39 protein-coding genes (1 of these 39 cut by a window edge) are annotated in these 41,667 nt (G+C 70.8%); 6 read left to right on the top strand and 33 right to left on the bottom strand.

The features are described 5' to 3' along the window. The 5 genes from ACYVMZ_RS26310 to rpsB form a co-directional block, all read right to left on the bottom strand. A protein-coding gene (locus ACYVMZ_RS26310; protein WP_461083779.1) for a phosphatidate cytidylyltransferase crosses the window boundary here: on the bottom strand, positions 1–1,069 show its 5' portion. 89 nt of this gene lie to the left of the window's left edge; 1,069 of the gene's 1,158 nt are visible here — the first part of the coding sequence; its start codon is at positions 1,067–1,069; its stop codon lies beyond the left edge, outside the window. Then, a complete protein-coding gene (gene frr, locus ACYVMZ_RS26315) occupies positions 1,069–1,626 on the bottom strand; it encodes a ribosome recycling factor (RefSeq protein WP_461083781.1) in 558 nt (185 codons plus the stop codon). The genes ACYVMZ_RS26310 and frr overlap by 1 nt, the downstream gene beginning before the upstream one ends. A gap of 213 nt (positions 1,627–1,839) precedes the next feature. After that, the gene (gene pyrH / locus ACYVMZ_RS26320; RefSeq protein WP_461083783.1) at positions 1,840–2,598 is read right to left on the bottom strand and encodes a UMP kinase; all 759 of its coding nucleotides are present in this window, start codon (positions 2,596–2,598) and stop codon (positions 1,840–1,842) included. Between the two features lie 190 nt (positions 2,599–2,788). After that, positions 2,789–3,625 carry a translation elongation factor Ts gene (gene tsf / locus ACYVMZ_RS26325; protein WP_461083785.1) on the bottom strand — a complete coding sequence of 279 codons (837 nt, stop codon included), beginning with the start codon at positions 3,623–3,625 and terminating at the stop codon, positions 2,789–2,791. 190 nt (positions 3,626–3,815) lie between these two features. Next, on the bottom strand, positions 3,816–4,718 hold the full coding sequence (gene rpsB / locus ACYVMZ_RS26330; protein WP_461083787.1) for a 30S ribosomal protein S2: 903 nt from the start codon (positions 4,716–4,718) through the stop codon (positions 3,816–3,818). Positions 4,719–4,993: 275 nt separating this feature from the next. Between rpsB and ACYVMZ_RS26335 the strand changes: the two genes are divergently transcribed. Further along, positions 4,994–5,599, top strand: a complete 606-nt coding sequence (locus ACYVMZ_RS26335) for a M23 family metallopeptidase (protein ID WP_461083789.1) — start codon at positions 4,994–4,996, stop codon at positions 5,597–5,599. Between the two features lie 119 nt (positions 5,600–5,718). Here ACYVMZ_RS26335 and ACYVMZ_RS26340 read toward each other — a convergent pair whose 3' ends face one another. From ACYVMZ_RS26340 to proS, 18 genes are all read right to left on the bottom strand, one after another. Then, positions 5,719–6,276: a TetR/AcrR family transcriptional regulator gene (locus ACYVMZ_RS26340; RefSeq protein ID WP_461083870.1), complete on the bottom strand. Its 558-nt coding sequence runs from the start codon at positions 6,274–6,276 to the stop codon at positions 5,719–5,721. A gap of 85 nt (positions 6,277–6,361) precedes the next feature. Next, the gene (whiG, locus tag ACYVMZ_RS26345) at positions 6,362–7,201 is read right to left on the bottom strand and encodes an RNA polymerase sigma factor WhiG (protein ID WP_461083791.1); all 840 of its coding nucleotides are present in this window, start codon (positions 7,199–7,201) and stop codon (positions 6,362–6,364) included. A 272-nt stretch (positions 7,202–7,473) separates the two neighbouring features. Beyond that, the gene (dprA, locus tag ACYVMZ_RS26350; protein ID WP_461083793.1) at positions 7,474–8,634 is read right to left on the bottom strand and encodes a DNA-processing protein DprA; all 1,161 of its coding nucleotides are present in this window, start codon (positions 8,632–8,634) and stop codon (positions 7,474–7,476) included. Next, positions 8,631–10,256, bottom strand: coding sequence for a YifB family Mg chelatase-like AAA ATPase (locus tag ACYVMZ_RS26355; protein WP_461083795.1), 1,626 nt, complete (start codon positions 10,254–10,256; stop codon positions 8,631–8,633). Before ACYVMZ_RS26355 ends, dprA begins: the two co-directional genes overlap by 4 nt. Before the next feature lies 1 nt (position 10,257). Continuing rightward, entirely contained in the window at positions 10,258–10,659 is a 402-nt protein-coding gene (locus tag ACYVMZ_RS26360) for a YraN family protein (RefSeq protein ID WP_461083797.1), read from the bottom strand. Between the two features lie 88 nt (positions 10,660–10,747). Then, positions 10,748–11,056 carry a DUF2469 domain-containing protein gene (locus tag ACYVMZ_RS26365; RefSeq protein WP_003965949.1) on the bottom strand — a complete coding sequence of 103 codons (309 nt, stop codon included), beginning with the start codon at positions 11,054–11,056 and terminating at the stop codon, positions 10,748–10,750. 56 nt (positions 11,057–11,112) lie between these two features. After that, on the bottom strand, positions 11,113–11,637 hold the full coding sequence (locus ACYVMZ_RS26370) for an NUDIX hydrolase (RefSeq protein WP_461083799.1): 525 nt from the start codon (positions 11,635–11,637) through the stop codon (positions 11,113–11,115). After that, a complete protein-coding gene (gene lepB / locus ACYVMZ_RS26375; RefSeq protein ID WP_461083801.1) occupies positions 11,627–12,403 on the bottom strand; it encodes a signal peptidase I in 777 nt (258 codons plus the stop codon). The genes ACYVMZ_RS26370 and lepB (ACYVMZ_RS26375) overlap by 11 nt, the downstream gene beginning before the upstream one ends. Before the next feature lie 111 nt (positions 12,404–12,514). Beyond that, a complete protein-coding gene (lepB, locus tag ACYVMZ_RS26380; RefSeq protein ID WP_461083803.1) occupies positions 12,515–13,495 on the bottom strand; it encodes a signal peptidase I in 981 nt (326 codons plus the stop codon). Further along, positions 13,383–14,474, bottom strand: a complete 1,092-nt coding sequence (lepB, locus tag ACYVMZ_RS26385; protein WP_461083805.1) for a signal peptidase I — start codon at positions 14,472–14,474, stop codon at positions 13,383–13,385. The genes lepB (ACYVMZ_RS26380) and lepB (ACYVMZ_RS26385) overlap by 113 nt, the downstream gene beginning before the upstream one ends. Then, on the bottom strand, positions 14,467–15,246 hold the full coding sequence (gene lepB / locus ACYVMZ_RS26390; RefSeq protein WP_461083807.1) for a signal peptidase I: 780 nt from the start codon (positions 15,244–15,246) through the stop codon (positions 14,467–14,469). Before lepB (ACYVMZ_RS26390) ends, lepB (ACYVMZ_RS26385) begins: the two co-directional genes overlap by 8 nt. Positions 15,247–15,306: 60 nt before the next feature. Beyond that, positions 15,307–15,657, bottom strand: coding sequence for a 50S ribosomal protein L19 (gene rplS, locus ACYVMZ_RS26395; RefSeq protein ID WP_461083809.1), 351 nt, complete (start codon positions 15,655–15,657; stop codon positions 15,307–15,309). A 133-nt stretch (positions 15,658–15,790) separates the two neighbouring features. Beyond that, positions 15,791–16,624, bottom strand: coding sequence for a tRNA (guanosine(37)-N1)-methyltransferase TrmD (gene trmD, locus ACYVMZ_RS26400; RefSeq protein ID WP_461083811.1), 834 nt, complete (start codon positions 16,622–16,624; stop codon positions 15,791–15,793). Next, positions 16,624–17,214, bottom strand: a complete 591-nt coding sequence (rimM, locus tag ACYVMZ_RS26405; protein ID WP_461083813.1) for a ribosome maturation factor RimM — start codon at positions 17,212–17,214, stop codon at positions 16,624–16,626. Before rimM ends, trmD begins: the two co-directional genes overlap by 1 nt. Before the next feature lie 82 nt (positions 17,215–17,296). Next, positions 17,297–17,536 (bottom strand): RNA-binding protein, encoded by a 240-nt coding sequence (locus tag ACYVMZ_RS26410; protein ID WP_003973401.1) that lies wholly within the window; start codon positions 17,534–17,536, stop codon positions 17,297–17,299. A gap of 2 nt (positions 17,537–17,538) precedes the next feature. Further along, complete coding sequence (gene rpsP / locus ACYVMZ_RS26415) at positions 17,539–17,967, bottom strand: 30S ribosomal protein S16 (RefSeq protein ID WP_461083816.1); 429 nt, start codon at positions 17,965–17,967, stop codon at positions 17,539–17,541. Positions 17,968–18,254: 287 nt separating this feature from the next. Next, the gene (locus ACYVMZ_RS26420; RefSeq protein ID WP_461083818.1) at positions 18,255–18,857 is read right to left on the bottom strand and encodes a hypothetical protein; all 603 of its coding nucleotides are present in this window, start codon (positions 18,855–18,857) and stop codon (positions 18,255–18,257) included. 260 nt (positions 18,858–19,117) lie between these two features. Next, entirely contained in the window at positions 19,118–20,533 is a 1,416-nt protein-coding gene (proS, locus tag ACYVMZ_RS26425; RefSeq protein ID WP_461083820.1) for a proline--tRNA ligase, read from the bottom strand. 196 nt (positions 20,534–20,729) lie between these two features. Between proS and ACYVMZ_RS26430 the strand changes: the two genes are divergently transcribed. Beyond that, complete coding sequence (locus ACYVMZ_RS26430) at positions 20,730–21,584, top strand: methyltransferase domain-containing protein (protein WP_461083822.1); 855 nt, start codon at positions 20,730–20,732, stop codon at positions 21,582–21,584. 191 nt (positions 21,585–21,775) lie between these two features. Next, complete coding sequence (locus ACYVMZ_RS26435) at positions 21,776–22,378, top strand: hypothetical protein (protein ID WP_461083824.1); 603 nt, start codon at positions 21,776–21,778, stop codon at positions 22,376–22,378. A gap of 322 nt (positions 22,379–22,700) precedes the next feature. On the opposite strand, the gene ffh is transcribed toward ACYVMZ_RS26435, so the two are convergent. From ffh to nsdA, 5 genes are all read right to left on the bottom strand, one after another. Beyond that, on the bottom strand, positions 22,701–24,251 hold the full coding sequence (ffh, locus tag ACYVMZ_RS26440; protein WP_461083826.1) for a signal recognition particle protein: 1,551 nt from the start codon (positions 24,249–24,251) through the stop codon (positions 22,701–22,703). Between the two features lie 83 nt (positions 24,252–24,334). After that, the gene (locus ACYVMZ_RS26445) at positions 24,335–26,782 is read right to left on the bottom strand and encodes a [protein-PII] uridylyltransferase (RefSeq protein ID WP_461083828.1); all 2,448 of its coding nucleotides are present in this window, start codon (positions 26,780–26,782) and stop codon (positions 24,335–24,337) included. 26 nt (positions 26,783–26,808) lie between these two features. Further along, a complete protein-coding gene (locus ACYVMZ_RS26450) occupies positions 26,809–27,147 on the bottom strand; it encodes a P-II family nitrogen regulator (protein ID WP_289940149.1) in 339 nt (112 codons plus the stop codon). After that, complete coding sequence (locus ACYVMZ_RS26455; RefSeq protein WP_461083830.1) at positions 27,144–28,484, bottom strand: ammonium transporter; 1,341 nt, start codon at positions 28,482–28,484, stop codon at positions 27,144–27,146. The genes ACYVMZ_RS26450 and ACYVMZ_RS26455 overlap by 4 nt, the downstream gene beginning before the upstream one ends. A gap of 352 nt (positions 28,485–28,836) precedes the next feature. Beyond that, on the bottom strand, positions 28,837–30,336 hold the full coding sequence (gene nsdA / locus ACYVMZ_RS26460) for a transcriptional repressor NsdA (RefSeq protein WP_461083832.1): 1,500 nt from the start codon (positions 30,334–30,336) through the stop codon (positions 28,837–28,839). Positions 30,337–30,793: 457 nt separating this feature from the next. On the opposite strand from nsdA, the gene ACYVMZ_RS26465 reads away from it, so the two are divergent. Then, positions 30,794–31,459, top strand: a complete 666-nt coding sequence (locus tag ACYVMZ_RS26465) for a bifunctional DNA primase/polymerase (protein WP_461083834.1) — start codon at positions 30,794–30,796, stop codon at positions 31,457–31,459. A gap of 102 nt (positions 31,460–31,561) precedes the next feature. Here the strand turns inward: ACYVMZ_RS26465 and ftsY are convergent, their stop codons facing one another. Beyond that, positions 31,562–32,767, bottom strand: a complete 1,206-nt coding sequence (gene ftsY, locus ACYVMZ_RS26470; protein ID WP_461083836.1) for a signal recognition particle-docking protein FtsY — start codon at positions 32,765–32,767, stop codon at positions 31,562–31,564. A 107-nt stretch (positions 32,768–32,874) separates the two neighbouring features. Between ftsY and ACYVMZ_RS26475 the strand changes: the two genes are divergently transcribed. Next, on the top strand, positions 32,875–33,846 hold the full coding sequence (locus tag ACYVMZ_RS26475; protein ID WP_461083838.1) for an LLM class flavin-dependent oxidoreductase: 972 nt from the start codon (positions 32,875–32,877) through the stop codon (positions 33,844–33,846). 115 nt (positions 33,847–33,961) lie between these two features. Here the strand turns inward: ACYVMZ_RS26475 and ACYVMZ_RS26480 are convergent, their stop codons facing one another. The 4 genes from ACYVMZ_RS26480 to ACYVMZ_RS26495 form a co-directional block, all read right to left on the bottom strand. Then, a complete protein-coding gene (locus ACYVMZ_RS26480) occupies positions 33,962–35,380 on the bottom strand; it encodes a sugar porter family MFS transporter (protein ID WP_461083840.1) in 1,419 nt (472 codons plus the stop codon). 224 nt (positions 35,381–35,604) lie between these two features. Beyond that, positions 35,605–39,159, bottom strand: coding sequence for a chromosome segregation protein SMC (smc, locus tag ACYVMZ_RS26485; protein ID WP_461083842.1), 3,555 nt, complete (start codon positions 39,157–39,159; stop codon positions 35,605–35,607). A gap of 207 nt (positions 39,160–39,366) precedes the next feature. Continuing rightward, the gene (locus ACYVMZ_RS26490) at positions 39,367–39,570 is read right to left on the bottom strand and encodes a hypothetical protein (protein ID WP_461083844.1); all 204 of its coding nucleotides are present in this window, start codon (positions 39,568–39,570) and stop codon (positions 39,367–39,369) included. A gap of 382 nt (positions 39,571–39,952) precedes the next feature. Further along, positions 39,953–40,234, bottom strand: a complete 282-nt coding sequence (locus ACYVMZ_RS26495) for an acylphosphatase (protein WP_461083846.1) — start codon at positions 40,232–40,234, stop codon at positions 39,953–39,955. A gap of 161 nt (positions 40,235–40,395) precedes the next feature. Here ACYVMZ_RS26495 and ACYVMZ_RS26500 point away from each other — a divergent pair, with 161 nt between their 5' ends. Next, a complete protein-coding gene (locus ACYVMZ_RS26500; RefSeq protein ID WP_461083848.1) occupies positions 40,396–41,574 on the top strand; it encodes a CAP domain-containing protein in 1,179 nt (392 codons plus the stop codon). The last annotated feature ends 93 nt before the right edge of the window (positions 41,575–41,667 follow it).

Below are 41,667 nucleotides of genomic sequence, written 5' to 3' on the forward strand. Positions count from 1 at the left end.
GGCCCGGCAGCAACGTGCCCATGTCCTTGATGCCCAGGTCCCGCTTGATCATGGACTCGCCGAGGTCGCCGAGCGTGGCGCTGACCGCGACCGCGAGGCCGAGCAGCAGGCCCTGCCACCAGGTGCCGTCGTCGATCACGAGCTGCATGCACAGCGCGCCCACCACCATCGCGAACGCCACGGCACCGAGCAGGCCCTCGCGGGTCTTGCCGGGGCTGATGCGCGGCGCGAGCTTGTGCTTGCCGAAGCGCCAGCCGACGGCGTACGCGCCGGTGTCGCTGACGACGGTGAGGAGCAGGAACGTCAGAACCCGGCGGGGCCCGTCGTCGGCGGCGAGCATCATCGCGACGAACGTGGCCAGGAAGGGCACGTAGAACGCGGCGAACACGCCCGCGGTGACGTCCCTGAGGTAGTTCTCGGGCGGTTCCGTCATCCGCCAGACCAGCACGGCCAGCGCGGTGAGCCCCATGGCGACCCAGGCGCCCTCGGCGCCCCGCACGTACCCGGCGACGACCATCGCGGCACCGCCGAGCGCGAGCGGCACGAGGGGCGCCCGGATGCCCTTGCGCTCCTCCAGCCGCTTGGTCAGCTCCCACAGGCCCACCACGACGGCGACCGCGATGACGCCGACGAACACGGCCTTGACGATGAAGAGCGACGCGACGATCACCGCGCCGAGCCCGACCCCGACCCCTATCGCGGCGCTCAGGTCGCGCCCCGCGCTCTTCTTCTGCGGCTTGGGGGCCGGCTGCGAGGCGTCGGGCATGGACTCCGGATTCTGCTTCTGCTGCTGCATGTGCGGCACCTGCCCGTAGGGCGGTGCCTGGGACGTATCGTCGCGGAACGTCTCGTCTCGGAACAGAGGGCCACCCAGCCGAGCGGCCCCCCGGTCGTCATCCTGGTCTCCGCCGTGACCGGGTGCGTCGGGCACGATGGGCATGGGCCGAGTCTGCTGCGCGTCCTGCGCATCGTACGCGGGACCCGCCGGGGCCGCGCCCTGGACAGGTCCCTGGTCGGTGGGCCCCCAGTACCCGGTGTGTGGCGGCGCCCCCCAGGAAGAGTCGTTCATCAGACCTCGAGCAGCTCCGCTTCCTTGTGCTTCAGGAGCTCGTCCACCTGGGCGACGTACTTCGCGGTGGTGTCGTCGAGCTCCTTCTCCGCACGACGGCCCTCGTCCTCACCGATCTCGCCGTCCTTGATCAGCTTGTCGATGGCGTCCTTGGCCTTGCGGCGGACGGAACGGATCGAGATCTTCGCGTCCTCGCCCTTGCTCTTGGCGACCTTGATGTACTCGCGGCGGCGCTCCTCGGTCAGCTCGGGGAACACCACCCGAATGATGTTGCCGTCGTTGCTCGGGTTGACGCCCAGGTCGGAGTCGCGGATCGCCTGCTCGATGTTGCGCAGCGCGCTCTTGTCGAACGGGGTCACCACGGCCATGCGCGGCTCGGGCACCGAGAACGAGGCCAGCTGGTTGATCGGGGTCGGCGCGCCGTAGTAGTCGGCCACGATCTTGTTGAACATCGCCGGGTGCGCACGGCCGGTGCGGATCGCGGCGAAGTCCTCCTTGGCGACCACGACGGCCTTCTCCATCTTCTCCTCGGCCTCGAGGAGGGTCTCTTCGATCACCACTTGCTCCTGCGTGTCTTGAGTAGGCCCGGCTGCGGTTCCTGATGGGGGCGGCGGCCGGCTGCGTCGCGTCTTCTTCCTGCACGGTTCCCGACCGGCAGGACATTGTCCATCCCCCGGCCCGGGTCCGTCCCGTCCGTCCCCCGGACAGGTGGCGTCCGGTGGACGGGCATCCCGTGGACAGGTGTCCCGGGACCGGGATGGTTCATCCGGTCAGTCCCGGCTGTCCTGGTCACCCACCAGCGTGCCGATCTTCTCACCCTTGACGGCACGCGCGATATTGCCCTCCGTCAGAAGCTCGAAGACGACGATCGGGAGCTTGTTGTCGCGGCACAGCGTGATGGCCGTGGCGTCGGCGACCTTCAGGTCGCGCGTGATGACCTCGCCGTAGCCGAGCTGGTCGAACTTCACGGCGTCGGGGTTGGTCTTCGGGTCGGAGTCGTAGACCCCGTCGACACCGTTCTTGCCCATCAGCAGCGCCTCGGCGTCGATCTCCAGGGCGCGCTGTGCGGCGGTGGTGTCGGTGGAGAAGTACGGCATGCCCATACCGGCGCCGAAGATGACCACGCGGCCCTTCTCCAGGTGCCGTACGGCGCGCAGCGGGATGTACGGCTCGGCGACCTGCCCCATGGTGATCGCGGTCTGCACGCGGCAGTCCACGCCCTCCTTCTCCAGGAAGTCCTGCAGGGCGAGGCAGTTCATCACGGTGCCGAGCATGCCCATGTAGTCGGAGCGGGCCCGGTCCATGCCGCGCTGCTGGAGTTCGGCACCGCGGAAGAAGTTGCCGCCGCCGATGACGACCGCGATCTGCGCGCCGTCACGGACCACGGCCGCGATCTCGCGCGCGATGGCGTGCACCACGTCGGGGTCGACGCCCAGGCCCCCACCGCCGGAGAAGGCCTCTCCGGACAGCTTCAGCAGAAACCGGCCGGGTACTTTGCCGTCGTCGCTCTTCTGGGCCTTGGTGGTCATGGGGGATCCCGCCTCTTTCACGTGTTGCACATACGAAGAAGGCCATTGCCGGCGGGGCGTGTTTCACATCCCATGCGGCAATGGCCTCCTCGTCAGATCTGCTGTCGTCGGGCACGCACGCGCGCGTGACCGGGTACCCGAACGACTGCCGTCGACCCTATCGGGGTCGCGCGCCCGTCGTGGTACGGACTCAGATGCCGACCTTGATACGCGTGAAGCGCTTCAGGGTGACACCGGCCTCGTCCAGGACCTTCTGGACGGACTTCTTGTTGTCGAGCGCGTACGGCTGGCCCAGCAGCGTGGCGTCCTTGAAGAAGCCGTTGAGGCGACCCTCGACGATCTTCGGCAGGGCGGCCTCGGGCTTGCCCTCGGCGCGGGTGGTCTCTTCGGCGATGCGGCGCTCGGCCTCGACGACCTCGGCCGGGACGTCCTCCTTGGAGAGGTACTTCGGCGCGAAGGCGGCGATGTGCTGGGCGACGCCCTTGGCGACCTCGGCGTTCGGCTTGTCGAGCTCGACGAGGACACCGATCTGCGGCGGCAGGTCGGGCATCGTGCGGTGCATGTACGCCGTCACGTAGCCGTCGGAGAACTGCGCGAAGCGGTCCAGGACGATCTTCTCGCCGAGGTTGGCGTTGGCCTCGTCCACGAACGCCTGGACGGTCTTGCCGGGCTCGATCTCGGAGGCGAGCAGGGCCTCGAGGTCGGCCGGGGAGGTCTTGGCGACGTGCTCGGCGATGGCGGTGGCCACGGCCTGGAACTTGTCACCCTTGGCGACGAAGTCGGTCTCGCACTTGAGCTCGACGAGGACACCGGAGGAGTTGTCGTCAGCGATGATCGAGACCACGGCGCCGTTCTCGGCGGAGCGGCCCTCGCGCTTGGCGACGCCCTTCTGGCCCTTGATGCGGAGCGCCTCGACGGCCTTGTCGACGTTGCCCTCGGCCTCGTCCAGCGCCTTCTTGCAGTCCATCATGCCGGCGCCCGTGAGCTCGCGGAGCTTCTTGACGTCGGCGGCGGTGTAGTTCGCCATGAGTCTGTGAATCTTTCTCGAAGTCTGGAAGATCGAAGATCGGCGGGGTGCGACCCCCCGGTGCCTCCATGTGCACGGAGGCCGCTGTCCTGCCGCTGACCTACGGGTGAACGGCGGGAGCGGAGTTCACCGCGCTGGAGGCGCTGTGGGATGCAGTACCGCTCCCGCCGTCAACTCGGACGCTGACGGGTCAGGCCTGCTCGGCCTCGGCGGCCGGAGCCTCGGCGGGCTGGTCGGCCTCGGCAGCCGGAGCCTCGGCGGGCTTCTCCGCCTCGGCGGCCGGGGCGGCCTCAGCGGCCGGAGCAGCCTCGTCGGCCTTCTTCTCGCCCTCCAGCAGGTCGCGCTCCCACTCGGCGAGCGGCTCACCCGCGGCCTTGTCACCCTTGCCGGCCTCGGCGACGCCGGAACGGGCCATCAGGCCCTCGGCGACCGCGTCGGCGATCACGCGGGTGAGCAGGGTGACGGAGCGGATCGCGTCGTCGTTGCCCGGGATCTTGTAGTCGACCTCGTCGGGGTCGCAGTTGGTGTCGAGGATCGCGACGACCGGAATGTTCAGCTTCCGGGCCTCACCAACGGCGATGTGCTCCTTCTTGGTGTCCACGATCCAGACGGCGCTGGGCACCTTCTGCATCTCGCGGATACCACCGAGGGTCTTCTCCAGCTTGGCCTTCTCACGCGAGAGGACCAGGAGCTCCTTCTTGGTCAGACCGGAGGCCGCGACGTCCTCGAAGTCGATCTGCTCCAGCTCCTTCAGGCGCTGCAGACGCTTGTAGACGGTCGAGAAGTTGGTGAGCATGCCGCCCAGCCAGCGCTGGTTGACGTAGGGCATGCCGACGCGGGTGGCCTGCTCGGCGATGGCCTCCTGCGCCTGCTTCTTGGTACCGACGAACATGACCGTGCCGCCGTGGGCGACGGTCTCCTTGACGAACTCGTAGGCGCGGTCGATGTACGACAGCGACTGGAGCAGGTCGATGATGTAGATGCCGTTGCGCTCGGTGAAGATGAAGCGCTTCATCTTCGGGTTCCAACGGCGGGTCTGGTGACCGAAGTGGACGCCGCTCTCCAGCAGCTCCCGCATCGTGACGACGGCCATGGCCGTACTCTCCTTGAGTTTCTCGGTTGTGCCGCGGATGCCGGACGGCTCCCGCGCCTGACGCCCGCACTGCGCCGTTGCCACGAAGGACCGAGGGGCGCTGACACGGACCGTTTCCGGTGGCCGTGTCGGGGCGTGCGAAGTCGACCCGGTGACCCGGATCGCCACCAGAAGTGTACGGGACCGGCGAGGCGCCGGGTGACGCCGTTGTCCACAACCGGGCGGTAGTCCACAGCTCCCGGCCATGATCGGCTCGTTTCCGGAACGCTGTCGGCATGCGAACGAAGCGATGCGTGAGGGCGTGTGTACGGCTGGTGTTGCTGCTGGTCCTGACGGTGGCCACCGTGCTGGCGCCACCGCCGCACCGGTGGGTCGCGTCCGGTGCCGCCGGACCCCTACCTCCAGGAGCGGACGCCGGGGTGCCGGCCATCGGCCGGGCATGGCCCGTCGGCGTGCGCCCGCCGGTCCTGCGCGGCTGGGAACCCCCGGCGACCCCGTACGGCCGGGGCCACCGGGGCGTCGACCTCGCGGCAGCACCGGGCACACCCGTACGGGCGGTGGCGGCGGGCCGGGTGTCCTTCGCGGGCCGGGTGGCCGGGAAGGGGGTTGTCTCCGTGGAGCTGACCGGGACGGGCGATCCACCGTTGCGGACGACGTACGAGCCGGTGACGGCGGCGGTGAAGAAGGGCGAGGAGGTAGCGCCGGGTGAGGTGATCGGCACGGTCGAGCCGACCGGCTCGCACTGCACGGCTACGTGCGTGCACTGGGGCTTGCTGAGAGGCGAGACCTACCTGGACCCGCTCGCCCTGCTGCCGCCGTGGCTCCTGCACAGGGGTCCGTCGCGGCTGCTGCCGGTGTCGGGTGTGCCGCTGCCCTCGTAGCTGGTGGTACTCGCGATCCGCGGGCATACGTGCCGCCGAGGACCGCACGCGTCCCGTTGAAGGGCGGCACCCCGCAGCGCCGGGCTGCGCGACCCACCCCGCCCCAGCCCCAGCCGACGTCAGCCCCGCACACCCCGCAGAGCCATACGGACCGCCGCCTCCGCGATCACCGCCGGCTCCTCCGCGGCCCCCAGCTCAATCCTGCGCACAGCCGCGTCGACAACCCCCTGCAGCAACATCGCCGCCAGCCGGGGCTCCGCATGCCCCAGCTCCCCCAGCGCCTCGACGATCATCGCGACGAGCCCGCCGTGCGCCGCCCGGATCTTCTCCCGGGCCCCGGCGTCCAGCTCACTCGCGGAGATCGCGACCACGGCCCGGTGCCGCTGGTCCCCGACCAGCTCCAGCTGCTTGCGCACATACGCCTCGACCTTGGCCTCAGGTGCAGTGGCCTGCTCCATCGCCGCCGCGACTTCCGCAGCCCAGACCGGGAAGTCGACCGTGCACAACTCCTCGACCACGGCCGCCCGCGACCGGAAGTACTCGTACACGGACGAGCGCGCGAGCCCCGTGCGCTCGGCCAGGGCCGGGAAGGTCAGCGCCTCCGTCCCGCCCTCGGACAACAGGGAGCGTGCCGCGTCCAGCAGGGCGGCACGCTGCATCGACCGGTGCTCGGCCACGGAGGCCGCTCGAATCCTTGGCACCTCAACCACTTTACGGACGCGCCACCCCGGACGGGAGTCACTCTCCGGCCCGGCCCGCGGCTCACCGCCCGAAGCTCGCCAGTTTCGCCCGCAGCTGCAGCACGGACTTGGTGTGGATCTGGCTGACCCGGCTCTCGGTCACGCCCAGCACGTTCCCGATCTCGGCCAGCGTCAGCCCCTCGTAGTAGTACAGGGTGACGACGGTCTTCTCCCGTTCGGGCAGCGTGTTGATCGCCCGCGCCAGGAACCGCCGCAGCTCCCGGTCCTCGGCCACCTCGACGGGATTGTCGGCGGCGGTGTCCTCCAACGTGTCCATGAAGCTCAGGCCGTCGCCGCTCTCGCCGCCATGCAGCAGCTCCTCCAGAGCGACGACGTTGGCCAGCGACAACTGGCTGAAGACGGCGTGGAGTTCGTCGATCGCGATGCCCATTTCGGCGGCGACCTCGCTCTCTGTCGGCGTGCGCCGCAGCCGCGCCTCCAGCGTCGCGTACGCGCGCTCCACGTTGCGCGCCTTCTGCCGCACCGACCGCGGGATCCAGTCCAGGGCCCGCAGCTCGTCGATCATGGCTCCGCGGATCCGGGTGATCGCGTACGTCTCGAACTTGATCTCACGGTCGATGTCGAACTTCTCGATCGCGTCGATCAGCCCGAACACCCCGGAGGAGACGAAGTCCGCCTGGTCGACGTTGGGCGGGAGCCCCACGCTGACCCGGCCCGCGACGTACTTCACGAGCGGCGAGTAGTGCAGGATCAGCTGCTCCCGCAGCCGCTCGTCCCCCGTCGCCTTGTACGACCGCCACAGCTCGTCGAGCGTCGAGGGAGCGGGCGGCCGCACGTTGCCACCGTCACGGGCGGCTGGGGGGATGGCCGCCCGGTCGGACCCGGAGGTGTGCTGGGGCATTCGTCGCCTTGTGCCGTTCTGCTGTGGAGTGGTGATGCCTGGGTGAGCTGTCTGTCTGATGTCGAGTTGCCTGTCCGTGTCGGTATCCTCGTGAGCGTAGCGTGACTGCGGTGTCGCGGTGCGCGAGGAGCGGACGTGGGAGCGTGCGCAGATACGTTCCGCAGGGCGTCCCGTCAGGGCATGAAGGTCGCTCTGCGTGATCATCAGAGCGACCCAACTGAGCGAATTTCCAAGGGGTGTCGGGGTTCCCCCGGACGGCCGAACACGCTCGGTCAGCAGGGGCTGCGGCCGCCGCGGACGGAGGTCACCGCCTGGCGTGTCAACTTCCAGCCATCGCCGTGTCGTTCGACGTAACCGAGTGCTCTGAGTTCGTACAGTCTCGCGATCGCGTCGTCCGGTGTGGTCTGCGCGCCGCGGGCGATCTCGGTGGCCCGGGCCGCCCGGCGCGTCGGCAGCGCGGCGAGCACCTGGCGGGTGACCGGCCCCAGCAGGTCCCGCGGCAGCACCGGTCCGCGGCGCTCCGGGGCCAGCTCACCGATGTCGCCGACCAGTTCGACGACGTCAGCGGCGTCGGTGACCAGGACCGCCTCGCCGCGCAGCAGTTCGTGCACGCCCGCGGACAGACCGCTGGTGACCGGGCCGGGTACCCCCATCGTGTGACGGCCGAGGCGCTGGGCCGCCCGTGCCGTGACCAGCGAGCCGCTGCGGTGGGCGGCCTCGACGACCACGGTGCCCCTGGTGAGCGCGGCGATCACCCGATTGCGCAGGATGAACCTGCTCGGCGTCGGATGCTCCCCGGGTGGCAACTCGCCGACCACCAGGCCTTGTTCGGCGATCCTGGTGATCAGCTCGGTGTGGCCGCGCGGGTAGGGCCGGTCGACACCGCAGGCCAGGACGGCGACGGTGGCGCCGCCCGCGCCGAGAGCACCGCGGTGGGCGGCGCCGTCGACCCCGTAGGCGCCGCCGGACACCACGACCCACCCCTGCTCGGCGAGCCCGGCGGCGAGGTCGGCCGCCATATGGGCCCCGTACTCGGTACAGGCCCGCGCCCCGACGACGGCCACCGACCTGAGCGCCCACATCCGCAGGCTGGGCCCACCGCGCACCCACAGCCCCAGGGGCCGGGCGTCCCCCAGATCATCGAGCTGCCCGGGCCACTCGGCGTCCCCGGGACACACGAACCGCACCCCGGCGTCCCGCGCGACGGCGAGATCCCTGTCCGGCTCGGCCTGCTCGGCCCTGGCCAGCAGCCCCGCCCACCGCTTGCCGCTCACCCCCGGTAGAGGCCGGCTGCCCTCCCGCATCCGCCGGGCCACCTCCCGCACCCCGAACTCCCGCACCCACCGCCCACCGGCCTCGTCGCCGGGCTCGATGACACGGGTGAGGAAGATCCGCGCGAGCAGTTCGCCGTCCGCTTCGCCGGCGGGGTTCATGTCAGCGCCCCGATGGCCATGGGGACGCCCCGCGGCACTCCGGTGCGCAGTTGCAGGGCCAGGGCGACGTCCGTCGCGTCGGGCCGGTCGTGGCCGACGAGGTCGGCGACGGTCCAGGCGACGCGCAGGACCCGGTCGAGTCCGCGGGCGGTGAGGACGCCTCGCTCCAGGCTGTGCTCGGCCTCGTCCATGGCGCCGGGTACGGCGTACCAGCGGCTGAGCAGTTCCCGTCCGGGGATCTCGCTGTTGGTGCGCCACGGAGTGCCGGCCAAGCGCGCCGCGGCCCGCTCCCGGGCCGCTCGCACCCGGTCGGCGACCACCGCGGTGGACTCGCCGCGTGCGCCGCACGCGGTCAGTTCGCTGCGGGTGACGTGGTCCACCTCGACACGGAGGTCGACCCGGTCGAGCAGCGGGCCGGACAGCCTGGCCTGGTAGCGGCGGATCGCCGAGGGCGGGCACTCGCACAGGGCGTCCTTCTGCGAGAAGCGCCCGCACGGGCAGGGGTTGGCCGCGAGGACCATCAGGAACTTCGCGGGGAAGCGCACGACGCCCGCACTGCGCGCGATCACGACGTGCCCCGCCTCCAGCGGCTGGCGCAGGGCGTCCAGTGCCTGGCTGTTGAACTCCGGCGTCTCGTCCAGGAAGAGCACGCCCCGGTGGGACAGGGACACGGCACCGGGCCGCGCGATGCCGGGGCCGCCGCCGACGAGCGCCTGCATCGTGGCCGAGTGGTGCGGGGCGCAGTAGGGGGCCACGTCGATCAGGGGTTTGCCCGGGGGCAGCAGGCCGGCCACCGAGTGCACCGCCGTGACCTCCAGCGACTCCTGCCGGCTGAGCCGGGGCAGGATGCCGGGCAGCCGCTCGGCGAGCATCGTCTTGCCGGCTCCGGGCGGTCCCTCCAGGAACAGGTGGTGTCCGCCCGCTGCGGCGACCTCCACCGCCGTACGCGCCGAGATCTGGCCCACCACGTCCGCGAGGTCGTGGCCGTGGTCGTGCTGTGCCGCGCCGACGCTGTGCATGCCGGTGGCCGCGCCCGTGCCGGGCATCCGCAGTCCGGCCAGGAGCGGGTCCGGGCGGCCCTGCTCGTCCGGCTCCTCGTCGGGGACGGGCTCGTCCGCGAGGACCGCGATCAGCTGGCGCAGGCTGCGCACGCCCAGCACGGACACCCCGGGCACGAGGGACGCCTCGGCGGCCGCGCACTCCGGCACGACCACCTGCTCGTACCCCGCGTCCGCCGCCGCCAGCACCGCCGGCAGCACTCCCCGGACCGGCCGTACCCGGCCGTCCAGCCCCAGCTCCCCGATCATCACGATGTCGGCGAGCACCCGGGGATCGATGCGCTCGGCAGCCCCCAGGACCGCCGCGGCGACGGCGAGGTCGAAGCCGCTGCCGCTCTTGGGGACGGACGCCGGGCTCAGGCCCACTGTCAGCTTCTTCTGGGGCCAGGCGGCCCCGGAGTTGACGACCGCGGCCCGCACCCGGTCCCGGCTCTCCGTCAGGCTCTTGTCGGGCAGACCCACCAGCGTGAACGCCGCGACGCCCGGTTCCAGGTCGGCCTGGACCTCGACGACCACGCCCTCGACGCCCACCAGCGCCACCGAGCACGTACGAGCGAACCCCATCTCAGGCCACCCCCCGAGCGTGCTCCACCACGGGCGCGCCGCGGGCCGGCAGCAGCACGCCCACCACGTCGATGCGCACCCCGCCGGGCGGCGCTCCCCCGTGTTCCTGCAGCCAGCGTTCCGCCAGGCCCCGCAGCCGCTCCGCCTTGCCCGGCGTGACCGCCGCCATGGGGTGCTGGAACGGGCCTGCCCTGCGGGTCTTCACCTCGCAGACGACCAGGACGTCCCCGTCCCTGGCCACGATGTCGATCTCCCCGGTCCTGCCACAGCGCCAGTTGCGCTCCAGGACCGTCATCCCGGCCTCGGCCAGCCGCCGCGCGGCCAGCGTCTCGCCGTACCTGCCGAGTGCACTGCGTGCCCGATGTGCGTTCATGTCGGCACCACCTCCGGCGCCAACCGTCACGCATCCGGCTCCACGAAGTGGATCTTGGTGGACTACTCGGCGGTTGTGGACAACTCCGTCACCCACACGGGTGACGGCAGCTCTGCCGTCAGCCGCCCGGCAGTTCCAGATCGCTCTTGTTCAGCTCCTCGATGTTCACGTCCTTGAATGTGAGGACCCGTACCTGCTTCACGAAACGCGCCGGCCGGTACATGTCCCACACCCAGGCGTCCGCCATGGACACCTCGAAGAACACCTCACCCTGGACCGAGTGCACCTGCATCTCGTAGTCGTTGGTGAGGTAGAAGCGCCGCTCGGTCTCGATCACGTATTTGAACAGACCGACGACATCGCGGTACTCCCGGTAGAGCTTGAGCTCCATCTCGGTCTCGTACTTCTCGAGGTCCTCGGCGCTCATGGCATGTTCCCCTTCAGCCGTGCGATCCCACCATTGTGCGCCAGTCCCGTGAGCCCCTAGACAATTTCGGGGTCAAGGGTCACGGGCCCGGCCGGGGGCCCTTCGTCGAGCAGTGTGCGCAGTAGCTCGGCGAGTCTGGTCGGATACACCGTCTCATGTGCCCGGGTCAGTTCCTGACACGTCCACCAGCGCGCTCCGGCGACACTGCGCCGCTCCAGCTCGGTCAGGCCCGTGGCCTCGGTCGCCGTGCGGTGCGTACGGGCCAGGTAGTACCACTCGTCCTGGTCCCAGCGGCGGCCCGCGAACGGGAAGGAGCACCTCCGCCGCCACAGCACCGGGCCGAGCTCGACCTCCGTGATGCCGGTCTCCTCGGCGAGTTCCCGCAGGGCGGCCTGTTCACGGGTCTCGTCGCCCTCCACACCGCCGCCGGGCGTGAACCACCAGTCGTCGGCCGGATCGTCCGGCTCGTGGCCGTGCAGCAGCAGGATGCGGTCCCGCGGGTCGAGGAGCACGACCCGGGCGACCTTGCGCAGCCCGCCCTCGTACGTGTCCTGCCCCGTCGGCGCCGTCTCAGCGGACACCGGTGGGCTCCGCGCTCACCCGGGTACGGGCCGCGCCCGCGCGCTTGGCGAGGGGGCCGTACGCGGCCCCGCCGAGCACGAGCACGGCGCCGGCGATCACCAGGGCGACGATCATACGAAGCGGGCCGGGTGAGGAGAGGGCGCCGAGTGTCTCGAAGCCGGTGGGGCTCTTCAGCATGCCGTCCATGGGCCAGACGACGGCGTCGACCCGGGCCTCGACGGCGGTACGGGAGACCGTGCCGCTGGCCGCGTCGGTGAGGTGGGCGGTGGAGTCCACGGAGTTGCCGCGCTCGTCGCCGAGCAGGAACAGGCGGCCCTTGGGGACGGTCACGGTCGGGAAGTTGCTGACCTCGGCCGCGGTGCCCTCAGGGAGATACGGTTCGTCGATCTCCTTGCCGTTGACCTTGAGCTTGCCGTCCTGGCAGCAGGAGACGGTGTCTCCGCCGACGGCGACCACGCGCTTGACCATCGGCACGTCGGCCCAGGTCGCGTCCTTGAAGACGACGACGTCACCGCGGCGTATCGCACCGCCGTCGACGCGCTGCGCCAGCACCCGGTCGCCGGCCGCGATCGTCGGGGACATCGAGCTGGTGGGCACGGTGTACGGCCGGTAGACCACGGCTCCCCAGGCGAAGCCCCCGAGGAACAGGACCAGGCCCAGCGCCACGGCCAGCCCGGACAGCCGCTGCCCGGTCCGGCTGCCCGCCGGGCCACCGTTCGCGCCGCCGCCCTGCGGAGCCGTACGCGTCGTGCTCTCGACACCCATGGATCCGCACCCTACCCGGCGGTACCGAAGCGGGCCCAGTCACCTGGCGGACTTGGATCGGTCGGGGGTGAGGCCCCGGGCCCGGCTCCGGGGAGGCTCAGCCCCCCTGTCTCAACGAACCTCGGTCGTCGCGCCGCGCCTGCGGCGCCACAGCACCACCGGTACGACGCCGACGAGGGCGAGGGCGTCAGGGGCGGTCGTCAGGGCCGCTGCCGAGGACTGGTCGCCCAGTCCCGTCTGGTCGAAGGTGTCCGGAACCGGCAGGGTGTCCCAGCGGTTGACCGGCCAGGCCACGACGATGGCGCGGCCGACGACGTCCTTCACCGGGACCATGCCGTTGTGCTTGTCCGACCGGTTGTAGCGCGAGTCCCGGGAGTTCTGCCGGTGGTCGCCCATGACCCAGATGTAGCCCTCGGGGACCTTGACCTTGAACTGGCCGCCCTGGTCGTCGACGCTGCACGGCGTGTTGCCCGGGTAGACGTACGACTGCTCGTTGAGGGCCTTGCCGTTGACCTTCAGCGGGCCGGTGTTCTTGCACTCGACCGTGTCGCCGCCGACGCCGACGACGCGCTTGATGAGGTCCTTCTCCTCCGCGGACGGCATGAGGCCGATCCAGCTGAGGACCTTCTGCAGGGCGTTCGGATCGGCGGTGGGCTCGCCCGCCAGCCAGTTGTCCGGGTCGTGGAAGACGACGACCTCGCCGCGCTCGGGCTCGGAGCCGAACCAGGGGGTGAGCTTGTCGACCAGGACGCGGTCGCCCTCCTGGAGGGTGTTCTGCATCGAGTCGGAGGGGATCGAGAACGCCTGCACCAGGAACGTCTTGATCAGCAACGCGAGCACCAGCGCGATGCCGATCAGGATCGGCAGTTCCTTCCAGAAGGAGCGCTGCTGCTTCTTCGGCCTGGGGGTTCCGCCCGCCCCTCGGTCGTCGGTCGTGGTGTGTTCGTCCGTCACCCTGTCGTCCTCGGCCGCCCCGGAGTCACTCCCGGAGGTCACGGCGCTGTCCGCGGCCGGGACGGCTGATTCCGCGGGATGCCCGCGGTGTTCCTCGCCGCCGTGTCCGGACCGTGCGCCAACCGCCACATCCCCCACGCCAACTCCTTACTCTGTGCCGCCGCCTGCCCCATACACGACGCAGGCCCACCACTCCCATAACGAGCGGGAGTTCCGCAGGGCTCGGGAGCTGGATCATTCCGTTCGGATCGTCGGTAGCAACCCTATGCGACAGCTGGGGAGCAGCGGTCGACCCGGCGGCCGAGTCCGCCACGGAGGCGTAGGTTTTCGGCTCCTCCAAGGTGCTCCAGTGCCCCAGGGGCCAGGCGATGACCATGGCACGTCCCACCACCTCGTCCTCGGAGACCGTGCCGCCGTAGTCGGTGTCCTGGTGGGCGCGGGAGTCCGCGGAGTTGGACCGGTGGTCGCCCATCACCCACAGCCGGCCCTGGGGGACGGTGACGTCGAACTGCGTGGTGGACGGGGCGTTGCCGGGATACAGGTAGTCCTCGTTCAGTGGAACGCCGTTGACGGTGACCCGTCCCTGCGCGTCACAGCACTTGACCCGGTCGCCGCCGACGCCGACGACCCGTTTGATGAGGTCCTTCTCGTTGTCGGACGGCAGCAGGCCGATGAAGGTGAGCCCTTCCTTGATCTGCTTGATGACGACGGGGTCGTCCTTCTTGACGGTGGTCTGCTCGTCCTTGAGCCAGCCGCCGGGGTCCTTGAACACGACGACGTCCCCGCGCTGCGGCCTGGAGCCGAACCACGGGGTGAGCTTGTCGACCAGGACGCGGTCGCCGATCTGGATCGTCTGCTCCATGGAGCCGGACGGGATGACGAAGGCCTGGACGAGGAACGTCTTCAGCACGAGCGCTATGAGGACGGCGACACCGACGAGGAGCGGTATCTCCTTGACCGCGCTGCGCCGGCGCTTGCGCTTGACCTTGCGCTGGAGCTTGCGCCGCTCGGCCCGCGTCCGCCCGGTGACGGGGCCACCGGCGCGCCGGGCGCCGGTGGGCAGCAGATTCTCGGCGGGGCTCGCGGGCGCCCCGCGCGGCTTACCGCGGTTACCCATGGGCACCCTCCGCGGCCCCGTGGGCGTCCTCCGCGGCCCCGTGGGCGTCCTTCGCGCTCCCATGGGCGCCCTGGGCGGCGGGCACGCGCGCGTAGGCGTCAGGGCGGTGCAGGCGGGTGGCGTGCGAGAACGGCCAGACGATCCAGTCGGCGCGGCCGATGACGTCGCCGACCGGGATCATGCCGCCGCCCGGCGAGCCGAGGTGGTCGCGGGAGTCGCTGGAGTCGCTGCGGTGGTCGCCGAGGACGAACAGGGTGCCCTCGGGCACGACGACGTCGAAGCGCACCTGGGACGGGCTGTCGCCGGGGTACAGGAAGGTCGACTCGTCGACCGACCGGCCGTTCACCTGGAGCCTCCCCTCCTTGTCACAGCAGACCACGTGGTCTCCCCCCACACCGACAACGCGCTTGATGTAGTCGGCGTGCCCGAAGTACCCGGTTCCGTCGAACACGACGATGTCGCCGCGCTGCGGCTCGGCACCGAAACGGTACGCCAACTTATTTACGAGAACGCGGTCGCCGATCCTCAATCCCTGCTCCATGGATCCGCTGGGGATCTGGAAGGGCCGCAGCACGAACGTGCTGAGCAGCAGCAGGAACAGCAGGCAGATCAGCAGGGTCAGGGTGATCCGCCCGCCCGGGAGCCAGTCGGTGATCCGCGACACCAATGCGAAACGCGACCGTCCCTCCGAACCCTGGGGCTCCGAGGTGTCCTCGGAGTCGGAAGGGCGGGAGGAGCGGTCGCGCTCCGTCGGCTGTGCTTCGGTGTCCATCGGGGCCAGATGCTATCCGGCCCCGCTGGGGACCCGGGGAGCGTGATCCCCGGAAAGCGCTCAGCTCTCGCGCTTCTCCTTGATCTTCGCCGCCTTGCCGCGCAGGTCGCGCAGGTAGTACAGCTTGGCGCGGCGGACGTCACCCTTGGTGACGAGCTCGATCTTCTCCACGATCGGGGTGTGCACCGGGAAGGTGCGCTCGACGCCGACGGAGAAGGAGACCTTGCGGACCGTGAAGGTCTCGCGCACGCCGGAACCCTGGCGGCGGATGACTACGCCCTTGAACTGCTGCACACGGGAGCGGTTGCCCTCGATGACGCGGACGTGGACGTTGACGGTGTCGCCGGGACGGAAGTCCGGGACGTCGCTGCGCAGCGACGCGGCGTCGACGGAGTCGAGCAGGTGAGACATTTCGTCTGCTTTCTTCGCTGATGCCGCAGGTCATCAACGGCAACTAGAGGTTCGGATCGCAGCTGTGCGGGTCGGGGCGGGCGTCGTGTCCCCCTGCGGCAGGGGCGCACGCCGGACGGCGCACAACAGCGGTCTATTGTTCCACGCCCTCGACCCTGCGCCAAAATCGGCCGTGCGGCTCCCCCTCCGGGTCTGGCTCCCAGCCCAGGATGGACAGCATCTCGCGGTCCTTCTTGTCGAAGGCCTTGGGGTCGCAGCGTTCGATGAGGTCGGGCCGGTGGGCCGTCGTACGCCGCAGGGCCTCGTCGCGCCGCCAGCGGGCGATCTTCCCGTGGTGGCCGCTGAGCAGGACGTCCGGGATCCCGCGGCCGCGCCACTCGGGCGGCTTGGTGTATACGGGCCCCTCCAGGAGGTTGGCCATGGCGCCGGGGGCGAAGGAGTCGTCCCGGTGGGACTCGGCGTTGCCGAGGACGCCGGGCAGCAGCCGCGCCACGGCCTCCGTGATGACGAGGACGGCCGCCTCACCGCCGGCGAGGACGTAGTCACCGATGGAGACCTCGTACACGGGCATCCGGGTCGCGTACTCGTCGATGACGCGGCGGTCGATGCCCTCGTAGCGGGCGGGCGTGAAGATCAGCCACGGCCGCTCGGAGAGGTGGACGGCGAGTTCCTGGGTGAAGGGGCGTCCACTCGGCGTGGGCACGATGAGGGCGGGCTCGTAGGAGCCGGTCTCGTAGCCGTCCGCCAGGACGGAGTCGAGCGCGTCTCCCCAGGGCTCGGTTTTCATCACCATGCCGGGGCCGCCGCCGTACGGGGTGTCGTCGACGGTGTTGTGGCGGTCGTAGGTCCAGGAACGCAGGTCGTGCACTTGGACGTTCAGCTGTCCACGCACGCGTGCCTTGCCGACGAGGGAGACGTTCAGCGGTTCCAGGTACTCGGGGAAGATCGTGACGACGTCGAGCCGCATTACGCCTCTTCTCCGGCAGAGTCCCGTTCTCCGGCAGAGTCCCGTTCTCCGGAGGAGTCCCGGGCGGAGGCGATCTCGGCTCGGTCGTCGATCAGGCCGGGCGGCGGGTCGATGACCGCGCGCTGCTCCGCCAGGTCGACGTCGGTGACGATCTCCTCGACGAAGGGGATCATCACCTCGCTGCCGTCGGGCCGCTCGACGATGAAGAGGTCCTGGGAGGGCAGGTGCGAGATCTCCGTGATGCGGCCGACCTCCATGCCGTCCTTGGTCACGACGTCGAGGTCGATCAGCTGGTGGTCGTAGTACTCGTCCTCTTCCTCGGGGAGTTCGTCCGGGTCCACCTCGGCGATCAGGAGGGTGTTGCGCAGGGCCTCGGCGGCGGTGCGGTCGGTGACGCCCGCGAAGCGCAGCAGGAGACGGCCACTGTGCACCCGGCCCGTCTCGATCGTGAGCGGACCCACGGCGGCGGGATCCGTGAGCAGTACGGCGCCCGGGGCGAGCCTCATTTCCGGCTCGTCGGTGCGGACCTCCACGGTGACCTCGCCCTTGATGCCATGGGCGCGGCCGATCCGTGCGACTACGAGCTGCACTTTCGAAGATCTCCTGTCGTCACGACTACGGGCCGGGGACGGCCCTGTGGCCCTCCCCGGCCCGAGCCGGTGCTGCGATGCGTCAGCGGACGTGGTCCACGTCGACGAGGTCGACACGGACGCCGCGGCCGCCGATGGCGCCCACGACGGTGCGCAGAGCGCGTGCGGTGCGGCCGTTGCGGCCGATCACCTTGCCGAGATCGTCGGGGTGGACCCGGACCTCGAGCACACGTCCACGGCGCAGGTTGCGCGAGGCGACCTGCACATCGTCAGGGTTGTCGACGATGCCCTTCACGAGGTGCTCGAGAGCCTCCTCGAGCATGCTCAGGCCTCGGTCGACTCAGACGAAGAGGACTCGGCGGCAGCCTCGTCCTTCTTCTCAGCCTTCTTCTTCTGGGTGATCGCCTCACCCTTGCCCTCGTCCTCGCCGCTGATCGCCTCGAACGACGGACGCGCGGGCTTCTCGGCCGGCGTCAGCAGCGGAGCCGGGGCGGGCTCGCCCTTGAACTTCTGCCAGTCGCCGGTCTTCTTGAGGATGGCGAGCACGGGCTCGGTCGGCTGAGCGCCGACGGAGAGCCAGTACGCCACACGCTCGCTGTCGACCTCGATGACCGACGGGTTGTACGTCGGGTGGTACTTGCCGATCTCCTCGATGGCCCGGCCGTCACGGCGGGTACGGGAGTCGGCGACGACGATGCGGTAGTGAGGCGAACGGATCTTGCCCAGACGCTTCAGCTTGATCTTGACTGCCACGGGAGTGGGATCTCCTGGATTTGACGTGGTTGGGCACGGCGAGACGGCCGCGTGGGGTTGCGGTACCCGAGTGCCCGATGGACGCGTCAGCCGGAGGAGAGAGGGGTCCTGTGCGGCTGTCGAGTACAGCTAGCCATTGTGCCATACCCTGCGGGTCGCTCCGGACCGGGGGGCGTGCAGCCGGGCAGGCCTGAGGGACACCCGGCGTGGAGGTGACCGTACGTCGGGTGCGCGGCCAGGCGCCGCGGGGCCGCACCGGAATCCGGCTGCCACGAGCAGCCGGATTCTCAGCGCGCCCCCACGCCCACGACCTCCGGTTCCGGAATCCGGAACGGCTTGCCACAGCCGCCGCAGACGATCGGGGCCTGGGCCAGGACCGACGGGACGACCCGGACGTTGCGGCCGCAGTCGCAGACGGCCTTCACGCGGACGCCGCCGCCGGAGGAGCCGTGGCGGGCGGCCGGGCCGCGGAAGGTCCGGGCGGTGTCGGCCGATGTGGCCGCCGTGTGCGCCTTCAGGGCGCGCTGCAGGCGCTCGATCGTCGGGCGGTAGCGGCGCTTCGCCTCGGGGGTGAGCGTGACCAGTGAGAAGCCGCTGCTGGGATGCGGTTCCTCGGGGTGGTCCAGGCCCAGCTCCTCGGCGATCGCGAGGAATCTGCGGTTGTGGTACCGGCCCGCGCGGGAGGTGTCGCGTACTCCGCGCGCGGCGGCGATGCCGTGGACTGCCTCGTGAAGCAGTCGCTCGAAGGAGAGCTCGTGCCCGCAGGCGGACGACGACTCTCCGATCAGGGACTCGGGCGCGGCAAGATCGGGCAGCTCGGGGTGGTACCGCTGAATATCGGCCCACGCCTGCGCCAGCTCTGCGGCGAGAACAGGTGGTGTCGTGCTCACGTAATGACAACGAGCCGGGGTGCCCCTGTGTTCCTATTCCGGGGCATCCCAAATAATTTGCACGTACCCGTCAGTTGGCACTGATGCGTCCCGACGAGGGCGGGTGCGCTGATCTGCGGAGAAGCCGCACAGCTCGTACCAAGCTGGTGCGTAGTCCGCCGTACGCCCCGGCGCGTAGACGGTGTACGCGCGCCGGAGCACCTGGAGTCCGCGGTTGCGCAAGAGGCGTTTCGGCCGCTCTCCCGCGCCCCTCGCGTACGTCAGTAGGCGCGGGCGACGACAGCGACGTTACCGGGCGCGTCGTCGGTGTCCGGCACCGACCCGTCCTCGGCGACCAGACACCGTACGGTCACCGCGTGTTCGCCCAGCTCGGCCTCGCCTTCTTCGCCGAGCACCGCCCACGGGATGCGCGCCCAGCCGCCGGCGGTGGCGGCCTCGACGGCCTCCTCGATCGTCGACACGTCGGACGTACGGGACTCGCGGCGCTCGCGGGACTGCTTCAGCAGCAGCGCCTGGTCCTCCTCCAGGACCGTCGGGAGCAGCCCGGCCAGCGCGTCCAGGGCGACCGGCTCCTTGCCGCCCGGAATGCGGCGGGCCAGCATCGCGGTGCCGTTCTCCAGGTCACGGGGGCCGACCTCGATGCGTACGGGCACGCCCTTGAGCTCCCAGTCGACGGCGCGACGGCCGAAGGGGGTGTCGGTGCGGTCATCGACGTGGACGCGGACGCCGGCCGCCTTCAGCTGGTCGCCGAGCTCGCGGACCTTGGCCAGAACCGCATCGTCGCCCTTGATGGCGAGGACGACGGCCTGGACCGGCGCCAGGCGCGGCGGTACCCGCAACCCGCTGTCATCGCCGTGCGACATGATCAGGCCACCCACCATGCGTGTGGAGGAGCCCCAGGAGGTCTGCCAGACGTACTCCTGACGGCCGTCCCTGGACAGGTACTGGGTCTGGAAGGCCTTGGCGAAGTTCTGGCCGAGTTCGTGGCTGGTGCCCATCTGGAGTGCCTTGCCGTCGCCCATCATTGCCTCGAGGGTGAGGGTGTTGACGGCGCCGGCGAACCGCTCGCTCGCCGTCTTGCGGCCCAGGACGACATCGATACCGAGGACGTTGACCATGAAGTCGGCGTACACCTCCTTGTGGATGTACGCGGCATAGTCCCGGGCGTCCTCGTAGGTGGCGTGCGCGGTGTGGCCCTCCTGCCAGAGGAATTCGGTGGTGCGGAGGAACACCCGCGGGCGCATTTCCCACCGCACCACGTTCGCCCACTGGTTGATCAGCAGGGGCAGGTCGCGGTAGCTCTGCACCCACTTCGAGAAATAGTCGTTGATGATCGTCTCGGAGGTGGGCCGGACGACGACGGGCTCCTCCAGCTCCTTGCCGCCACCGTGCGTGACGACCGCGAGCTCGGGCGCGAAACCCTCGACGTGCTCGGCCTCCCTCGTCAGGTAGGCCTGCGGGATGAAGAGCGGGAAGTACGCGTTCTGGGCGCCCGCCTCCTTGATCCGGGCGTCCATCTCCTGCTGCATCCGCTCCCACAGCCCGTACCCGTACGGTCGGATGACCATGGTGCCGCGCACCGGACCGTTGTCGGCCAGCTCGGCCTTGTTGATCAGATCCTGGTACCAGCGCGGAAAATCGTCCGCCTGCGGGGTGAGAACGGGTGCCTTTGCCATGGCGCGATGGTACGGGCCCAGGTTGCCGGAATGTGAAATCTCGCCAGCGGCACATGCAACTCTCAAGCAGGGGCCACTTTCCACTGGACGACCGGTCGAGTGCGGAGTTTCCTGGCATACGGGAGTGCGAGCGCACTGCACGGGGGCCATGGAATCGGGCACAGCGGCAACTCTCGTCGGATTGGGGCGCTTACTTATGACACCTACGCTCGTGCGGCAGCACCTGCCTCACGCGGGCACCACACCCCGCGTGGACCTGCGTGCACGCGCGCGTGACTGGTCCGAGATCCAGGAGCGGATGCTCGTACCGCTCTACGAGGCCGTCTACGAGCGACTGGAAGTGGGCCCTGCCACGCGGCTGCTCGGCCTCGGCTGCGGTTCCGGGCTCGCCTTGTTGATGGCCGCCTCCCGGGGCGCCGCGGTCACCGGTGTCGACGCCTCCGGCGAACGGCTGGCGCTCGCCCGGGAGCGGCTGCTGCCCGAGGCGTGGGGCACGCGCGCGCGTGCGGACACCCGGCTGGTGGACGGCTCGCCGCAGGACGCGGGCGGCTCGGACGTGCCCGCGTACACCCTGGTGACCGCCTTCGAGCCGATCGGGTGCCTCGCGGGCGACGCGGAGGGGCTGGGCGAACTGCTGGCGGAGGCGACCCCGCTCGCCGAGCGCGGCGCGCCCGTGGTGCTGGCCGGCTGGGGTCCGCCGGAACGTTGTGCCACGGCGTCCGTGCTGCGGGTGGCCACCAAGCTGGCGGAGCCGCTGCGCAGCGCGGGCAGTTGGCGCCTCGCCCTGCGGGACGACCTGGAGGAGGTCGCCCATCGGGCGGGCCTGCGGCCGGACGGGTCCGGGCGGGTGGCGTGCCCCTTTGGGTATGCCGACGTGGACAGCGCCGTACGTGGCCTGAAGTCGACGGGGCTGTTCGACGCGGCGATGACGGCGACGGACCAGGTGCAGGTCGACAAGGAGCTGGCCGAGGCGCTGCATCCGTACCAACGGCGGGACGGGACCGTGTGGATGCCGAACGTGTTCCGGTATCTCATCGCCCGGACACCGTGACGACCGAAGACGGCCGGAATTGATCCATATTCACCCGCCCTTCCTTTGTGCTGCGCGCGAGCTTTTCCGGTGCGGGTGTGAATGGTGTGAAGAAAGCGGGGCGGGGCGGCTCTGGTTTCGCCAAGTGGATCACTGCCGCCTAATCTGATCCACCGCTCGGGGGACTTACACATCTGCATACAGGAGCTGTTTTGCTGCACCACAAGACCGCGCTGCGCCTCGCCGCGCCCGTGGCCGTCCTCGCTGTGACGCTGACCGCCTGCGGCGGCGGAGACGACACCGCCGACGCGAAGAGCCCGGCCACCCCGCAGGCGAAGGCCTCCCCGTCGCCCGAGGCGGCCTCGGGCGGCGAGCTGAAGGCCGGCGAGGCCGCGACGGGGAAGGTCGAGGAGGACCAGGGCGAGGTCACCTGGGACGTCGTGGCGCAGAAGGTCGACGTCGGCACCGAGGCGGAGGCCGCGAAGGCGGTGGCGGACGCCGCGGACGCCAAGGGCAAGGTGCTGGCCGTCGCGCACGTGAAGTACACCCACAAGGGCGGCCCGGCCCTCACCGACTTGCCCGAGGCGAACGACGGCACCACGGTGTGGGCCGACGGGCAGCGCGGCGCCGTCCTCATCGGCGCGCCCGAGGACGCCGCGGGCTGCGAGGACCCGTACGACATCGAGAGCTTCAAGCAGGGCGAGAGCCACGTCTTCTGCGAGACGTTCGTGATCCCGGCGAACGCCAAGACGGTGGAGGTCCACTGGTCGACGGAGGACGGCGAGCCGTACATCTGGAAGTTCGACCAGACGTAGGGCAGGGCCTGCCCCAGGACGGGCCTGTCGACCGGGGGTCCCCGGGGCGGCAGGCCCTCGCCTGCGGCCGGGGGCGTGGCCGCCACTACGCCTCCCGGCCGCTTCTTGTCCTGCGTCGGCCGGATGATCCTGGCGATCCGGTACACCCGCAGGGCGACGAGCACCACGGACGGTGCGACGGTGCCGCCCTGCCCGGTGACCTCCGACCAGGTCGGTCGTCGGAGCCGGCAGGAACGCGCCGGGGGCGCCCCTCCTGGCGAGGAGCGCCCCCGGCGACGTACCGGCGAGACCGTCAGCCCGTGAAGCGTCGGCCCATGAAGCGTCAGCCCATGAACTTCTTGAACTCGTCCGGCAGTTCGAAGTCCTTGGCGCCCTGCTGCGGCAGCCCGAAGGCGTTGCCGCCCTGCGCGGCGGCTGCGCGGCGGGCCGCGGCCTCCTGCTCCTGCTGCTTGCGCTTCATCGGGTTGCCGGAGCGCTGCTTGCCCTTGGACTGCTTCTGCTTCTTCTTCGCCCGGCCGGGACCGCCGCCCATGCCCGGCATCCCCGGCATGCCGGGCATTCCGCCGCCCTGAGCCATGCGGGACATCATCTTGCGGGCCTCGAAGAACCGCTCGACGAGGTTCTTCACGGCGCTGACCTCGACACCGGAACCGCGGGCGATACGGGCGCGGCGCGAGCCGTTGATGATCGTCGGGTCCTGGCGCTCGGCCGGGGTCATCGACTTGATGATGGCGGCCGTGCGGTCGACATCGCGCTCGTCGAGGTTCTGGATCTGGTCCTTGATCTGGCCCATGCCGGGCAGCATCCCGAGCAGCTTCGAGATGGAGCCCATCTTCCGGACCTGCTCCATCTGGGCCAGGAAGTCGTCCAGGGTGAAGTCCTGGCCCTTCTTGGACGCCAGCTTGGAGGCCATCTTCTCGGCCTCTTCCTGGCTGAACGTCTTCTCCGCCTGCTCGATCAGGGTGAGCAGGTCACCCATGTCGAGAATGCGGGAGGCCATCCGGTCCGGGTGGAAGGCGTCGAAGTCCTCGAGCTTCTCGCCGTTCGACGCGAACATGATCGGCTTGCCGGTGATCTGCCGGATCGACAGCGCCGCACCACCGCGGGCGTCACCGTCGAGCTTGGAGAGCACCACGCCGTCGAAGCCGACGCCGTCGCGGAAGGCCTCGGCGGTGTTGACGGCGTCCTGACCGATCATCGCGTCGACGACGAACAGGATCTCGTCGGGCGCGACCGCGTCCCGGATGTCGGCGGCCTGCTGCATCATCTCCTGGTCGATGCCGAGGCGGCCGGCGGTGTCCACGATCACGATGTCGTGGACCTTGGACTTCGCGTAGTCGATGGAGTCCTTGGCGACCTTGACCGGGTCGCCGAGGCCGTTGCCCGGCTCGGGCGCGTAGACGCCGACACCGGCGCGCTCGGCGACCACGCTGAGCTGGTTCACGGCGTTCGGGCGCTGGAGGTCGCAGGCGACCAGCAGCGGCGAGTGGCCCTGCTCCTTGAGCCACTTGCCGAGCTTGCCCGCGAGGGTGGTCTTACCGGCACCCTGCAGACCAGCCAGCATGATCACGGTCGGCGGCTGCTTGGCGAAGCGCAGCCGCCGGGTCTCGCCGCCGAGGATGGTGACCAGTTCGTCGTTGACGATCTTCAGGACCTGCTGGGCCGGGTTCAGCGCGCGGGAGACCTCGGCGCCGAGGGCGCGCTCCTTGACGTTCTTGATGAACGTCCGGACGACCGGCAGCGCCACGTCCGCCTCGAGAAGCGCGATGCGGATCTCGCGCGCCGTGGCGTCGATGTCCGCCTCGGAGAGCCGTCCCTTGCCGCGCAGGTTCTTGAAGGTCGCTGAGAGGCGATCGGAAAGAGTATCGAACACGGCGCTCGCGGTCCTCGGGGTCGGTGACAGGCTAGGGAATCGCCCTCCAGGGTATCCCGGCGTGACAAGTCGCCGGGGCGCCCTCACCCGGGCAGAGTCTCCTCCAGTTTCCGCGCGACGGCCGCGGCCTCGTCGCCCGGCAGGGGCGCGCCCTGCGGACCGGTCACGTAGAACGCGTCGACGGCGTTGGCGCCCAGCGTCGAGACGTGCGCGCTGCGCACCCGTACGTTCGCGTCCTCCAGCGCCCGGCCGATGCGGAACAGCAGGCCCGGCGCGTCCTGGGCCCGTACCTCGATCACCGTGGCCAACCGGGAGGCGGCCGGGTGGACCGTGACCCGCGGCGGTGGCGCGACCACGCCCCGGCGGCGCGGATACGCGGCGTCGCGCTCGGCCAGCCGGCCCCCGATGTCCAGCGAGCCGTCCAGGGCCCGGACGAGGTCCGCGCGCAGCCGGGCGGCCTGCGGCAGGGAGCCGTATTCGGCGGCGACCCGCCAGTCGAGCAGCAGGACCGAGCCGTCGACGCCGTCCGGGAGGTCCAGCGAGCGCAGTTCGGCGGTCCGTACGGTCAGCCGGTGCATGGCGAGCACGCCGGCCACGGCGGGCAACACGCCCGGCTGGTCGGGGACGGCGATCAGCAGCTCCACGCCGAGCGGCTCGGGGTCGCCGGACGGCTCCTGCTCGGCGGGCTGCTCGGTCTGGGCCCGCAGGGACAGCACCGGGCCGCCGGTCGCGACCGCCTCGATGGCGAGCCGCTCCTGCTCGGCCGTCGGCGCGGCGTCCTCGGGATCGTCCGGGTCGTCCCCCGCCAGCACCGCGGAGACCCGCTCGACCAGCTCGGTGACCAGGGAGCCGCGCCAGGACGACCAGGCGGCCGGGCCGGTGGCCAGGGCGTCGGCCTCGGTCAGCGCGTGCAGCAGTTCGAGGGTGCCGTGCGAGCCGACGGCCTCGGCGACCAGGCGCACGGTGGCCGGGTCCTCCAGGTCGCGCCGGGTGGCCGTCTCGATGAGCAGCAGGTGGTGGCGTACGAGGGTGGCGATCACCGTCACGTCGTGGCGGTCGAAGCCGATGCGGGCGGCCACGTCCTTGGCGATGATCTCGCCCGCGACCGAGTGGTCGCCGGGCCAGCCCTTGCCGATGTCGTGCAGCAGCGCGGCGACCAGCAGGAGGTCGGGGCGGCTGACGCGGCGGGTGAACTCGGAGGCGCGGACCGCCGTCTCGATGAGGTGCCGGTCGACGGTCCAGACGTGGACGGCGTTGCGCTGCGGGCGGCAGCGGACCCGCTCCCAGTCGGGCAGCAGCTGGGTGATCAGGCCCTCGGCCTCCAGCGCCTCCCAGACCTCGACGGTGGGGCGGCCGGAGCCGAGCAGGGTGACCAGTTGCTCGCGTGCCTCGGCGGGCCAGGGCGTGGGCAAGGGACGCGCGGTGGCCGCCATGCGCCGTACGGCGTGCAGGGAGAGCGGGAGTCCGGCCTGCGCGGCGGCGGCCGCGGCGCGCAGCGGGAGCACAGGGTCGCGTTCGGGGCGCGCGGCGCGGGCGAGCACCACCTCGCCGTCCTGCTCCACGACCCCCTCGGCCAGCGGAGAGCGCTCGGTGGTCGGCTTCCCGCCGCCCAGCATGGCGCGAAGGCGTGGCCGCACGGCGCGCGACCGCAGCACACGCCCCACTTCACGCCAGGTGACATCACTGGCGTACGAGATGACACGCGCGGCCTCGTACACCTGCCGCAGCAGCGTGTCGGCGTCCAGCAGGCCGAGCTCGGCCGCCACCTGGTCCTGCTCCTGGAGCGCGAGCCGGTCGGTGGCCCGGCCGGTGGCCAGGTGGAGCGCGTCGCGGACGTCGAGCAGGCGGCGCCGGGCGTCGGCCAGGCCCTCGCGCGGGGCGTCGGCCAGCCAGGAGGCGGCGACGGCGCGCAGGGCGGTGGCGTCGCGCAGCCCGCCGCGCGCCTCCTTCAGGTCCGGCTCGAGCAGGTACTGCAACTCGCCCTGGCGCTCGGCGCGTTCGGCGCACAGCTCCTGGAGTTCGGGGAGGCGTTTGGGCGCCTGGTTGCGCCAGTCGGCGAGGACCGCCGTGCGCAAGGCCGCCGTGAGGCCGAGGTCTCCCGCGATGTGCCGGGCGTCCAGCAGGCCCAGCTGGACCTTGAGGTCCTCACCGGCCGTCCTGCGCGCCTCCGCCGGGGTCCGGACGGAGTGGTCGAGGGCGAGGCCGAGGTCCCAGACCGGGTACCAGAGCCGGTCGGCGAGGGCGGCGACCGCCTTGCTGTCGCCGCCGTCGTGCAGCAGGAGCAGGTCGAGGTCGCTGCGGGGGGACAGCTCACCGCGGCCGTAGCCGCCGACGGCGACCAGGGAGACCCCGCGCAGCGCCTCGGCGCCCGCGGTGAACAGGCCGGAGAGCCAGTCGTCGGTCAGTTCGGACAGGGCCGAACGGCGCGGCGGCCCGGACCGCGCCCCCTCACCGAGGAGGCGCAGCCGGGCCGCCGCGTAGCCGCTGGGTCCCGAGTCCTCTGCTTCTTTCCGCACGTCCGTACTCGTCACCCAGCGACTCCTGTTCTCTTCTGCGGTCAGAGCGCGTCCGGTCCGCGCTCGCCGGTCCGGACCCTTACGGCCGTCTCGACCGGGAGGGACCAGACCTTGCCGTCACCGATCTTGCCGGTGCGGGCCGCCTTGACGATGACATCGATCAGCTGTTCGGCGTCGTCGTCCTCGACCAGCACCTCGATGCGGATCTTGGGAACCAGGTCCACGGTGTACTCGGCACCGCGGTAGACCTCGGTGTGGCCCCGCTGACGACCGTAACCGCTCGCCTCGGTGACCGTCAGGCCGTGGACTCCGAAGGCCTGCAGGGCCTCCTTGATCTCGTCGAGCCGGTGGGGCTTGACGACGGCGGTGATGAGCTTCATGCGTCCACCTTCTTGCTCTCGGCGCCGGCCACGGCGGCCGGGATGACGGCGGTCTTGGCGGCACCGCCGCCCGCGCCGCTGAAGTCGTATGCGGTCTCGGCGTGCTCGGTCTGGTCGATGCCGGCGACCTCGTCGTCCTCGGAGACCCGCATACCAATGGTCTTGTCGAGGATGAAGGCGAGGAGCGCGGAGACCACCAGCGAGTAGGCCAGGACCGCGAAGACACCGGCGCACTGCTTCCAGAACTGCTCCATGCCGCCGCCGTAGAAGAGGCCCTGGACCTCGGACTGGCCCTTGCCGCTGGCGAGGAGGCCGACCAGCAGGGAGCCGACGACACCGCCGACCAGGTGGACGCCGACGACGTCGAGCGAGTCGTCGTAGCCGAACTTGTACTTCAGGCCGACGGCCATGGCGCACAGCACACCGGCGACGACGCCGACGGCGATCGCGCCCATCGGGGAGACCGCGCCACCCGACGGGGTGATGGCGACCAGACCGGCGACCGCACCGGAGGCGGCGCCCAGCGTGGTGAACGCGCCGTGGCGGATCTTCTCGTAGATGAGCCAGGCCAGCATGGCGGCGGCGGTGGCGATCTGCGTGTTGACGAACATCAGCGCGCCGACGCCGTCGTCGTTGCCGAGCCACGAGCCGGCGTTGAAGCCGAACCAGCCGAACCACAGCAGACCGGCGCCGAGCATGACCAGCGGCAGGCTGTGCGGGCGCATCGGGTCCTTCTTGAAGCCGACGCGCTTGCCGATGACCAGGATCACGCCGAGCGCCGCGGCACCGGCGTTGATGTGGACCGCGGTACCACCGGCGAAGTCGATCACGCCCATGTCGAAGGCCCAGCCGCCCTCGCCCCAGACCCAGTGGGCGACCGGGAAGTAGACGATCGTGGCCCACAGCGCGACGAACAGTGCCCACGCCGTGAACTTCACGCGGTCCGCGAGCGCACCGCTGATCAGGGCGGGCGTGATGATCGCGAACATCAGCTGGAAGACCAGGAAGACGAAGATCGGGATGTTGTACGTGCCCCACAGCTCCGTCAGGCCGATGTTGCTGAGGCCGACCCAGTCGGAGTTCCAGCCGATGAGGTGGCCGGAGTCGGTGCCGAACGCCATGGAGAAGCCGTACAGCACCCACAGGATGGTGACGATCCCGAGGCTGATGAAGCTCATCATCAGCATGTTCAGGGTGCTCTTGACGCGGACCATGCCTCCGTAGAAGAAGGCCAGGCCCGGGGTCATGAGCATCACCAGGGCGGAACAGATGAGCATGAAGCCTGTGTTGGCGGCAGAGAGCTGCGTCTCTGCGGCAAGCGTGATGGCTGGTGCCATCGGCGTCTCCTCGTCGTTTGGTACGGCCCCGTGCGGGCGAAGCCTTGAGCGGAAAGAGGGGTGGGCCGGTTATGCGCCATGAGATTGGCGCAGCGCCGTTTCGGTCGAAGCCCCTCGTTGTTTCGCCGCCGTGACGAAGGCGCCTTGCGTGTTACGGGTCGATGAACTGCGAGATGTTCGGCAGCCGGATCGTTATCGTGGCGCAACCTTCTCGGAAGCCTGCTGAGAAGCCTTCCGAGAAGCACGCACGGGCCGGCCGCGGTCGGCCTTCCGATGACCTGGCATGGGGGAGCCGAGTCGGGCAGTTCGGGAGGGCCGGCCGCGGCCGGGGCTCACGGGTTCTCGCGGGGTGTCAGACCGCCTCGGCGGTCTCGGGCAGCTCGGCGGCGAGCCGCTCGGTGAGGTCCACGACCTCGGCGAGGTCACCGAAGTCGCGTACGGCCGTGTCGACCGTCTTTCGGATACGAGTGTTGACGCGCTCGGAACGGACCTTCTTGGCGACCTGCATGGCCTGGGCGGCGAACACCGTGCTCTGTTCGGGTTCGCGCTGGAGCAGATGCACGGTGGCCATGCCGATCAGGTTCAGCGCATACGACCGCTGGTGTTCGCCGTCCTGCGCGAACAGCTCCACGGCCCGCTGCATCAGGGGCTCGGCCAGGGAGGCGTAGGTGGGGCTGCGGCCGGCGATGTAGGCGAGGTCGCGGTAGGAGTGGGAGTTCTCGGCGTACAGCTCGGCCTCGGAGAAGAAGCGGATCCAGTCGGGGTCCGGCTCGTCCCACTCGTCGGCCTCGGCGAAGGTGTCCTCGGCCATCCGCACCGCCCGCTTGCACTTGCCGGGCTGCCCCATGTTGGCGTAGGCGCGGGCCTCCATCGCATACAGCATCGACTGGGTGCGCGGGCTCGCGCAGTCCCGGCTGCCGTACTGCGCGAGGTGGATCAACTCCAGGGCGTCGTCGGGCCGGCCCAGGTGGATCATCTGCCGGCTCATGTTGGACAGCACATATGAGCCGAGCGGCCGGTCGCCCGCCTCCTTGGCGGCGTGCAGCGCGAGGACGAAGTACTTCTGCGCGGTGGGCTGCATCCCGATGTCGTACGACATCCAGCCGGCCAGTTCGGCGAGCTCGGCGGCGACCTTGAACAGCCGCCGGGTGGTGGCCTCGGGCTGGGGCTCCTGGAGGAGGTCCGTCACCTCGTGCAGCTGGCCGACGACCGCCTTGCGGCGCAGGCCGCCGCCGCACTGGGCGTCCCACTGCCGGAACATCACGGTCGTGGTCTCCAGCAGGTCCAGCTCCGGCTTGGAGAGCCGGCCGCGGACCCGGCCCGAGGCGGTGGGCGCGGGCTCGGGCCCCGGCCGGGGGGCCGGGGGGCCGGGGACGAGCCAGCGCTGCATGGGCTCGATGAGGGCCGGGCCCGCAGAGAGGGCCAGCGAGCTCCCGAGGAAGCCGCGCCGCGCCAGCATCAGGTCGCTGCGCGAGAACTCGCTGAGCAGGGCCACGGTCTGCGGGCCCGTCCAGGGCAGGTCCACGCCGGACACGGACGGTGACTGGCGCGCGGTGCGCAGCCCCAGGTCCTCGACGGAGACCACGACACCGAACCGCTCGGAGAACAGCTCGGACAGGATCCTCGGGATCGGCTCGCGCGGGTTCTCGCCGTCCAGCCAGCGGCGCACGCGCGAGGTGTCCGTGGAGATGTGGTTGGCGCCCAGCTGGCGTGCCCTGCGGTTGACCTGGCGGGCGAGCTCGCCCTTGGACCAGCCGCTGCGCACGAACCAGGAGGTGAGCAGCTCGTTGGGGCGCTTGTCAGCGTGCGCAGCGTGTCCAGCGCTCGATCCGCTTCCGCCGTTGCCGCTCACTGGAACGCCCCCATCCCTGAGACCACTTGTCGCTGAGTGCGCCAAGCCCTATCAGAATGCCGGTTCGTGCGACCGTCCGTCCGGCGCTTGTCACCCTTCGAACGGAAAGCCGACTTGCCTCCGGCATACCCACGAGTGCATGTGCCCCCAGGACTCGTGCACACACGGTAATCCTACGATCACCCGTCGAGCCATGGTGATTCCAGAATCGCCACCATTCGCCACCCCATCGGATGAACTCACCGTCGCCTTCACGCGATTCACTTGACACAGACACCGGGAGTGGATGCAGAGGTGCAGTCAGGAGCGCGCGTCGCCAGGCACACCACCCCGAGTGCTTCCAGGCGCCGCCTGAGCCGGGCGGCACGGGGAAGCCGGGAACAGGTAGACCAGAACAGAGCGTCACGTTCCGAGTCCGCTGCGTAACCACCAGTGCGCAGGACCCGTTGGAGGGGGCATGGGCTTCACGATCGGCATCAGTCGGGGTATCCGCGACATCCGGCCCGGCTCGCGCCGCCGCGGGCGCCCCTCGGACGTCACCACCGTGGCGGAGTACACCGGGCTGTGGGGCTGGGACGTGGTGCCGGGCGCGCGGGCCGCGGCCGGTGCCTGCTCCTGCGGCCGCCGCGACTGCCGGGCACGGGGCGCGCATCCGCTGGACTTCGCGCCGGAGATCCCCGCCGGGGCGACGCTGGACGAGGTGACCGAGGCCTGGGGCGAGGTCCCGGGCGCCGCGGTGATGCTGCCGGTCGGCCGGGCCTTCGACGTCATCGAGGTGGCCGAGCCCGCCGGGCGCCTCGCCCTAGCCCGGCTGGAGCGCATGGGCCTCCCCCTCGGCCCGGTCGCCGCGACCCCGGACGGCCGCGCCCACTTCTTCGTCGCCCCCGGCGCCGCCGCCGACCTGCCCGAACTGCTCTACCGCATGGGCTGGGACGACCCCACCTCCCTCGACCTGCGCGGCCTCGGCCCCGGTACGCACATCACGGCGCCGCCGTCCGACCGGGGCGGCCTCGGCCCGGTGCGCTGGCTGCGCTCCCCCGCGCTGGACTCGGCGTCCCGGCCTCCGCAGGCGCGGCTGGTGCTGGGAACGCTGGCGTATGTGGCGCACCGGTCGCGAGCCTAGTCGCCGTCCCGGCCGTACGACGGACACAGCGAAGCGCCCGTCCCCCGACTGCACCTCGGGGGCGGGCGCTTCTCGCAAGCACCTACGGTTTTCCGGTGGAGGTCAGTCTCCGATGAGCGCATCCACGAACGCCTCCGGCTCGAACGGCGCCAGATCATCAGCACCCTCGCCGAGACCGACCAGCTTGACGGGAACGCCCAGCTCGCGCTGCACGGCGATCACGATGCCGCCCTTGGCCGTGCCGTCCAGCTTGGTGAGGACGATGCCGGTGATGTCGACGACCTCGGCGAAGACGCGGGCCTGAACGAGGCCGTTCTGGCCTGTCGTCGCGTCGAGCACGAGCAGCACCTCGTCCAGCGGGGCGTGCTTCTCCACGACGCGCTTGACCTTGCCGAGCTCGTCCATGAGGCCGGTCTTGGTGTGCAGGCGGCCGGCGGTGTCGATGAGCACGACGTCCGCGCCCATCTCCTTGCCCTCCTTGACCGCGTCGAAGGCGACGGAGGCCGGGTCGCCGGCCTCCGGGCCGCGCACGGTGTGGGCGCCGACCCGCTCGCCCCAGGTCTGCAGCTGGTCGGCGGCGGCGGCACGGAAGGTGTCGGCCGCGCCGAGGACGACGGTGTTGCCATCGGCCACCAGAACGCGGGCGAGCTTGCCGGTGGTGGTGGTCTTGCCGGTGCCGTTGACGCCGACGACCATCACGATGCCGGGCTTGCGGCCCTCCGGCTCGGTCTTGACGGTGCGGTCCAGCTCGGGGCCGACGAGCTGGACCAGCTCCTCGCGCAGCAGGCGGCGCAGCTCTTCGGGGGTGCGGGTGCCGAGCACCTTCACGCGCTCGCGCAGCCGTTCGACCAGCTCCTGGGTGGGCTGTACGCCGACGTCGGCGGTGAGGAGGGTGTCCTCGATCTCCTCCCAGGTCTCCTCGTCGAGGTGCTCGCGCGACAGCAGGGTGAGCAGGCCCTTGCCGAGGGCGTTCTGCGAGCGGGACAGGCGGGCGCGCAGGCGGACCAGGCGGCCTGCGGTGGGCTCCGGGATCTCGATCTCGGGAGCCTCGACGGTGGGCGGCTCCTCCACCACGACGGGAGCCGTGCCCCCGTCCGGAAGATCCACCTCCTCGATCGTGCGCCGCGGTTCCTCCCGCGGCGTCTCGGCCTCTTCGCCGACGTGCGGCTCGGCGGGAGGGGCGGTGATGTCGGGCGCGGCGGGGGGCGGCGGGGGCAGCTGCTTCCTGCGCCGGCTGCCGACCACGAGCCCGCCGAGCGCGCCGAGCACGACCACGGCGATGACTACAGCAAGGATGACGATGTCCATAACCCGTCCAGTATCGGCCATGGGGTCCGGCGACACCCCTCTGGATGTCTGACACACCGTCAGCTAACGTCCCCGAGCACACCCGCCCGGTGAAGGGGGACACACCCATGCCCGTCACGGTCGTACGTTTCAACCTCGTCGCACCCGGCGCCACCCCCGCCTCGCTCCACGCCCGCTACCGGACGGCCCTGGAGATGGCCGCCTACGCCGACGAGCGCGGGATCACCACCGTCCAGACGGAGGAGCACCACGGGGCCGGCAACAACTGGCTGCCGTCACCGTTGGCCTTCGCGGGCGCGGTCTTCGGCGCCACCCGCCGGGTCACGGTGACGATCTCGGCGATCATCGGCCCGCTGCACGACCCGCTGCGGCTGGCCGAGGAGATCGCGGTCCTTGACCTGCTGAGCGGCGGGCGACTGGTGACCGTCGCGGGGATCGGGTACCGGCCCGAGGAGTACGAGCTGTTCGGCGTGGAGTGGCAGCGGCGCGGCAGGCTCCAGGACGAGCTACTGGAGACGCTTCTTGGGGCATGGACCGGCGAGCCCTTCGCGTACCGGGGCCGAACGGTCCGCATCACCCCGCGCCCGTACACCGAACCGCACCCCCTGCTCCTGGTCGGCGGCTCCTCCCAGGCCGCCGCGCGCCGCGCCGCCCGGCTGGGGCTGCCCTTCTTCCCCAGCGCGCATCTGCCGGAGCTGGAGGCCTACTACAAGGAGCGCCTCGTCGAGTACGGCACCGAGGGCTGGACCATGATGCCCGCCGCCGAGACCCCGCTGCTGCACCTCGCTCAGGACCCGGACCGGACCTGGGCCCAGTACGGGGAGCACTTCCTGCACGAGGCGCGGACGTACGCCTCCTGGCAGTCCGGGAATGTCCGTTCGGCGGTGCGGTCGGCGGCCACGGCGGTGGACGAGCTGCGCGCGGAGGGCGTGTACCGGATCGTCACACCGGAGCAGTGCGTGGCGCTGGGAATGGATTCCTACGTCCTGCACCCGCTGTCGGGCGGGATGCCGGTGGAGGAGGGGTGGCGGAGTCTGCGGCTGTTCTGCGAGCGGGTGCTGCCCCGGCTGGGGAACTGATCGTCCGGTTACTGCACCGCCGCCCGGCTCAGGCAGTGGCCGAGCCGGGCGGCGGCGGGGTTACGGGGAGAGGGGCAGCGGGGACTTGGCCCTTCTCCCCGAGTTCGCGGGGCGCTCAGCCCATCTCCTCCAGAGCCTTGCCCTTCGTCTCCTTCACGAACTTCAGGACGAACGGGATGGAGAGCGCGGCGAAGGCCGTGTAGATCACGTACGTCACGGAGAGGTTCCAGTCGGCCAGCGACGGGAAGCTCGCGGTGATGGCCCAGTTGGCGACCCACTGTGCGGCAGCGGCGACGCCCAGGGCGGCGGCGCGGATCCGGTTCGGGAACATCTCGCCGAGCATGACCCAGACGACCACGCCCCAGGACAGGGCGAAGAAGAGGACGAAGACGTGGGCGGCGATCAGGGCGACCCAGCCCTGGGTGGCGGGCAGCTTGCCGTCGACCAGGTGGAAGGAGAACGCCCAGGCCTCCAGCGCGAGACCGACGACCATGCCGACCGAACCGATGATGGCGAGCGGGCGGCGGCCGACGCGGTCGACGAAGATCATCGCGATGACGGTGCCGACGATGTTGATGATCGACGTGGTGAACGAGTAGAAGAACGAGTCCGTCGGGTCGACGCCGACCGACTGCCACAGCGTCGAGGAGTAGTAGAACGCGACGTTGATGCCGACGAACTGCTGGAAGACCGACAGGCCGATGCCGATCCAGACGATCGGCTTGAAGAAGAAGCTGCCGCCGAGCAGGTCCTTGAAGGTCGACCTGTGCTCGCTCTTCATGGCGAGCTCGATCTCGGTGACGCGGGCGTCCAGGTCGATGTCCTTGCCCTCGACCTCGGCGAGGATCTCGCGGGCGCGCTCGTGCTTGCCGACGGAGATCAGGAAGCGCGGCGACTCGGGGATGGCGAAGGAGAGCAGGCCGTACAGGACGGCCGGGACGACCATGACGCCGAGCATGACCTGCCAGGCCTCCAGGCCCATCAGCTGACCGCGCTGGTCGCCGTCGGCGGCGTTCAGCAGACCCCAGTTGACCAGCTGGGACACCGCGATGCCGATGACGATCGCGGCCTGCTGGAAGGAGCCGAGCCGGCCGCGGTAGGCGGGCGGGGCGACCTCGGCGATGTAGGCCGGGCCGATGACGGAGGCCATACCGATGGCGAAGCCGCCGACCACGCGCCAGAAGGCGAGGTCGTACAGCGAGAAGGGCAGTGCGGAGCCGACGGCGCTGATCGTGAAGAGGATCGCGGCGATCTGCATGCACCGGATGCGGCCGATGCGGTCGGCTATGCGTCCGGCGGTCGCGGCGCCGATGGCGCAGCCGATCAGGGCGATGGCGATGACCTGGGCGAGGGCCGCCGACCCGATGTCGTAGCGGTCACGGATGGCCTCGACGGCGCCGTTGATCACGGAACTGTCGTAACCGAAGAGGAAACCGCCCATCGCGGCCGCCGCCGCGATGAAGATGACGTGCCCGAGATGTTCGGGATGAGCCGTCCTGGCTCCGGACTTGGGTGCCTGCGCTGTGCTGGTCACGTGTACTCCTCGGGCCACCGGCAACGCTGCCGGATGGGGTCAGCCCTTCCAGGTCCGCCTGAAGGTACCTGAAGGTAAAAGGAACGTTGCACAGGTTATTCCTTCAAGTTTCGAAGTCAATAGGGGAGGGCTAAGACGAACGGCTCGCAAAGGTGGGGCCGATACGTTCAAGAGTTGAAGTAACCGCTCCAGCTGCTGGTCAAGCCGGTGTAAGCGACACGCATCTAGCGCAGCCGCTGGGAAATGACCTTGGACACACCGTCGCCCTGCATGGAGACGCCGTACAGCGCGTCGGCGACCTCCATCGTGCGCTTCTGGTGGGTGATCACGATCAGCTGCGAGGTCTCCTGGAGCTCCTGCATGATCCGGATGAGCCGCTGGAGGTTGGTGTCGTCGAGGGCGGCCTCGACCTCGTCCATGACGTAGAACGGGCTGGGCCGCGCCTTGAAGATCGACACGAGCAGCGCCACGGCGGTCAGCGACCGCTCCCCGCCGGAGAGCAGCGACAGCCGCTTGACCTTCTTGCCCGGCGGACGTGCCTCGACGTCCACGCCCGTGGTGAGCATGTTGTCGGGGGCGGTGAGGATGAGACGTCCTTCACCACCGGGGAACAACCGGCTGAAGACGCCCTCGAACTCGCGGGCCGTGTCCCGGTAGGCCTCGGTGAAGACCTGCTCGACGCGTTCGTCGACCTCCTTCACCACCTGCAGGAGGTCCGCCCGGGTCTTCTTCAGGTCCTCGAGCTGCTCGCTGAGGAACTGGTGGCGTTCCTCCAGGGCCGCGAACTCCTCCAGGGCCAGCGGGTTGACCTTGCCGAGCTGCTGGTAGGCCCGCTCGGCGACCTTCAGGCGCTTCTCCTGCTCGGCCCGGACGAACGGCCGGGGCTGGTTGCGCGGATGCTCCGGGTCCTCCGGCAGCTGTTCGCCCTCGGCGGGGGGCGAGGGCGGCACGAGCTGGTGCGGGCCGTACTCCTCGATGAGCCCCGCCGGTTCGACACCCAGCTCCTCCAGCGCCCTGGTCTCCAGCTGCTCGATCCGCAGCCGCTTCTCGGCGCCGAGTACCTCTCCGCGGTGGACCGAATCCGTCAACTTGTCGAGTTCGGCCTTGAGATCGCGCCCCTCGGCCCGGGCCTGGGCGAGTTCCTGCTCGCGGCGGGCCTTGGCGGCCTCGGCGGCGGTGCGCTCCTCGTCCGCCCGGGCGAGGGAGACCTCGATGTGCGCGAGCAGCTGCCGCGCGCCGGAGGCGACGGCCTCCGCGACGGCCGCCTCGTGCCGCAGCCGGGCGCGGCGCTGCTCGGCACGCGCGCGTGCCTCGCGTTCCGCGCGGGCGGCCCGGTCGAGCGAGTCGGCCCGTCCGGCGAGCCCCTTGACGCGCTCCTCGTGCGTACGGACCTGGAGGCGGGCCTCCATCTCGGTCTGGCGGGCGTTGGCGCCGTCGGCGGCGAGCCGGTCGCGTACGGAGGTGTCGGGCTCCTCCTCGATCGGCATCTCCTCGGCGACGGCGAGCCGTTCGGCGAGTTCCTCGACCTCTTGGAGGGCCTTGTCCAGGGCCTCCTGCGCCCGGGCCGCGGCGGCCGTGGACCGCTCGGCCTCCCCGGCCGCTCCCCGCGCCTGCCCGGCGAGCCGGCCGAGCTGCTGGGCGACGGCCGACTTCTCCCGGTCGGCGGCCCTGCGCCGCTCCCCCAGTTCCTCGACGCGTGCCGCGCACTGCTTGCGCCGCTCGGCGGCGGCGTGCTGCGCCTCGGCGAGCTCCTCGCAGCGCACGGCCAGCTCTTCGAGCTCGGCGGCGGCCTCGTCCACGGAGGCCTGGACCTCCAGCAGACTCGGCGCCCCGGCGGAGCCGCCGTGCGCGAAGTGCGCCCCGAGGACGTCGCCCTCCGCCGTGACGGCGGTCAGGTCGGGCCGCGCGTACACCAGGTCCTCGGCGTCCTCCAGCGTGCTCACCACGACGATCCCGCGCAGCAGCCGCCGTACGGCGGGCATGAGCTCGGCGGGTCCGCGCACGAGGTCGGCGGCGTACGGCGGCCCGTCGGTGCGCGCCTCGGCCGGTACGTCGTCGGGGGCGCCGGTGAGCAGCAGGGCGGCGCGGCCCGCGTCCTGCTTGCGCAGCAGGCGGATGGCGTCGGCGGCGGCGGAGGGGGTCGTCACGGCCAGGGCGTCGGCGGCGGCGCCGAAGGCGGCGGCCAGGGGGACCTCGTAGCCGGGGGTGACGGTCAGCAGCTCGGCGGCCGGGCCGAGCAGGCCGGAGAGTCGATCCTGCGCCGCCAGCAGCGTGCCGGTGCCGTCCTTGCGGCGCAGGCCCATGGCCAGGGCCTCGTGGCGGGCCTGGGTGGCGGCGCGCCTGCGTTCGGCGGCGGTGGCGGCCTCGCGGGCGGCGGTGAGGGCGGCCTCGGCCTCGGCGAGCTGCCGCTTGGCCGCCTCGTGCTGCTCGGCGAGGTCCTGGTCGCCGGCGTCGAGGCCGTCGACCTCGGCCTTCAGCGCCTCGTACTCCTCCTGGGCGGCGACGGCCCGCTCCTGGGCCTCGTCGCGGGCGGCGGCCAGGCGTTCGATCTCGGCCTGGGCGGCGGCGGCACGGGACTTGGCCGCACCCACCTGGCCCTTCAGCCGGGCCAGGCCCTCGCGGCGGTCGGCGATGGCACGGGCGGCGTCCTTCAGGCGCCGCTCCTCCATGGCGAGCTCGCGTTCCAGTTCGGCGCGGTGCGCGACCGTGTCCTCCAGGGCGCGCCGGGCCGCCTCCAGGGCCGCTTCCAGCTCGGCCTCCTGCTCGCGGATGCGGGCGGCCTCGCGCTCCATGTCCTCGGGGTCGCGGCCACGCCGCTCCTCGGGGGGCGCGGAGGTGGCGCTCTTCACGCGCGCGTCGGCCAGCGAGATCGTGCCGCGCACCCGCTCGGCGAGCTGGGAGAGCTCGTACCAGGTCTGCTGGGCGCGCTGGAGGCGCGGGGTGAGCTGCCGTACCTCGTCCTCCAGGAGGGCCTCGCGCTGGAGCGCCTTCTTCAGCTCCTGCTCGGCCGCTTCCTTGCGGGCCTTGAGGGCGGCCTCGTCGGCGATCTCGGCCTGGAGGGCCTCGCGCAGCCGTACGAGGTCGTCGGCGAGCAGGCGCAGGCGGGCGTCGCGCAGGTCGGCCTGGATGACGGCGGCCCGTCTCGCGACCGCCGCCTGGCGGCCGAGGGGCTTGAGCTGCCTGCGCAGCTCATCCGTCAGGTCCTGCACGCGCGCGAGGTTGGCCTGCATCGCGTCCAGTTTCCTGAGGGCCTTCTCCTTGCGCTTGCGGTGCTTGAGGACGCCGGCGGCCTCCTCGATGAAGGCGCGGCGGCCCATGGGGTCGGCGTGCAGGACGGAGTCGAGCTGGCCCTGGCCGACGATGACGTGCATCTCGCGGCCGATGCCGGAGTCGGACAGCAGTTCCTGGATGTCGAGGAGGCGGCAGGTGTCGCCGTTGATCTGGTACTCGCTGCCGCCGTTGCGGAACATGATCCGCGTGATGGTGACCTCGGCGTACTCGATGGGCAGCGCCCCGTCGGAGTTGTCGATGGTCAGCGACACCTCGGCGCGGCCCAGCGGCGGGCGGCCGGTGGTGCCGGCGAAGATGACGTCCTCCATCTTGCCGCCGCGCAGCGACTTGGCGCCCTGCTCGCCCATGACCCAGCTGAGCGCGTCCACGACGTTGGACTTGCCCGAGCCGTTCGGACCGACGACGCACGTGATGCCCGGCTCGAACCGGAGCGTGGTGGCCGAGGCGAACGACTTGAAGCCGCGGAGGGTCAGGGCCTTGAGGTGCACGCCGCTGGACTCTACCTCTCAGGGGTGTCTCACTCCATGAACGCGCGGTTTCGCCGGTGAACGCGCAGGGCACACCAGACGTTAAAGACAGTGAAAGGATGCGCGGGGGGCAAGAAAGAAGGGACGCCGAGGCGTCCCTTGCACTTCACTTAGCGGTTGTGACGGGCGGCCCAACCACTGCTGTGCTGTTGTGGAGCGATGCAGTGATCAGGTGAGCGCAGGCTCCGCCTCGTGTGCGTCAACGCTCTCCATGATCCTGTCGTGAGAAGCGGCAGCCGTCAGCGCGTCGTTCTCCGCCTGGATCCGTACGAGCTCGGATTCCAGGTCCTGGACGCGCTGCTGGAGCCGTCGCATCTCGGCGAGGAGTCGAGGGTCGGAGCCGCCGACGTAACCGAGAAGCGCCTTTGCCATGATGGATGGTCCTCCACACTGAGTGACCGACCGAAGCGGTGTGGGTCGTGAGGGATTTTCGCACCCGCGGTGCTTGGCAGGCCTGGAGTTGTGCTGCCGTTCAGCCATGCCAAACAGCTAAGGTGCGCGGGGCTTTCAGCGTCTCACCAAAAAGTTTGACGGTCAACACGATCACGCCCCGTATTGGCGGGCAACCCGGTGGCGCGCGGCCGGGAACGGCGGCGCTGCGACTGACGCGGGACCCTCAGGGCGTGGCGATCATCCTTGCGTGTGGAGCCTGCCACGGCAAGCGGTTCTTGGCAATCACCAGGCCGTTTCCGTTCCGGGCAGCCGTCCGCGGCAGGTGTGGGGGCGGCCGCGAGGGCCGCCCGCCGGTGCGGGATCAGCGGACGGCGAAGCCTTCGTAGCCGCCGCGAGGTGTGTCCCAGATCTCGGTGACGCCGTCCACGCGTCCGGGCGTGTCGTCACTCTGGAGCCATTCCAGGAGCCCTTCGCAGCCCTCGCGGGAGCCCTCCGCGACCACCTGGACCCGTCCGTCGTCCAAATTGAGAGCAAAACCACTCAGGCCGCCGATCTCCAGGGCCTTGGCCCGGGTGAACCAGCGGAAACCCACACCTTGGACGCGTCCCCGCACCCAGGCGACCAGTCGCACATCCTCGCTCATGGCTGCAACCTAACCGGCCAAAGTCCCTCCAGGCACTTCCTCCCCTTGCGGCATGCGGTACCGTCCCCACCCATGAATCTCATATGAAACTCACTCGATCGTGTGAGTTTCGTGTTGATCGTGAGGGACCAGTCGACCGCAAGGACGAGGAAGGCCAGGACATGGGACGCCACCGACGCTCCGCCGCCGGCCGCGCCGCCACGGGCCGCGCCACGGAAGTCACGCAAGCCGACAGCCCCTACGGGCGCCAGGACCCGCTGGGCTCGTACGCCGGCGACCGTCCCACCATGGGTATCGCGCCCTACCTGAACCCCGAGGCATACGCCGAGACCCACGCCAAGAGCGAGGCCTACCTCTTCGCGACGGACGCCTTCCCGGACGACCGCTTCATGGACGACCGCTTCACGGACGGCGGCTCCACGGCGGGCGACGGCTACGGGCGGGCCGACGACACCGCGCTCTTCGCGAGCGACGGCTTCTCGCCCGACGGCGGCCCCCGGCGTGCGGGGGGCCACCGACGCCGGAAGAAGAAGGCCGCGACGCCGGTCCGTACCGGGCTGCTCGGGGTTTCCGCGGCGGTCGCCCTCGGCACGGTCGCCGTCGCGACGGGCGCGGTGCCGGGCCTCGACAACTACAAGCTCGGCGGCGGCAGCGACAGCGGCGGCGGCACGGCGCAGGCCGTCAACTCACCGACCAACGCGCCGGCCGAGCAGGGCGGGACCTCCGGCAGCGCCGACAGCCGGGACGGCACTCCGGTCGGCCGGGACGCCGAACGCTCCACCTCCGCCTCTCCCTCACCGTCCCCCTCCACCTCCTCGGCCGCGCCGACGAAGACGCCGGAGAAGACGCCGGAGAAGAAGAAGCCGACGGCGACCCCCAGCAAGAAGCCGAGTACGACGCCGTCGCGCAAGGTCATCCCGCAGGCGCCGGAGCGGCCCAGCGCCCCCGTCGCGGTGTCGGCGGAGAGGGCCGCCGGGGCCGAGGTGCTCAAGCTCGTCAACGAGGAGCGGGCCAAGGTCGGCTGCAGCCCGGTGGCCGCGAACAGCGCGCTGACCGGCCTGGCCCAGGCCTTCAGCGAGGACATGGCGGAGCGGGGCTTCTTCGACCACACCGACCCCAGCGGCGCGACGCCCTGGGACCGGGCCGACAAGGCCGGCATCACCAACCTCGGCGGCGAAAACATAGCCCGGGGCCAGGCCGGCGCCGCGGCCGTGATGGAGGCCTGGATGAACAGCCCGGGGCACCGGGCCAACATCCTGAACTGCGACTTCAAGACGCTGGGCGTCGGTGTCCACTTCGGGTCGGGCGGCCCGTGGTGGGTCCAGAACTTCGGCTACTAGTGAGCCGGTCTTGATGTCTCGCTTCGCCACGTGAGCTGTGTTCTGTTTCAGATCATGGCTGTGCTGGTGACAGTGCTGCTGTTCTTCGGTGTG

The organism is Streptomyces deserti (genome assembly GCF_054782695.1).

Excerpts from the sequence above, each read along its gene's own strand:
- pyrH (WP_461083783.1), bottom strand. The coding sequence starts at position 2,598 with ATGACCACCAAGGCCCAGAAGAGCGACGACGGCAAAGTACCCGGCCGG.
- tsf (WP_461083785.1), bottom strand. The coding sequence starts at position 3,625 with ATGGCGAACTACACCGCCGCCGACGTCAAGAAGCTCCGCGAGCTCACG.
- rpsB (WP_461083787.1), bottom strand. The coding sequence starts at position 4,718 with ATGGCCGTCGTCACGATGCGGGAGCTGCTGGAGAGCGGCGTCCACTTC.
- ACYVMZ_RS26335 (WP_461083789.1), top strand. The coding sequence starts at position 4,994 with ATGCGAACGAAGCGATGCGTGAGGGCGTGTGTACGGCTGGTGTTGCTG.
- whiG (WP_461083791.1), bottom strand. The coding sequence starts at position 7,201 with ATGCCCCAGCACACCTCCGGGTCCGACCGGGCGGCCATCCCCCCAGCC.
- dprA (WP_461083793.1), bottom strand. The coding sequence starts at position 8,634 with ATGAACCCCGCCGGCGAAGCGGACGGCGAACTGCTCGCGCGGATCTTC.
- ACYVMZ_RS26355 (WP_461083795.1), bottom strand. The coding sequence starts at position 10,256 with ATGGGGTTCGCTCGTACGTGCTCGGTGGCGCTGGTGGGCGTCGAGGGC.
- ACYVMZ_RS26365 (WP_003965949.1), bottom strand. The coding sequence starts at position 11,056 with ATGAGCGCCGAGGACCTCGAGAAGTACGAGACCGAGATGGAGCTCAAG.
- lepB (WP_461083801.1), bottom strand. The coding sequence starts at position 12,403 with ATGGGTGTCGAGAGCACGACGCGTACGGCTCCGCAGGGCGGCGGCGCG.
- lepB (WP_461083805.1), bottom strand. The coding sequence starts at position 14,474 with ATGGGTAACCGCGGTAAGCCGCGCGGGGCGCCCGCGAGCCCCGCCGAG.
- lepB (WP_461083807.1), bottom strand. The coding sequence starts at position 15,246 with ATGGACACCGAAGCACAGCCGACGGAGCGCGACCGCTCCTCCCGCCCT.
- rplS (WP_461083809.1), bottom strand. The coding sequence starts at position 15,657 with ATGTCTCACCTGCTCGACTCCGTCGACGCCGCGTCGCTGCGCAGCGAC.
- trmD (WP_461083811.1), bottom strand. The coding sequence starts at position 16,624 with ATGCGGCTCGACGTCGTCACGATCTTCCCCGAGTACCTGGAACCGCTG.
- ACYVMZ_RS26410 (WP_003973401.1), bottom strand. The coding sequence starts at position 17,536 with ATGCTCGAGGAGGCTCTCGAGCACCTCGTGAAGGGCATCGTCGACAAC.
- proS (WP_461083820.1), bottom strand. The coding sequence starts at position 20,533 with ATGGCAAAGGCACCCGTTCTCACCCCGCAGGCGGACGATTTTCCGCGC.
- ACYVMZ_RS26430 (WP_461083822.1), top strand. The coding sequence starts at position 20,730 with ATGACACCTACGCTCGTGCGGCAGCACCTGCCTCACGCGGGCACCACA.
- ACYVMZ_RS26450 (WP_289940149.1), bottom strand. The coding sequence starts at position 27,147 with ATGAAGCTCATCACCGCCGTCGTCAAGCCCCACCGGCTCGACGAGATC.
- ACYVMZ_RS26455 (WP_461083830.1), bottom strand. The coding sequence starts at position 28,484 with ATGGCACCAGCCATCACGCTTGCCGCAGAGACGCAGCTCTCTGCCGCC.
- ACYVMZ_RS26465 (WP_461083834.1), top strand. The coding sequence starts at position 30,794 with ATGGGCTTCACGATCGGCATCAGTCGGGGTATCCGCGACATCCGGCCC.
- ftsY (WP_461083836.1), bottom strand. The coding sequence starts at position 32,767 with ATGGACATCGTCATCCTTGCTGTAGTCATCGCCGTGGTCGTGCTCGGC.
- ACYVMZ_RS26475 (WP_461083838.1), top strand. The coding sequence starts at position 32,875 with ATGCCCGTCACGGTCGTACGTTTCAACCTCGTCGCACCCGGCGCCACC.
- ACYVMZ_RS26490 (WP_461083844.1), bottom strand. The coding sequence starts at position 39,570 with ATGGCAAAGGCGCTTCTCGGTTACGTCGGCGGCTCCGACCCTCGACTC.
- ACYVMZ_RS26495 (WP_461083846.1), bottom strand. The coding sequence starts at position 40,234 with ATGAGCGAGGATGTGCGACTGGTCGCCTGGGTGCGGGGACGCGTCCAA.
- ACYVMZ_RS26500 (WP_461083848.1), top strand. The coding sequence starts at position 40,396 with ATGGGACGCCACCGACGCTCCGCCGCCGGCCGCGCCGCCACGGGCCGC.